Source organism: Yersinia massiliensis CCUG 53443, assembly GCF_000312485.1.
GTDB lineage: Bacteria > Pseudomonadota > Gammaproteobacteria > Enterobacterales > Enterobacteriaceae > Yersinia > Yersinia massiliensis.
On the sequence record NZ_HE997649.1, the window covers coordinates 3688 to 61358 of the forward strand.

Sequence of the window (57671 nt, forward strand, 5' to 3'; positions counted from 1 at the left end):
AGCTAAAAGCAGAGGCGTGGAGAGTAGATAAGCTAGGTGAAATTGCTGAGCACACTTTTGATGAAACTTGCCTCCGCTGGCTGACTGAAAAGGAACATAAGCGATCACTGGATGATGACAGAACTAAGATTGAGTTTTTTCTCGGTCATTTTTCCGGGATTCCGATATCCAGCATTACTGAAGATAAAGTGATGAAGGCGGTTGCCAAGATGCCAAACAGGAAGCATCGGCAAATTTGGGAGTCAAAAAGGGATGCAGCATTAAGGAAGAAAAAACCGATACCGGAATATATCGAGAAGCAGGTTTCAGCGGCAACCAGAAGCCAGCACCTTTCTTTTATCCGTAGTCTGTTACGAGCAGCTGCGGATGAATGGAAATGGTTAGCTAAAGCGCCAGTGATAAAGACCAAAAAACCGCAGAGTAAACGCATACGCTGGCTTACAAAAGATGAGGCTGTAACCTTAATCAATTGTATGCCTGAGAACTTCCAGCCTGTAGTGGTATTCGCTCTAGCTACCGGGCTTCGAAGATCAAACATTCTGGATCTGGAATGGTCGCAAATCGATATGCAAAGGAAGGTTGCATGGATTCATCCAGAGAACGCTAAAGCGGGCAAGGCAATTGGCGTCGCTCTGAATGATATGTCGTGCAAAGTATTGCGGGAACAAATTGGCCGGCACTCTCGATTTGTCTTTGTTCACACATCTTCTTGGCACCGTTCAGATGGAACAAAGACAGCAGATGTGCGAAAAATGCGCGTTGATGATAATACAGCATGGCGAACCGGATTGAAGCGATCAGGAATCACTGATTTCCGTTTCCACGATTTGCGACATACCTGGGCAAGTTGGCTAGTACAGGCCGGAGTCCCACTATCGGCATTACAGGAAATGGGAGGATGGGAAAGCATCGAAATGGTACGTCGATATGCTCACTTGTCGCCAAACCATTTAACTGAACATGCGCGAAAAATCGATGAGGTTATGGGGATTAATGTCACTAATCTGACACTTTTAAAAAACGTTGCTGATAATTAGGGGGTAAATAGAGGGTAACTCATTGATTTTAATGGTACGCCCTACAGGGCTCGAACCTGTGACCTACGGCTTAGAAGGCCGTTGCTCTATCCAACTGAGCTAAGGGCGCATTTGATAATTACCGCAGGCTAGACGCTGCTTGGTAGTCAGTTGCGGGGTGGATTATACGGGCAGTCGCTTTCGAGTCAATGGGTTTTCACCTTGAGGTTTAACAACTGTCTATTTAATCGTTAATTAATCGTTATTATACGCCTGACAGCGCGGCTCGCTTCTGACAAAATAGGCGGATTCCCGCTTTTCTAATTGATGGACCCTTCCACTGATGTCAGCAAAAATTATTGATGGTAAAACGATTGCGCAGCAGGTAAGAAACGAAGTTGCTGCGTTAGTACAAAAACGTCTGGCTGCGGGTAAGCGTGCGCCTGGCCTTGCCGTTGTGTTAGTTGGTGAAAACCCTGCGTCACAAATTTATGTCGCCAGTAAACGTAAGGCATGCGAAGAGGTAGGCTTTATCTCCCGTTCTTATGACCTCCCGATGTCCACCACTGAAGCAGAATTATTGGCATTGATTGATTCATTGAATGACGATAATGATATCGATGGGATATTGGTGCAACTGCCACTGCCTGCTGGCATTGATAATGTCAAAGTCCTGGAACGAATTCATCCAGATAAAGACGTCGATGGCTTCCATCCTTATAACGTTGGCCGTTTGTGCCAACGCGCGCCGAAACTACGCCCCTGTACCCCACGTGGCATCGTTACACTGCTGGAACGCTATGATATCCCGACCTACGGCCTGAACGCCGTCGTTGTTGGAGCATCCAATATCGTCGGTCGGCCAATGAGCCTTGAGCTGCTGTTAGCAGGCTGCACCACGACAGTCACTCATCGTTTTACCAAAAATCTGCGTCAACATATCGAGAATGCAGACTTATTGGTGGTCGCCGTAGGTAAGCCCGGCTTCATCCCCGGCGAGTGGATTAAACCCGGCGCTATCGTGATTGATGTCGGTATTAACCGTTTGGAAAGTGGTAAAGTGGTCGGCGATGTAGAATTTGATGTCGCTGTTGAACGTGCCGGTTGGATTACACCCGTTCCGGGTGGCGTTGGGCCAATGACCGTTGCAACACTGATACAAAATACCTTGCAAGCCTGCGAGGAATATCACGACATCACCGAAAATTGATTGAAAGGACAGTAATGGAAATTTTTCATTTAGAAAAACACCCGCATGTTGAGCTGTGTGACTTATTAAAGTTGCAAGGCTGGAGTGATAGCGGTGCTTCAGCAAAAGCCGTCATTGCAGAGGGTCAGGTAAAAGTTAACGGTAACGTCGAAACGCGCAAACGTTGCAAAATCATTGCTGATCAAATTGTTGAGTACCAGGGCATGAAAGTGCAGGTTAAAGCCTAATCCGCTCGTCAGATGCGAAATTCAACGCACTAATGCAAAGGGTACTGATAAAATTGCGGTGACTGGTTGAAGCCAGAGCCGCAATATCTTTCAAGTACAGTGTGAGTGCCAAAATAGCAGTGAATACCACGAAAGCATTTTGGCTATATTTTACACAGGTGAATATTGCCTTACGAAAAATAAAACATACTATTATGTTTTTAATTGGTTTAAACGCTGCGTAAACTCAATGCTGTGATTGAATAACACACTCGCTTCGTGAATTAGGCTACTGGTTTTCTCATGCATATTTAAAAATTGTGTGATTTTTATCATGTTGAGATAAACATTTTCGTCAACGTGAAATTTTGAGTAATTCTCAGCCCATATCAAATATCCAGTCAGTAAACTGATATCTTTTTCTGTATTAAAAAGCATCAAATTGTGAACTTGTTCATCAAACTGATAACGCGAAAAATTGATATAAGGGTTATACAATTCTCTGGCCGATGAAAAAGAAATAAATCCGCCACGTTCTAGTTCAGTCAATACCAGTGTGGCTTTAAACCCAGTGATCAGAAAATAGAGTGCGCATAAAGATGAGAATCTCACCACACAACTAAAGCCATTAGCAATGACAGAAGTTCTGGTGGAGTTAGCTTCTGTTCCGTTATCAATAAAAGATAAGAGTAAAAACAGCGTAATAATATGTGCAACTGATTGATATAATGGATACTCCGTCATTGTATGCAATACAATTGGTAAGCTTAATATGAATAAGGATAAACAATTCCTACGCCAGGCAAAGAATAGCAATTGTAGATAACCAGCGAATAAAGCTAACATTCCTAACAACGCAATAAAACCGCCTTCAACCCACCAAAATAAGAACTCATTATGAGGATGAGTGACCCGAGGCATTGAAATGGAGGGTGTCTGATTTGCCAGAAAATGGTGAAAACTGTATTCAAAAGAACCATAGCCCCACCCTAGCCATAGCTTATCTTGAATCATTTCCCACGTATTGGTCAGTATTAGCCATCGCTCAGTATTAGAGCCTGAATGAGAGATTGTTGTAATATGGCTTTCCAATAACAAGACAATGCCATTCAGTACTCCCACACAAATAAATATCAATGACAACCAGCACCAAAGTCGTTGTCGTCGATAGTGAATAAATAACATTACACCGCAACTCAATGATGCCCCCAGATAACCGATTCTAGATTGCAGTAGAACAATTGTCATTGGGAGTAATAGAAATGATAATAGTAAAATAATATCACTGATATTGATCGAACGATGTGCCACTTGAGATTTTACTCGCTCGCCCCCCTTAGTTAAAAACAAATAAAGACTTATTACTAAACCCGTTGCCGCAAAACTTGCCATAACGTTAACTTGCTGAAAAATACCATAAGGGCGACTGGAATTAACATTGAATTCCATCCAGTTATTATCTTCAAACAAAAAAAGTTGTGCGAGAGTTATTATCGTTTCAATCAGAACTGCGCCAAGCAACATCCATAGTAAAAATAACTTCTCTTTAGTTTTAAAATGACATTGCAGCAAAGTAAAATAAAAAATGATACCACCCAGTAAGGCTAATACCCTAATAGCACCACTTTTATTAAGCGCGTTTTGCGGAAAAAAAACAGGTGTGAATAACAGTAATACTCCTGCTAAAAAAAACAAACATGCATGATTAAATCGTAGCTGACTATTGCGATCCAACAAACACCATGAACCCAAAATAACAATAAGAATCGTGATCCAACCGATAATATTACTGGGAAGACGTAACCCCGAACCGCCCATATTAGAGATATAGATATGCATTGCGACTAGCATATAAGCCGTAATAACGCTGATTGTTATGATTTTTACTTTCGTCATATCTGTACAAAATATTTCCACCTCGAATAATCAAGTATCAATTACTCAAGATAGCATTAGCTTGCTCCATGTTTTCTTTGCAAAATGATTATAATGAGGTAAGTTTCAATTTCATCTGTAACGTTAAATTCTAAGACTGAACACTAGATAACATTAACGGTTAATACCGTGCTTCCGCTAAAAGCGCCGGCAGTGACGTAACCATAAGGCGTACTAAGCGTTGATGAAATTTTCACTAATTCATACCCGCCACCGTAGATATAAATTAATGCTCCCCCATTGGCTTGAGTTGAATCATTAACCGTTATCTTGGTCTTCAAACTGCCATCTGAACGTAAAGTCACACCATTTGTCGCCGCTGGCGTTAATCGAATGTATTGACCTGTTTTACATTGAATAGATAAGTAGTTCGAGGCAACATGGCCACTGGCGACATTTGTATTAATCGGACCATGATTAATGGTAATCGGAGCAGTCCCAATGGTGCATGGAGGTTCAACAACTGCCGCAGGCAACGTCGCAGACAAGCATTTTCTGACTACGGTAGATGCTCTCGGTACAGCACCATGACAGACAATCAGCGTGTTAACTGCATTCAAGTTGATTCCGGCGGGGATGACTAAACCAGCATTGATATACTGGTTGGCAAAATTCGCTACCTGAGCATAAGTCACCGTATTCTGAGTTTGGTTGCCATTACGCACCGCAACACAACCTGCCGGAAGAGCCGTTGCGTTAGTGGGTGGGATACACCGGCTCGAACCTTGATAGCCCGCAACAATATCGAATGCAAAGTTATTCGCTCCTATTCTTACTCCGGTGCGCGTTAGTTCGTAGGGACTATCATATGCACTGAATGAACCACTAACACGTCTTGTACTTGCATCAACCGTAATTGCTCCATCGGCAGTGGCGGCCAGCAACAGATATAAAGTAATAACAAGATGAGTCATATTTTTCATCAAAAAGTATTCCAATAATCATTAGCTAAATTTGGGGTAAATAAATTCGCCACACACTCTGCCCATCAATTGTAAGTAAACTTGAAAGTGGCAATGGCGCTAAAATAACCTAGGGTAATCGTTCTTTGGCTAATTGCCTCTTCTTCAGCAGCAACATATGCGCGTAAGGGAATAATATTTTCGCCATCGTTTAAAGCTATATCATCACTGCGAATATCTAGGGGCAGCTTTTTACCGAGCATGGTTTCGAGACCAATCCCTATTCCCTTAGCTTGGCTATTTGGTGTTAGTGCCAATAGTCCTGGTAATTTTGGGTTCTCTTGGCCACTGAATACCATCGTCATACTTTGCGTTTTTTTAGTATCACAACCTTCTAAAAAAAGCTGAAATGAACGCCCAATTGTGCGCTGATTTTTATAAAGATACTTATCTGATATTGGCCCTAAACTCACCTCACGATTCTCACTCCCTGGCTTTATGGTACAAGGAAGTGACTCAATTAATGTACCATGCAAATTAACATCAGTCGCAATAGCATCATTTATTGAAAATAAAACAGCGAAAATCAGCCAGAAATTATATAAAAAACAATGCATACTCCATCTCATCCTAAATATACTCGACCAATAATGTTGCTGTTGCATCAAATTTCCCACCAGTTAATATGGCATCTTTATTTTTGACTGGAACGGCTTCGAGTATAGGAATGTTTTTATATTGAAAATACATCCATTCATTAACATCTATTTTCTGCCCATTCCTTATTATTTGAATCCCCAGATCTTCAACTGAAGTCAATAATAGTGTTTGATCAAAACTGCTGACATCCCCTTTCAATTGCATTTTTAATGCAAACTCAGGATTCACATCACAGGCGAGAGTATAATCAATGGGTTTCTTATAATTAACGCCATCAACTTTCGTCGTTTCTACTGAGTTACTGAAATCCACATCAATTTGTTTAGAGCCACTAATAACACATGGCGGTGGATTAATTAATGTACCGTGAAAATACATATTATAAGCGTAAGTTTCTGTAGTAGATACTAATCCTAATAATAAGCAATAGGTAAAAATACGGTACATAGCATGATTCCTATTTATCTAAATTCAACAATTAACGTCGCAGTGCCGTCAAAAAAACCCGTTTCCAAAACTGAGCCGCCACGCTTAATCGGTACTGCCTCAAGTTTAGGAATAGAGGGATATGTATAATCAAACCAGCCACTATGAACTTTCCCATTTAGCAGGAACTCAATACCCAAATTATCATTACTCGTTTTAAGCGCAGTATTAGAAAAACCCGCAGTATCGCCACTAATTTTCATTCTCATACTGTTAGAGGTCGAGTTCTTACACGTAACAGAATAGGTTACTTTTTGCAGATAATTGCTTCCATTAACCAAATTAGTCATGACTTTACTACCAAAATCTACGTCGATATTGTTGCCACCATTGATTACGCAAGATGGTGGTTCTGTAATAACACCACTGATATTCACCTGAATAATTTCTGCATTGACTTTATCGTAACGAAAAAATAGCAATCCTAAAAAAAGAAAGAAATGGTATCTAAACTGATGTTTTCTTATCGAGATAATCACGATTTAACTGGGCTACCTTCACAATTTTCACTGTTACAATTAAATATTAACTTTGGTCGTCCACCGTAATCATTGATATACGTCAGTACAGGAGATTTACCCAAAGCTGCCGCAGAGATTCCCAGTGAAGTCGTTGACTTCGGTGCAATCATTATTGGTGTAAAATCATTCGCGCCTTTTCCCTTTACGTGACTGGCAACATCTACCAAAGTAATAAAATAAGGAGTTGGGTTAGCCACTAAATAACTATCGCCTTGACGAGTAAGTGTGATCTTTTCTTGCCACGGTGTAGCCATATCAGCCTTCGTCGGCATAATATTTTTTGGGCGATAGAACAACTTCACTCTGGTTTGCAGGGCAATTTGTAACGTATTAGGTTTGTCACTACGTGGCGGTATTTCCCGTATGTTGAAATAAAAAAGCGTTTCTACCTCTTGCGATAACTGCTCAACGCCTGGCATGGCGACAACTTTTATCTGACTTTCAGCACCAGGTTCAACTCGTTGAATTGGCGGTAATATGGTTAATGGCGTGGTGATCTTATTCCCTAATTCATCCTCAATCCAACCTTGGGCGAGATAAGGCAGTTGCTTATTCTGGTTACTAATACTCAAACTAACTGACTTTTCATTTCCATTAACAATGACTCGGGTGCGATCCAATGCGATCGCAGCCACAGCCTGTTGACTAATAATACTAGCCAATAATAATGTTAAAGTAGGGGTGTTACGTAATTTCATTATTTCTTGCCTGTGTTGTCTGAATTAATTCTCTTAATGAACTTATGACTTAATATTGGCCATAGCGACTGAAATACAGGGCAGTAGCAGGCTAGATTGAGCAATTCCCGGTAATGATTTTGGTAATGTAATCGTACATTGCACTTTACCTCCCCATGTTACTGCCATCTTTTCGCCAGCAATAACACCGGATAAATACACACTGCCATCATCACTAATAATGCCTGTTTCTTGCTGATTCGCATTCATGACCGTCGAGCCAAAAGGCGGTGATGATCCGTCAACTAAGCGGATGGCTGCCATCGTTTTTTCACCCGCAATAACCTTAAAGCGCCGATAACCAATAGCACCCTCGGTTAATGTTGCCTGCGCCACAGATTGAGTCGCCTCAATATTGTCGGCTAAATTATCTAAGTCTATGCTGACGCTATTACGGTAATAGCTGTTAATGTCCATTATTACCGCCTTACCAAATAGATTACTGTTCATCGTTGTGCCATAACCGCGTATTGGCACCCCCGAAACACCATTGGTATCCGTCATCAATCGTGTTCCACCAAGCGTACTCACTCGATGCACTGCAGCCCCTTTCGCTGTGAAGGTCACTCCGCCTTGCATAGATATGCCAACGGAAGAGAATTGATTTTCCTGATAGCTGGCATTCGTATTCACTTCAGCGCTGTTACCTAAGTGACTGAAATAGCCACTCACTAAACTCCCCTTTCGTGTATGACCTGCACTTATTTGGTAATTATTATGCTCATTTGCTTGGTGGTAATAATTTATCGCTTGGGAGTCCGTACCTTTACTAGTGTTATTATTAACACTGATGGTTCCATTCTCGCCAAATGGCATGGACAAAGATAAGTACATACCATTCTCATTAATATTATTGATCTTGTTCTGATACGCCGATAACGAAACATTCAAATTACTAATTGAACCCCAGTTAAAATATCGCGATACAGATAAGCTGTAGCGATCATTCGTCGGCTGATCCCAATAAGTCTGGTGGCTATAATCAAGATAAGTACTGATGGCCAATACACGAAATTGCTTATTGATTCTAATGGTATACATTTCTTTATTATTTCCGAAGTGAGTATTATTATTTTTCTCTCGGAGAGAAAGAAACTCTCCCATCGTCATAAAGTCGCGCTCAGAAAATCGGTAACCGGCAAATGTCACTTGGCTATCATATTCCTCGAAATTCTTGGAATAACTTAATCTGTATGAAGAACCCGTTAATGTTTCTTCCTGTTGTATTTTTGCCCGCGACTCCGTCATATCGAACGAGAGTGCACCGAAAAGCATTAGGTCACGCCCGATACCCAATGACAGTGATCCATACTCGCCTCCCATAATCCCACCACCGTACAAAGACCAACCGTTGCTCACGCCCCAAGAAAACTCAGAAGTCGCGAATGTTGGGCCATTAGTATGGTGATGCCAATCCGATGGCTTCCCTAGCGCCATTTTGTAACGTACTGCACCTGGGCGGGATAAATAGGGGATAGTGGCCGTATTGATTTGAAAAGTTTGTACACTCCCATCCCGTTCTTCAACCCGAACATCTAATTTGCCGGAAACTGAGTCACTAATATCCCTGATATTAAATGGCCCTGCCGCTACCTGAGTGTCATAAAGAACTCTATCTTGTTGGCTAATCACCACTCTGGCATTGGTTCTGGCTATTCCACTCACTTCCGGCGCATAACCACGTAAATTGGGTGGCAGCATGTTGTCATCTGAATGCAAACTGGCACCACTAAAGCGAAAACTGTCGAATAAGTCTGAATTTAAAAAACCCTCACCTATAGTTAATTGGGCCGATAATGAAGGTAAAGCTCTGTACAGATAATAGCGACTCCATTCAAATTTCTGCCTATTCCCAGCAGTTGAATTCGTTGGTTGTTCCAACTGAGATTGCCAGTCAGCGCGTAACCGCCAACTCCCTAAATTAGCCCCGGCGACACCATTGCCATTAGTGGTATAAGTTTTTGTTTTATCATTTTGCTGAGTGACCTGACTACTCACACTGTAGTCAAATAATAATCCTGGGACACCATTATCCCAAGCTGATGGTGGATCCCAATTATCTGTGTGGTATTCCAAGTATGCTTGCGGAATACTGAGGTATAAAGTTGAAGCACTGAGATCACCACGTGCTTCCATACCGCTTAATGGCGAGAAATCTAAGCACTGCTGTTCATGTTGCCAACGGAATTGGCTCGCCATATCGGCTTTGAAACCCAATAACTTAACTAAATCTATTGATATACAAGGCAAACTGAGCTTTGGATCATTATCAGGAGAAAAAAATTCAATCGTCTGCTCGGGTATAACCTGTTGATTCGCATGTACTGACATCAAGTAACTGCCAGGCATAATGTAATCGCGCTGTGAAAACTGACTTAAGTCAATGTTCGAGCGGTCTTTCACATCAAGCACATCAGTATTAAATTGAATTTCATCGGCAGCAATAGTCCATCTGACAATACACAATAATACCAATGCTATTATTACCTGAAGTGCTATTGGCCGATGAAGCAAGTAATGATAAATATTGGCCAGCATTACAGGCTATCTCCATTATTTGCAATCTCAGCACGATATAAATTACCGTGCACGATTAAATGCATGCGGACTTATCCGCATGCATCCCCGTTGCAATTAACTTGGATTATTGATAAGCCAAGGAGAAGTTAGCAATTGATTGGAATTCACCGGGAATAATAGTGGATGAAGCACCATCACCCTGCAAATAGGCGGAGAATGCCAACACGTTATTACCATCTTGAATTGTTTGCGCTTTGCCTGACTCACCCAATTTGATAACATCACCTGCACCATCAGTAATAGCAATGCTTGCGCCACGGGCAGTTCCTGTAATACCTAATAATTCGCCATTACCTGTTGAATCAGAACTAGTAAATTTTGTTGTAACAGTTTTCATTGTTGCCGTATCGCAATTTTCCAATTTGATTTGGAAATTTTTAGGCTTAGACTTCCCGCCGTCTTTTAAAACGACATTAGAGATCTGACCTAAATTAACGGTTTGGTCAATCGTATCTGGCGTAATTGAGCAAGGTGAATCAATGATAGAACCGTTAAATGTCACGGTCCCTTGTCCTTCATCTTTTGGTGCAGCGTTTGCGGCAGCCGCCATTACTGCAATACTCATACCCAGTGCTATAGCAAGTTTAGTTAGTTTCATTATAATCACCAAATTCCATTCAGCTTAATCTTGTTACTGATGAGTCATCAATATCGATACTTCATCAGTTGCCACTAATAATAAATTACCAGACGCTTATTAGCGTATACCTCACCCATTCCATATGGTTGCATACACCCCACGAGAGACCATTAAGGAAGTATTCACTTCACCTAATAAAAATCGACATTACAAAAAAGTGCCAATCAATCTCGATGCATAAATGCTATTTCAAGACCATAGGAAAATGAAATGAAATAATTTTAAAAAGTCAAACTTTTACTTATTAATAATTTCCATTACTCTTAAATAAAGTTATTTTACTTCTTAAATGGAAATTACCTTTATAAATCAATAGTATTTATAAAGGTAACGAGGACAAGAACGTCAAGGAAAATTATTATATGTTGGCTGAAATGATTAAGGACTAGAGATTAAAAAAGAGAGAACATCCCGTCCTCTATCTTTTTTTTCTTTTAATCGCTACTTTCCTAAAATTGATTCGCGTTGATTCTTTGCTGAGCTAGAGTTTTTTGCATAAAAACTGAGGAATAGCGGTCGTTGAGAAAACATAACCATTGTTTGCATTAGGATAAACACCAAAATTAATCCATCCATCTTCACGAGTCAGATAGGAGTACATATGTTTGCGAGCAATTTCAATTGGTACATTGTCGACTGGATTAATGTTTAGCTTCACTGTTTTTAACAAGTACACTGAAGCATCTTTAGGATTGTAGCTCACCTCTGCATTACGTTTTATTCTATATTTTTTGTCGCCAATCGCGATCTCGCCGGAAAAATCGACAACGCCTTTCCCCTGAGATAAGTAGATATAAATACCGGAGCTTAATTGGCTGTGCTGCTCAGACCCAGCATAGTTGTATCTTATTTGGGCGTAGCAGCTAATGCGATCATCAAGTGGAGGGGCATTCTTATAAAATGAGTAACTGAAAGATAGGGCTAAAGCGATGACTACAGCAAAGATAACAATAATAAACTTTTTCATGATCAACTCAATATGCTCTGGTAATAAGAACTACAATAAGTACCAGGCCTAACAATATCGCCATCACACACGATTAAAGACACTCTCGGCAACCCTGGAAAAGTCGAATAGTAAATTCTTTTGGGTTCATGACAGGAGATAGCGTTAACCTTTACCATATCTTCAACTCCCCCCCGAAGTTCGGCATCATTAGTCACTTGACTAAAAACATCACATTTATCTAAAAAAAATGCAGATTGATAATCATAAAAACGACTTTTAGAGTAGAAATAAGAATCAAATATTTGTGCTGATAAAGCGACTGTTGCAAATAAAGATAAAAGGATCATGAAATTGAAGTTGATTTTTTTTGCGCTGGAGAAGAATTTAGCGACACTTGATACAGGATAATTTTGGCTACCTAAAACCCCAATAGGCCCTTTGTCTTGTAGCGAACTAGCTAGAGGAACTTCTCTTTGTAAATCTCCTAAGATAATATCTTGCGCTGGAGCTGCATGTCTTTTTCCATCTAATTCAGTGCCATCTTCATTTATCACCACCATTGAATCAGTTGAACCTTCCACTGCTAGAGAAAGCACTGATATATCAATGCTGTTTGCAATACGCACGCCACGCCGAGGTACGGTCACTATCACATCATCAACCAAGCCCAGTTGTTTAAATGCTCGTCTAATGATGGAAATATTCTGATAGAAAGTGTTGCTATTTATGGGGGCACCATGGCTCTCCCATACATCAGCAAACAGTACTCGTTGGGAGGTAATCTCAGGTCGGTTATTTGTAATAATATGCAGGCAGTGATTGGCTGGTGTCGTTAATAAAACCTTCTCGTTTTCATTACTTATATTATAGAGTGTCGCCATAGTATGGTCATACACCACCTTATTATTAAAAACAATCTTATGACTCATTATTAATACTCTATGATGGATGATATAAGCTATGTGCTGAGAGGGGCTCACATGATTAATTTTGGAAGCGATTAATGTTAGATGATTATAAACTATAAATCAACACGCTAGAATTAAGAGAAGCGGTTGATAGTTAATTAAGATGACATGGTAACCAAATAAGAATAAATGTAACCATATAAGTAATGTATCGATTAGTTATTGTTATCAAAGTAAAAAAACACCATCGAAAAATGGTTATACCGAAGACCATTCGCAACAAATTGCATCACCCTAAAAATCACTCAATGTGAATAAAAATTTAACAGCAAAAGACACCAGTCAGATTGCACCCTTTAATAACATGAAGTTACAAGTAAACCTAAAAAAAAACTTAACACATTATGATCTAATATGAATTTAAATTCACACATACCGCTTAAAAATACCAAATTAGAATATATGAAAAATAAATCACTACACGGCGGGATATTATTCTGTTTTATTGATTTATTATCAAATCGGTGGGATTTACGCTCGATTATGTGACAAGAGCAACACTAATTCGTCAAAATCATGTTACTAACCTTACATGGAAGCATGCCATACCCATCTCATCCTCCCACAATATCTTGCATCAATTATCCTTTCCTATCGTATTTTAATCATTTAATTTCTTAATCTCAGATAAAGCAATAAAATAGGTGAAAACTCTGATGAATTACAGAATAAGATTATTTTAATAAGATAAGAAAAAGAGGATTTTTTACTTAAATACCTTATATCACAGGATAGGTTTTATTATTGGAGAAATAAATTAACTCATCAATTATCGTTAGGTCCCATGCCCCCTAACATCAATATCATTTATTTAAAGGCGCGATCCGAAAGAGGCTTAAAAATAATCAGCGCCAAAATAGTTAGCTAAGAAATTGGCAGACAAAAAAATTGCGGTTGCTGGTGACACCAGAACCGCAATACTTTTCCACTCTCGCTAGCCAAGTTGGCTAGCTCCATTCGGATTACGAATCGCTGTATTATTTACGACGCCACGTTGTGCCTTGTGGACCATCTTCCAACACAATACCCAGTTCGTTTAACTGATCTCGAGCAGAGTCGGCTAGTGCCCAGTCTTTGCTACTACGGGCGTCATTACGTTGCTTAATCAGCGCTTCAATTTTTGCAACTTCATCGCCGTCAGTCTGCGCACCACTTTGCAAAAATACCTCAGGATCTTGTTCTAACAGGCCCAATACGCGGGCTAGTTTGCGCAATTCAGCGGCCAGGCTATTTGCCGCCGTGATGTCTTCCGTTTTTAAGCGATTCACTTCACGGGCGATATCAAACAGTACAGAGTAAGCTTCTGGTGTATTGAAATCATCATCCATCGCCGCTCGGAAACGAGCTTCAAATTCAGCCCCCCCAGCGGGAACTGCATTTGTCTCTGTGCCACGAAGCGCGGTATATAAACGCTCTAATGAAGCGCGAGCCTGTTTGAGATTCTCTTCGCTATAGTTAAGTTGGCTGCGGTAATGACCTGACATCAAGAAATAGCGCACGGTTTCCGCATCGTAATAGGCCAAGACATCACGGATAGTGAAAAAGTTATTGAGTGATTTCGACATTTTTTCTTTGTCGATCATCACCATGCCAGAATGCATCCAGTAATTAACATAAGGGCCATCATGAGCACAGGTAGATTGTGCAATCTCATTTTCATGGTGTGGGAACATCAAATCTGAGCCACCACCGTGAATATCGAAATGGGTACCGAGTTGTTTGCTGTTCATGGCTGAACATTCAATGTGCCAACCTGGGCGGCCCAGCCCCCAAGGTGATTCCCAGCTTGGTTCGCCGGGTTTAGACATTTTCCATAGCACGAAATCCATGGGATTACGTTTCACATCCGCCACTTCAACACGGGCACCGGCCTGAAGCTGATCCAGATCTTGGCGAGACAACAGACCGTAATCTGGGTCACTGTCTACGGCAAACATCACATCACCATTGGACGCCACATAAGCGTGATCGCGCGCAATGAGTTGCTCAACCATCGCAATAATTTCTGGAATATGGTGTGTTGCACGCGGTTCTAAATCGGGGCGTTCGAGATTTAACGCATCGAAATCTTTATGCATTTCAACCAACATACGCGTGGTCAGTTGCTCGCAGGTCTCGTTATTCTCTATGGCACGTTTGATGATTTTATCATCGACGTCGGTCACATTGCGGACATAGGTCAGCGAGTACCCTAAATAGCGTAAATAACGAGAAACAACGTCGAAAGCGACAAAAGTACGCCCATGCCCAATGTGACACAGGTCATAAATGGTGATCCCGCATACATACATACCGATTTTACCGGCATGGATAGGCTTGAATTCCTCTTTTTGGCGACTCAGTGTATTAAAAATCTTTAGCATCGGGACATTCCGTGGTTTTGTTTTTTGCATTATGCAGTGTTCATACCCAACGTGATTAACGTTTCAATTTAACAGCAAGAAACTTATTACTGCTTAAATGATTGAGGGTATAACAGGATATCATCAGATTATGCGGTAAATCAGCCTGTGATACAGCTCTTTTTCGCCCCTAAGGGCAGCGTTTCGAGTGCTGACTCAATCTTAGAGATATGATATAAGTGCGGTCTAAGGGTTACGACTCATTGTGAATACACTTATTACACTAGCAGGAATATTATTATGGTCACGTTTCATACTAATCACGGCGATATCGTCGTTAAAACCTTCGCAGATAAAGCGCCGGTCACCGTTGAGAACTTCCTGAACTACTGCCGTAAAGGTTTCTATGATAACACTATTTTCCACCGTGTTATCGATGGTTTCATGATCCAAGGCGGGGGTTTTGAGCCGGGCATGAACCAGAAAGAGACTGATGCACAGATTAAGAATGAAGCCAACAACGGTCTGAAAAACACCCGTGGCACGCTGGCAATGGCACGTACCAACGATCCACATTCTGCTACTGCTCAGTTCTTTATTAACGTGGCAGATAACGACTTCCTGAACTTCCGTTCAGAGCGCCCAGATGGCTGGGGCTACTGCGTATTCGCTGAAGTGACCGAAGGTTTGGACGTGGTTGATAAAATCAAAAACGTTGCAACAGGCCGCAGCGGTATGCATCAAGATGTACCAAAAGAAGATGTCATCATTAAAAGCGTGACTGTCAGCGAGTAATAGCGACTTAATGAGCACGCTTTTTATTGCAGATTTGCATCTTAGCGTTCAGGAACCGGCAATTACTGCCGGTTTCCTGCATTTTATACAGCGTGATGCGATTCATGCCGATGCGTTATATATCTTGGGTGATCTTTTTGAGTCTTGGATTGGCGATGATGATCCCGAACCTTTGTACCGGCAAATCGCCGCTGCATTAAAATCACTCCAGCAACAGGGCGTCCCCTGCTACTTTATCCATGGCAACCGCGACTTTCTGCTCGGTAAAGATTTTGCCACGGAAAGTGGAATGACGTTACTCGCGGAAGAAGAAGTCGTCGAGTTGTATGGCCGTAAAATAGTCATTTTGCACGGTGATACTTTATGTACCGACGATGCTGACTATCAGCATTTTCGTCGCCGAGTGCACAACCCAATAATTCAAAAACTCTTCCTATGGCTGCCTTTGCGTTTTCGTTTACGCATTGCCGCTTACATGCGCAATCAGAGCCAAGCAAATAATAGCGGGAAATCACAGCTCATCATGGATGTGAATCCACAAGCGGTCATTGAGGCATTTCAGCGTCATCATGTGAGCTGGATGATTCATGGGCATACGCATCGCCCTGCTGTGCATAACGTAGAATTACCCTCAACAGTGGCCCAGCGTGTCGTCTTAGGGGCATGGCATGAAGAAGGCTCGATGGTCAAAGTCACCGCAGAAAGTGTTGAGTTAATTAAATTCCCGTTTTAGCGGACTCACAGCAAATTTCAACTACGCCAGAGACGCTAGGTCCACGACCAAAAAACCGTAAAATCCCACTAAAAGCCATGACGCAACCGTTTTCCTCACCTTTAGCTCATGGTATGCTCTACGCCCTCATCGCCAGCCACGATATCTGAAATCGTTCTGGCCGACGCTTGCACAATCACAGGAGCCTTACCCACATGGGAGCCAACCTCGATTCGGCTTATGCAGCCGGGGTTAAAATCGCTATCGTAATGGGGTCCAAAAGTGACTGGGCCACTATGCAATTCGCCGCCGACGTGCTCACTACGCTCAATGTGCCATTCCATGTCGAAGTGGTTTCTGCACACAGAACCCCTGACAAACTGTTCAGTTTTGCCGAAGAAGCACAAAGCAATGGCTTACATGTCATTATTGCCGGCGCGGGCGGTGCAGCTCACTTACCTGGGATGATCGCGGCAAAAACGCTGGTGCCCGTTTTAGGTGTTCCGGTGCAAAGTGCAGCGTTAAGTGGCGTCGATAGCCTCTATTCAATCGTGCAGATGCCGCGTGGTATTCCTGTAGGGACATTAGCTATCGGTAAAGCGGGTGCGGCGAATGCAGCCTTACTCGCCGCGCAAATATTGGCACTGCATGATACTGAGTTGGCAGGCCGTTTGGCTCACTGGCGTCAAAGTCAAACTGATGAAGTGCTGGAAAATCCCGATCCGAGGGATGAAGCATGAAACCAGTTTGCGTATTAGGAAACGGTCAATTGGGGCGCATGTTGCGTCAAGCCGGTGAACCACTGGGTATCGCTGTTTATCCCGTTGGTTTAGATGCAGAGCCTGAAGCCGTGCCTTATCAGCATAGCGTGATTACCGCTGAAATTGAGCGTTGGCCGGAAACCGCCTTAACTCGCGAACTGGCTACTCATACGGCGTTTGTTAACCGCGACATTTTTCCCCGTTTGGCTGATCGCCTAACGCAAAAGCAACTGCTCGATAGCCTGAATCTCGCCACCGCCCCTTGGCAACTCTTGGCCAGTGACAGCGAGTGGCCACAGGTTTTCGCCACACTGGGTGAACTCGCGATTGTTAAACGCCGTGTCGGCGGCTATGACGGCCGAGGTCAGTGGCGTTTACGCACAGGTGAACAAAGCACATTGCCCGCGGATGCCTACGGTGAATGCATTGTCGAGCAAGGCATTAATTTCTCGGGTGAAGTTTCATTGATCGGCGCTCGTAGCCATCAAGGCAAGTCAGTTTTTTATCCACTCACTCATAATCTGCATGAAGATGGCATCTTGCGCATGAGCGTGGCATTGCCTCAACCCGATAACCGTTTACAAGACCAAGCGGAAACGATGCTCTCAGCCATTATGGATGAGTTAAATTATGTCGGTGTTATGGCGATGGAATGCTTTATCGTCGGCGACAATTTACTGATCAATGAACTGGCACCTCGGGTACATAACAGCGGGCATTGGACACAAAATGGTGCCTCCATTAGCCAATTCGAACTGCATCTACGCGCTATCTTAGATTTGCCACTGCCAATACCGGTGGTCAATACGCCATCAGCGATGGTCAATCTGATTGGGACAGCCGTCAATACGCAGTGGCTGTCATTGCCCTTGGTGCATTTGCACTGGTATGAAAAAGAGGTGCGGGAAGGTCGCAAAGTCGGTCATTTGAATTTGAATGATCCTGATGGCCCAGAATTGATTTCCGCATTGGCGGAGTTAGCACCGATGCTGCCAGAGGAATATCAGAACGCGTTACGTTGGGCGCAAATCAAACTGTCGTCCGTTTAAATCGATACCCAATAAAGTCATTGGCGTTGCAGCTAAACAACACATCACGCTGCAACGCCAACTTAGCAAGTTTTCATTTTTGTCAGTCGGATATTACCCGTCAAAATGACGGAATAAAGCCCGCCCCTGCAACAACCGTGCGCCTAGCCAACCGCCACAAAGTGACAACAACAGCGCCCCCGCTAGCGGCAATAGCCACCACATGACCCAATTAGGCTGCCACGGGAAATCAAAGACTAACCGTTGTAATGCCCAGAGTGCAGCTTCCGCGCCAATCGCCGCAGCTAACCCAGCCACCAGCCCCAACAAAGCAAACTCCCACCACAACGTCCCACGTAGTAAGCGTTTACTTGCACCTAATGTGCGATAGACCACCAGTTCTTGACGGCGCTGACGCATACCAACTTGTACCTGAGCCAGTAACAGCAAGGTGCCGCAAATAATCACCAGTACCACCATCACTTCCAGCGCACGGCTAACCTGTTGTAATACTTGCCCGACCTGTTTCAGCATCGCCCCGATATCCAGCAGGCTCAGTGTTGGGAACTGGCGATTCAGTTGTGTGAGGGCTTCACCATCCCCTTGATAGCGGAAACTGGTCAGCCAAGTCTGAGGCTGCTTATCCAGCGCACCCGGCGGGAAAATAAAGTAGAAGTTAGGGCGCAAACTTTCCCAGTCCACCTGACGAATGCTACTGACAGTGGCTTCGAACGACTGCGTATCGCCACTGAATGTCAGCTTATCGCCAATTTTAATGCCCAACCGATCGGCAATCCCCTTCTCCATCGACACTTCGTCGGCCTTCGGTGGCCACTGACCAGCAGTTAAAATATTGTGTGCGGGTAGGTCCTGCTGCCAAGTCAGATTCAGTTCACGATTAACCGCCTCGCCGCCGGGTTCATCTTCGCGCACCCGCTCCGTTGCTAACTGCTGGTTAATTTCAGATAACCGCACTCGCACAATAGGGTAAAACGTTGAAGGCGTGATCTGATGCTGCGCCAGAAACTCGGTGACTTGCGGCACTTGCTGCGGTGTCATATTCAGCAAAAAGTAATTCGGGCTATCAGGCGGCAGTTGTTGTTGCCAACGATCCAACAGATCACCACGCAGGACCAATAACAGTGCCAACAGCATGAAGGATAAAGAAAACGCGGCCAGTTGAGTGAGAGTCATCCAAGGCTGGCGCAGTAAACGGTTGATGGCAAGACGCAATGACAAACGGGTCACTGTCAGGCGGCGTAACAGTAACAACCCGCCCCAACCAATCACACCTAACAGTAGCGCCAATACCACCATGCCACCGAGAATAGCCCATAGCAGGGAATTACCGCCCATGAGCAATGCCAGCAGCCCAACGACAATCACCACCATCGCAGGAATAAAGTAGCGCAGTGGCCAAACATTGGCAGAGACATCACGGCGCAGAACCCGTAAAGGCTGCGTCGCCAGCAATTGCCGATAAGGGCGAATCCCCACCAGCAGCGAAATCAATATTAATGATCCCATTGCCCATACCCATGGCCATAAGCCGGCAGAAGGTAATGCTGCGGGTAAAACCGGTGACAGCAACCGCACGAGTATCTTCTCAAACAGCAAGCCAATCACGCTGCCGCATAGACCGGCCAACACCAGCACCGAGATCCACTGTCCGATAATCAGCCGACGCAATGCGCTGCGCCCAGCCCCCAATGTTTTCAGTACGGCCACCAAATCATAGCGGCTGCGACAATAATGCCCCATCGCCACGGCGACAGCGGCAATCGAGAGCAATAACGTCAAGAGGGCCGATAGCAGCAAGAATTGTTGCGCCCGTTGTAGAGATTTCCCCAGCGCGCCGCCCGACTCTTGCAACCCGTACCAGCGCTGTTCTGGTTTCAATTGCGGTTCAAGCCAATCACTGAACTTGGCGACAGACTCCGGCGACCCCGCAAACATATACCGGTAGGTCAGGCGACTACCGGGCTGGATCGCGCCCGTTTTTTCTACATCGGCCAGGTTAATTAAAATGCGTGGCGAGGTTTGGAATGGATTAAAACCTGAATCTGGTTCCTGAAGCACTTCACCTACAATTTTTAGCGAGGTATCCCCCACCTCTAACACATCGCCGACTTTTACCCCGAGCAATGACAGTAATCTGGGCGCGACCAGCACCGTACCCGGCTCCAATGCCGCACCGGCAGGTAATGTTTCAAGTTTGCCATACAGCGGATAGGCCAGATCGGTGGCTTTGACATCCGCTAATTGCGGACGATCGCCCGCAAATGTCATCGTCATAAACGAAAGTTGGCGGCTCACCGTTAACCCTTGCTGCTTTGCTTCGAGCAGCCAACTCTCAGGGACAGGATGCGCGGCACTCAGCACTCTGTCACCTGCCAGAAAATCGCGACTTTGCTGACTCAGCCCCTTTTCCATTCGGTCACTGATGGTGCCTAGCGCCAACACACAGGCGACCGCCAATGTTAATGCCAACCAGACAATTAATAGTGAGGGTGAGCGCCACTCACGCCAAAACCAGCGCCAAATCATGCTTCCTCCCACAATTTACCTTCCTGCAAGCGCAACCGGCGCTGGCAACGGCCCGCCAGTTGCACATCATGAGTCACCAGAATCAGCGTGGTGTCGTAATCACGATTAAGAGAAAATAATAAATCGGCGATGCGATCACCGGTATGGCGATCGAGGTTGCCCGTAGGTTCATCAGCAAAGAGTACTTTAGGCCGCCCACTGAAGGCTCGAGCCAATGCCACTCGCTGCTGCTCGCCGCCCGACAACTGGGCCGGAAGATGATGAAGGCGCTTATCCAAACCGACTAACTTCAATAATTCAATGGCATGCGCTTTACTTTCGCGCTCACTTTCGCCGCGCAACAATGCCGGCAGTTGGACATTCTCCAACGTATTGAGTGTGGGAACGAGCATGAAGGACTGAAAGACAAAACCAATGTTTTTAGCCCGCAACTGGGCGCGCCCTTCTTCATCCATTGCGGTCAATGATTGACCCAGTAAACTCACTTCACCGCTACTACCATCATCCAAGCCCGCCAAAATCCCCAGTAACGTAGATTTACCTGAACCTGACTCACCAATTAACGCAATTGTTTGAGCAGGTTTGACAACGAGCTCAACTCCGGTAAGGATGGAGAGCTGTTGCTCACCCTGACCGACGTGTTTATTAAGATGATGAACTTCAAGAACGTTTTCCGCTGGCATCTTCCCTTCCTATTACTATTGGGATTATTCAGTATGCGTGCCGCCGCAACCGACACACTTTTGATTCTAGGCGACAGTTTGAGCGCCGGTTACCGCTTGCCAATTGCCGAAGCATGGCCTTCACGTCTAGATAAAACATGGCAGTCCACCCCTTCACTACCCAAAGTGGTGAACGCCAGTATTAGTGGCGATACTGCTGCGCAAGGTCTGGCTCGCCTGCCTGCACTACTTAAACAGCACCAGCCACGCTGGGTACTGATTGAACTGGGCGCAAATGACGGACTGCGTGGTTTCCCAACGCAGGATATTCAACGGGATCTGACGCAAATTATCAATCTGGTCAAGGAGGCAAAAGCCGAGCCTTTATTGATGCAAATCCGTATTCCGCCAAACTATGGCCGCCGTTATACTGATGCTTTTACCGCGATGTATCCGCAATTGGCGCAGCAATTCGGCATCTCACTTGTACCCTTCTTTATGGAACAAGTTGCCGTGAAGCCAGAGTGGATGCAGGATGATGGCTTACATCCTAATGCTGAAGCTCAACCGTTTATCGCCGATTGGGCAGCTAAACAACTCAAGCCGCTAATCACAACGCAGTAATGTGCAACAAGAAGTAATACCACTTGTTCAAACAAATAGATTCACCCACTAGGTAAAGTTATGCAAAAAGCTGTATTAATTACCGGTTGTTCCAGTGGCATAGGTCTGGTCGCAGCGCAAGATTTGAAAAATAGAGGTTATCGCGTACTGGCTGCCTGCCGTAAACCCGATGACGTCGCCAAGATGGCACAGTTAGGGCTGGAAGGTATTGAGCTAGATTTGGATGACAGTACCAGTGTTGAACGAGCTGCCGCGCAGGTTATCGCGCTGACGAATGGGCGTTTATATGGCCTGTTTAACAATGGGGGTTTTGGCCTGTATGGCCCATTGCAGACCATTTCTCGCCAGCAGTTAGAACAGCAATTCTCCACTAATCTGTTTGGCACCCACCAGCTAACACAATTACTGTTACCGGCGATGTTGCCCCACGGCGAAGGGCGTATTATTCAAACCAGCTCCGTAATGGGGTTAGTGTCAACCGCAGGTCGCGGCGCATATGCTGCCAGCAAATATGCACTCGAAGCATGGTCGGACGCACTGCGCATGGAACTACATGACAGTGGAATTCATGTCAGCCTGATCGAGCCTGGCCCTATTAGCACTCATTTCACGCAAAATGTGAATCAGGCTGAAGCTCATAAACCGGTCAATAATCCGGGTATTGCGAAAAGATTTACGCTACCACCGGAAGCTATACTGCCTAAATTGCGCCATGCGCTGGAAAGCCCGCGTCCGCAACTGCGTTATCCCGTCACCTTGGTCGCCCATGCATTGACCATTCTGCGCCGCCTATTACCGGGGCGAATGTTAGATAAAGTCTTGCGTGGCAACGCTTAAGCGTTATCTCAAATAGCTGGGGTTGAAGCACAGTTTTCTGCCCCCATCTATTGCTAAAACGGATGAGAGAAATAATTATGCTAGCACCCATTACGATTGATATTACTGAAGCGAACCTACATCAAACCTTAGAACAATCCATGACTGTACCGGTGTTGTTCTACTTTTGGTCCGAACGCAGCCAACATTGTCTGCAATTAACCCCAGTGCTGGATAAACTGGCCGCAGAATATGCGGGTCAATTTATTCTGGCTCGTGTCGATTGTGATGCACAGCAGATGGTCGCCTCACAATTTGGTTTGCGCTCTATTCCGGCCGTTTATTTATTTAAAGATGGTCAACCGGTCGATGGTTTCCAAGGGCCACAGCCTGAAGAAGTTATCCGCGAATTGCTGCAACGAGTGTTACCAAGACCTGAAGAGTTGAAAGCCGCAGAAGCTGCGCAATTGATGAGCGAAGGTAAAGTACAAGATGCGCTGCCACTGCTAAAAGAGGCTTGGGCATTAAGTGGGCAAACTAGTGAAATTGGCCTGCAATTGGCTGATGCGCAGATTCAACTGAACCGCAGTGAAGAAGCTGAAGCCGTTTTAGCCACTATTCCCTTGCAAGACCGAGATACACGCTATCAAGGGTTGGTTGCTCAGATTGAGTTGCTGAAACAAGCTGCTGACACTCCTGAAATTCAGCAATTACAGCAGCAGCTAGTAGAGCAGCCAGATAATGTTGAATTGGCGGTCCAATTGGCATTACAACTGCATCAGGTCGGGCGTAACGAAGAAGCACTGGAACTATTACTCGGCCATCTGAAAAAAGATTTGGCTGCGGCTAATGGCGCAGCGCGTAAGACTTTAATGGATATTTTGGCAGCATTAGGCACCGGTGATGCACTGGCCGCCAAATATCGCCGCCAACTTTATTCATTGCTGTATTGATCGCGGACGTTAATCGCTAAACGTTAATTAACGCCACTGGTTATCGCTATATTCTGATTGGCCGTTTCTTTATTTATTCCTGCGCGGGGCCATCCCGCGCTGTTTTATTCTAATTCAGCCGAGTTTTCTCTCATTTACACGCTTTTACCTCCCTTTAATTAGGCATTTAACGACCCGTCACGTAATATTAAGAAACAAAAATCATTGCTGACAGGAAGTTAAATATGTTTACAGTTATCCCTGTTCTAATCGTCGTCGCCCTGATTGTGGTATTTTCCTCAATCAAAATCGTTCCACAAGGTTTTCAGTGGACTGTTGAACGTTTTGGCCGTTATACCAAAACGCTGATGCCAGGCTTGAATATCGTTGTGCCATTTATGGATCGTATTGGTCGCAAAATCAATATGATGGAACAGGTGCTGGACATCCCATCTCAAGAGATCATTTCTCGCGATAACGCCAATGTGGCTATTGATGCGGTTTGCTTTATCCAAGTCATTGACCCCGTAAAAGCCGCGTATGAAGTGAGCAACTTGGAACTGGCTATCGTCAACCTGACCATGACCAATTTCCGTACGGTGCTTGGTTCGATGGAGTTGGATGAAATGTTGTCTCAGCGTGACAATATCAACAGCCGCCTGCTGCATATCGTCGATGAGGCCACTAACCCGTGGGGCATCAAAATCACCCGTATTGAAATCCGCGATGTGCGTCCACCGACTGAATTGATTTCCGCGATGAACGCGCAGATGAAAGCGGAACGTACTAAGCGTGCTGATATTCTGGAAGCGGAAGGGGTTCGTCAGGCCGCTATTTTGCGTGCTGAAGGTGAGAAGCAGTCACAAATTCTGAAAGCTGAAGGTGAGCGTCAATCTGCCTTCTTACAGGCAGAAGCGCGTGAGCGTGCGGCAGAAGCTGAAGCACAAGCCACCAAAATGGTTTCTGAAGCCATCGCGGCCGGTGATATTCAAGCCATTAACTACTTCGTGGCACAGAAATATACCGATGCATTGCAGCATATCGGTTCGGCCAATAACAGCAAAGTCATCATGATGCCGCTGGAAGCTAGTAACCTGATGGGCGCTATCGGTGGTATTGCTGAACTGATTGGTGAGAGTAAAAACAGCCGAGGTAAATAACCATGCTGGAGGAAATTGCAGCAAATCCAAACTGGTTCTGGCTATCACTCGGCGGGCTACTTCTAGCCGCTGAAATGCTCGGTGCCAGTGGCTATATGCTGTGGAGCGGTGTTGCCGCCGTGGTGGTCGGCATCTTGGTCTGGCTATTTCCTTTTAGCTGGGAAATGCAAGGTGTGCTGTTTTCCGTCCTAACCGTGGTCGCTGCCTTCCTGTGGTGGTATTGGCTCAGTAAACGTACCAAGCCGCAACCCGCGATGCTCAACCAACGTAATCATCAACTATTGGGAACACGAGCAACATTGACCGAACCCACAGTTGATGGTTATGGCCGTATGAGAGTGGGTGATAGCAGTTGGCGTATTTATTGCGCCAATGAATTAAGTGCCGGCACAGAAGTTGAAGTGATATTAGTGGAAGGCAATACTTTGCATGTCCGCGAAGTTCGTCACTGATTTATTGCGATTGATAGCGACAAAGACGCATCAAGAGCAGACCGACCAATATAAAGGCGTATTTATCTGAATACGCCTTTACTCTTTTTTGGTGTTCCTGCTTTCTATTTATCGGTAGCGTGACAATTATCAGCAGTGTGGCAATTATCGGTCGTGTGGTTATGGTCGATAGTGTGGCTATGATCGAGAGTATGACAACATCCCGCCAGATTATTGATAATCGGGCAATCGGCCCCCTCATCTCCTGGGCAGCTTTCCGCCAACGCAAGTAACCGCAAGCGCATCTGATTAAGATCATTAATATGCTGCTCGATTTCCGCTACTTTGAGTAACGTCGCGGCTTTAACATCTGCACTGTGTCTGGCCGGATTATGAAATAATGCCAACAGCTCACGACATTCATCCAAAGTGAAGCCAACCTGCCGTGCCTGACGCAATAGCGTTAACTCTTCAATATGTTTGGCGCTGTAGCTGCGGTAACCGTTATCGGTGCGAATAGGCGGTGTCACCAGTTTTTTTTCTTCATAAAAACGGATGGCTTTGCTGGTTAAGCCCGTTTTTTTTGCGACATCGCTAATGTTCATATTTCCCCCTTGACCTTCCCCTTACTAGAAGGTTTAACCTCCATAATTAGTGAAAATGAGACGATGAGTCAAGCGGAATAAAATCTGTACAACTAGAGCTGTCGTGTTGGTCGCCCTACTGACGACCCGAGCGAAATGTGACCGAGAATCCCGACTAAACTTATTTCGACGAATGAGCGGATAAGTGGCTACTCGATAAGGAGTTAATTATGTTGCAAACCACAGTGCTGGCCTTAAACGGGCTTTCCTGTATGAATTGTGCTAAACGCGTTAAAACGGCATTAGAAAGCCGTGAAGATGTTCATCATGCAGAAGTGAACGTTCACTACGCTAAAGTGACTGGTGAAGCAGAGGCTAAAACGCTGATCGAAACTGTTCAACAAGTCGGTTATCAGGCACAAGAAGCTCAGGCTCCGGATGTCGAGCTACAACTTTCAGGGTTGAGCTGCGGGCATTGTACCGAGAACACTCGTAAAGCGCTGGAGGCGGTTCCTGGTGTGATTGCCGCTGACGTGTCACTCGATAGCGCCAAAATATACGGCAAGGTTGATGCACAAACGCTCATTGAGGCAGTGGAACAGGCAGGTTACCACGCGACCCTGCAAGGGGTACAATCCCCAAAAACTGAGCCGCTGACTCACTCAGCCCAATCTCAGCCGGAATATCAGGCAGCGGCCTCTTCGACCATTCCGGCAACAGATAGCGATAGTGTCCAGTTATTACTAACAGGGATGAGCTGCGCCAGTTGCGTATCCAAAGTGCAACATGCGTTAGAAGGGGTTGATGGTGTCGAGGTGGCTCGGGTCAATCTGGCTGAACGTAGTGCTTTGGTCACCGGTCATCCCAGCAATGATGCCTTAATCGCTGCGGTCAAAAATGCCGGTTATGGTGCGGAGATCATCGAGGACGAAACAGAGCGGCGCGAACGCCAACAACAAATGTCGCACGACAGCATGAAGCGTTTCCAGTGGCAAGCCGCGCTGGGCCTGCTATTAGGTATCCCATTGATGGGCTGGGGGCTTTTTGGTGGCAGTATGACACTGACGCCAGAAACCCAAACACCCTGGTTGATTGTGGGGATCATCACTCTACTGGTGATGATATTCGCCGGTGGCCACTTTTATCGTAACGCTTGGGTTAGCCTGAAAAACGGCAGCGCCACCATGGATACCTTAGTGGCGTTAGGGACAGGTGCGGCATGGGTTTATTCCATCACGGTGAATATCTGGCCGGATGTTTTCCCGATGGAAGCTCGCCACCTTTATTATGAAGCCAGCGCCATGATTATCGGGTTGATTAACCTCGGCCATGCGATGGAGCAACGAGCCAGACAGCGCTCATCCAATGCACTGGAGCGGCTGTTAGATCTTGCGCCGCCAACAGCAAGATTAGTGACGGATCAAGGTGAGCAAGTGATCCCACTGGCCGATGTCCAACTGGGGATGACCTTACGTTTGGCCACAGGTGACCGTGTGCCGGTTGATGGCGAGATTGTGCAAGGGGAAGTGTGGATGGATGAAGCCATGCTGACCGGTGAACCTATCCCACAACAAAAATCAGCCGGTGATGTGGTCCATGCTGGCACGCAAGTGCAAGACGGATCAGTGGTATTCCGTGCCAATGCTATCGGCAGTCAAACCACCTTGGCGCGCATTATCAAACTGGTTCGCCAAGCACAAAGCAGCAAGCCAGAGATCGGTAAACTGGCCGATAGGATCTCAGCAGTCTTTGTTCCCACCGTGGTTGCTATTGCCGTGTTCGCTGGGCTTATCTGGTATTTCTTTGGCCCACAACCGCAACTGGTCTACACCTTGGTTGTTGCGACCACGGTGCTGATTATCGCCTGCCCTTGCGCATTGGGCCTTGCAACACCAATGTCGATTATTTCTGGTGTGGGCCGAGCAGCCGAATTCGGCGTTTTGGTTCGCGATGCTGATGCATTGCAGCAAGCAAGCAACCTCGATACTTTGGTATTCGACAAAACGGGCACCCTGACCGAAGGGCATCCGCAAGTCGTCGCTATCCACACCTTCAATGGCGTGAGTGAACAGCAAGCGCTGACATGGGCTGCGGCGCTGGAAACAGGCTCTAATCACCCACTGGCTCGCGCTATTTTGCAGCGCGCAGAGGGAATGACACTGCCGAGCATCAGCCAATTCCGCACTTTGCGTGGTTTGGGTGTCAGTGGCGAGGTTGATGGTATTCCGCTGCTACTGGGGAATAATCGTCTACTGGAAGAGCAACAAATTGATACTCACGAGTTGCAATCGCTGATGCAGCAACAAGCTGAAAGTGGCGCGACACCGGTGATTCTAACGGCTAGTGGTAAGCCAGCGGCTTTGCTGTCGATTCGTGACCCCCTGCGCAGTGACAGTGTCAGTGCGCTGCAACGGCTGCATTCGCTAGGTTACAGTCTGGTGATGCTAACCGGTGATAACCCGATAACGGCCAATGCAATCGCGAAAGAAGCGGGTATTGATCAGGTCATTGCGGGTGTATTACCTGATGGTAAAGCCGAGTCTATCAAACAGCTGCAAGCTGCTGGACATAAAGTGGCGATGATTGGCGATGGCATCAATGATGCGCCAGCACTGGCACAAGCAGATGTTGGGATTGCCATGGGAGGAGGGAGTGATATTGCCATTGAAACTGCGGCTATCACCCTGATGCGTCATAGTCTGCACGGGGTGGCAGATGCCGTTGAGCTTTCCAAAGCCACGTTGCGGAATATGAAACAAAACCTACTGGGTGCCTTTTTCTACAACGCACTGGGTATTCCGATTGCTGCGGGTATTTTGTTCCCGTTCACCGGTACATTACTCAGCCCCGTGGTCGCCGGCGCAGCGATGGCGTTATCGTCTATCACTGTCGTCAGCAATGCTAACCGCTTATTGCGTTACAAGCCTAAACAGTAATCTTTTTCGATAACCTGATGGCGCACAATACAGTTTTGTGCGCCATTTAACGTTATTCATTTCAAGCCAGAAAGGTATAGCATAGGAGGAAATGCGAAAAAAGGAACGATATGGGCCAGTTATTACGCCGTATTGCGGCATTTCTAGGAATGGCTGCACCGGCAACTTACCGCTATCCTGCGCTGGATATCACGTTACCCGGCGAACGTCACTTTCATATGGTCGGTAGTATCCATATGGGAACAGATGGTATGTTTCCCCTTCCCCACGATTTGCTCAATAAATTAAATCAGGCTGATGCACTCATTGTTGAAGCTGATATCACCGAAGCCGCCCCCTCTTTTGGTCAGGATACTCTTGTTGAGCCTTTGGTTGACCGGTTACCCGAGGAGCACTATCAGCAACTCCTGCAGCGTTGCGAAGAGATGGGTAATGACCCGCTTACCATGGCCTTTCTGCCCGCATGGCAAGTTGCCTTGATGCTTCAAGCCCGTCAGGCACAACGATTGGGATTGCGGGGAGAGTACGGTATCGATTATCAATTATTGAAAGCGGCGGCGGCGCAAGATAAGAAGGTCATTGAATTAGAAGGTACACAAATGCAACTCGATTTACTCGAGGCATTACCTGACAACGGCATGTCTTTACTGCTTGATACCCTGACCCATTGGCACACTAATGCCCGCTTATTACAAACCATGATGGGCTGGTGGTTGGAGCATCATCCGACGACAGACCTAACCACGCTGGCCCCAACTTTTAGCCAACATCTCTATGATGTGCTGATGATTCAACGAAACAAACGCTGGCAACAGTTGCTTGAACAGTTACCGTCTGGGCGCTATGTGGTTGCCGTCGGCGCATTACATTTGTACGGTGAGGGAAATCTGCCTGAATTATTAAAGCCGGCGACCACTAATCAAAAATGACCGAAAAAAATGGCCGATATCGCTATCGGCCAGTCAAAGAGGAATTTTCGTTATTTTAGTTATTAAGCGCTCACATACCTTGCGGATATGATGAGTAGCAAGTATAGGGTAGCAACCTGATGATTAGATTAGCAACTATCATTCACGATAACTTGCTCACCGGATGACCATCACGCTGATTTTCTTCGGTTAATTTTAATACACTATCTCATCGTTGCGGTAGGATAACTTACCTGAATGAGTCTTCATTTTTAATCGGACCTTTATTATGACACCTGCTGTTGTTTTGCTGGAAAAACAAAAAGTTCCTTTCACGCTGCACCCCTATCATCACGATGCAGCTGAAACCAATTTTGGCGATGAAGCCGTTAAGAAGTTGGGCTTAAATGCGGAACAGGTCTATAAGACATTGCTGGTCGCGTTAAATGGTGACGCCAAAAACTTGGCTGTCGCAGTTACCCCAGTGGCAACTCAGCTTGATCTCAAGAAAGTCGCGCGAGCGCTAGGGGCAAAAAAGGCTGATATGGCTGACCCACAATTAGCACAGCGAACAACCGGTTATTTAGTCGGCGGCATCAGTCCATTAGGGCAGAAAAAACGCTTACCTACGGTGATTGATACTCAAGCTCAAGAATACAGCACTATTTTTGTTTCGGGTGGCAAACGGGGGTTAGATATTGAATTAGCGGCTGTGGATTTATGTCGCTTATTACAAGGTGTTTTTGCTGATATCGCCAAACGGGATTGATTTGTTGATAGCCTCGCCGTGCCAAGTTGCACCAATGACGCGACATGGCAGAACTTCATTATCAGAAGCCCCCACCCATTGATGGAGGCTTCTAGATGAGACTTATTGATACACAATTTCGCCTTTCGGCTGATATTGGCTGGCATCTAGCGGGGAGTGCTTTTCAATATACTGTTTCAGCACTTCAGCATCGATAAAACCAGTGTTGACATAGCCTGGTAGCGTATCAATTTTCGGATAGCCATCACCACCTAACGCATTGAAATTCAATGTTGCCAAACGATAGGTTTTATTCGGTTCTACTGGTTTTCCCTGTATTTTCACTTGACTGACACCATGACCATCAGCAACCAGACTCACATTAGCAAATTGCGCATAAGCCCCTGAATCTACTTTTTTATTGGCCACAACCGCTAAGTATTTTTCAACCTCACTGCCTTTCATATCGGCATAGACCAATGTGTTCCCAAATGGCTGCACCTTGAGCACATCTTTATAGGTAATGTCGCCTGATTCGATAGAATCACGAACACCACCACCACTCATTACGGCGAAGTCAGCGCCTGCCCGCTCCATTTGTGCCGCTAAAAGTACTCGTGCCAAATTGGTCTGCTCAAAGCGAACTTTACTGCGATCACCTTCAAGTTTACCTTTCACACTGCCCACTTTGACATCCAACTGTGCCTTGCCCTGCTCCTCAAATGGAGTCAGCAATTTGAGCATTGACGGGTCTTGGGTAATCTCTTGTGTATAAAAGACACGTTCACTCGTGCCATCAGCCTTTTCAACTTTTTTCTTTAAGTTGATTGGGATTAACTGATAGCTAACCAATTTCAATTCGCCATTGCGGAAAGTAAAATCAGCGCGGCCGACATATTTACCCCACTCATGGGCCTGTACAATCCAAGTCCCATTCTGACGATCTGGTGCACAAGGCGTACCGGGAACATAATCAGCCTGCTTGTGGTTCTCGCTAGCCATACACACAGGGTCTTGTGAGTGACCACCCACTATCATATCCAAATAACCAGCCGGTAAGCTGCGGGCCATCTCGACATCACCCGGCGCGTTAGAACCATGCTTTCCATCGTCATAATGCCCCATATGAGTTGCCGCAATAATAATGTCAGGCTTCTCAGTTTTTCTCAGTTGCTCAACAACTTGCTTTGCTTCAACTGCGGGTACTCGAAATTCAATGTCAGTGAAATACTCGGGATTGCCGATCTTGGCGGTATCATCCGTGGTCAAGCCAATCACCGCAATTTTGACGCCTTGTTTATCGAACAGCGCGTATGGCTTGAACAAGCGCTGTTGAGTGCTTTTCTGATAGATATTGGCTGAGAGTAACGGGAAGGTGGCCCACTTTTCCTGTTGGCGCAACACGCTAAGCGGATTATCGAATTCATGGTTACCAATAGCCATCGCATCATAGCCGACTAAATTCATACCACGGAAATCAGGTTCCGCATCTTGTAAGTCGGATTCTGGTACGCCGGTATTAATATCACCACCGGAGAGTAATAGCAGGCTTCCCCCCTGCGCGGCGACTTGTTGACGAATACTATCGACCAGTGTTTTTTGTGCTGCCAGACCATACTCGCCGTGATCGTTTTGCCAGAAGTGCCCATGATGGTCATTGGTATGCAGTACGGTGATATCGTAAGTTTTATCTTTTTCCCAGGCTGCAGCCCATCCAGGTGCAAACACCAGCGACACAGCCAAAGCACCGGCTGTGGACGATAATGAAAAACGCATCGCAACTCTCCAGATTGTCGTTAATACCTGCTCAATAAGTGCCAACTCAATGAGTAAAATTGGTGTATTGCATAGCAATAACATGATAAATCAAGGTAATACCGTGATCAGTCTCATATTGATGTGCCGTAGCACATAGATACATTTCAGAACTCTGGAATATATATCAAATTGTGTCTGATGTAGTAAAAATCCTTAGATCTGCATAGTATGTATTCATTACCAACATACTATTAACAGTGAAAATTATTAGGCGAATACTCACTATGACCGATCGTTCTGATACTGCACCTCCTCCACTCGTGAATACATCAGTAAAACGTACCTCTTTCTCTATTTTGGGGGCGATCAGCGTATCTCACTTGCTCAACGATATGATCCAATCGTTGATTCTGGCGATTTATCCCCTATTGCAAGCCGAATTTTCACTGAGTTTTGCCCAGATAGGGTTGATCACTTTGACCTACCAGCTCACCGCGTCGATGCTCCAACCGCTGATTGGCTTATATACCGACAAACATCCGCAGCCCTACTCCCTGCCAATTGGTATGGGGTTTACGCTGTCGGGAATTTTGCTATTGGCTGTCGCGACAACATTCCCAGTGGTGTTACTGGCTGCTGCGTTGGTGGGAACCGGTTCATCGGTATTCCACCCGGAATCATCGCGAGTCGCTCGCATGGCATCTGGTGGCCGTCATGGTATGGCTCAATCTGTTTTTCAAGTCGGGGGCAACTTCGGTAGTGCGCTCGGCCCTTTGCTTGCCGCGATCCTTATCGCACCTTATGGCAAAGGCAATGTCGGCTGGTTTTCACTCGCGGCATTACTCGCGATTGTCGTACTGTTACAAGTCAGTAAATGGTATCAACAGCAACAGCGAATGACACATGGGAAAGCTGTAAACGTCTCATCGGTAAAAATGCTACCCAAAAAGACCGTTATTAAGACTTTAGCGGTCTTGCTGGTACTGATATTCTCTAAATACTTCTACTTGACCAGTATCAGTAGCTATTACACCTTCTATTTGATGCATAAGTTTGGTGTTTCGGTACAAAACGCGCAAATACACTTATTTGTATTCTTATTTGCAGTTGCTGCTGGGACCATTATTGGCGGCCCTCTAGGGGATCGCATAGGACGGAAATACGTTATTTGGGGGTCTATCTTGGGTGTTGCACCCTTTACCCTCATTTTGCCCCATGCTTCTTTGTATTGGATGGGCATTTTGACGGTGATAATCGGTGTCATCCTTGCATCGGCCTTCTCTGCGATACTGGTTTACGCACAAGAGCTTATTCCTGGGAAAGTGGGCATGGTATCCGGCTTATTCTTCGGTTTTGCTTTCGGTATGGGCGGTTTAGGTGCGGCTGTACTAGGGTATGTTGCTGATTTAACCAGTATTGAACTGGTCTATCAAATATGTGCATTCTTACCATTACTGGGGATATTCACTGCCTTATTGCCCAATATAGAAGATAAGTAATAGTAAAAATCTTATAATCCCGACTGAGACATGTGTTTCAGTTGGGAGTTTTCCCTGTGTAATCGTGACAAAAAGAGCAAATCCCTCATAAACAACCGCTTCAAACAAATTCCATGCCAAAGTAGACTTTTATCGATAAAAAATGAATTTTTATCGCGCATTGATCGCATAAATGCAATAAACTAATGTTATTGCTATGAAATGCTTACTTCTCTGCCTACATCAAGATATTTCCCCATGCAGGAAGTTAACAAGCGAAAAGTCCCGAAGCGCTTTCTCTGCTAAGTGATTCGAGTTATTGAATACAGCCAACACGTCTGCAATAGGTAAGATGGCGGGTATAACTAGAAGGAGTCTGGATGCACCATTCAACACCCTTAATCACCACGATCGTCGGGGGCCTTGTTCTCGCCTTCCTCTTGGGCACACTGGCTCACCGGCTGCGTATCTCTCCGTTAGTGGGATACCTTGCAGCAGGGGTGCTTGCCGGGCCATTCACGCCAGGTTTTGTTGCAGATACATCATTAGCACCCGAGCTGGCTGAAATTGGTGTTATTTTGTTGATGTTTGGTGTCGGACTTCACTTTTCGCTTAAAGATCTCCTCGCAGTAAAATCAATCGCCATCCCCGGCGCTGTGGCACAAATTGCCGTCGCTACCCTATTAGGTATGGGGCTATCTCATGTATTAGGCTGGGATTTAATGGCAGGATTTGTCTTTGGTCTTTGTCTATCAACCGCCAGTACCGTGGTATTGCTGCGTGCGCTTGAGGAGCGGCAATTGATTGATAGCCAACGAGGGCAAATTGCGATTGGCTGGTTGATTGTTGAAGATTTGGCAATGGTACTGACTCTCGTGCTATTACCTGCTTTCGCGGGTGTCATGGGCAATGAAACCACCAGTTTGGGCAACTTATTCACCGAGCTCGCCATCACCATTGGTAAAGTCATCGCGTTTATTACGTTGATGATTGTTGTCGGCCGCCGACTCGTACCATGGATACTGGCTAAAACTGCCAGTACTGGCTCGCGGGAACTGTTTACACTGGCGGTGTTGGTTTTAGCGCTGGGTATCGCCTACGGCGCCGTCGGGCTATTTGATGTCTCCTTCGCCCTCGGTGCCTTCTTCGCCGGCATGGTACTGAATGAATCAGAGCTTAGCCACCGCGCGGCGCAAGACACCTTGCCGCTGCGTGATGCCTTTGCCGTCTTGTTCTTCGTGTCAGTCGGTATGCTGTTCGATCCGATGATATTGATACGTGAACCACTCGCTGTATTGGCGTCATTGGCTATCATCATCTTCGGTAAGTCAGCGATAGCTTTCGCCTTAGTGCGGATGTTTGGGCACTCTAAACGTACTGCACTCACCATTTCCGTTAGCTTGGCACAAATCGGGGAGTTTGCTTTTATTTTGGCGGGTCTGGGGATTTCACTCGGCTTGATGTCTGAACACGGCCGTAACCTTGTCCTCGCAGGCGCGATTCTCTCCATTATGCTTAACCCACTATTGTTTACATTATTGGATCGATATTTAGCCAAGAGCGAAACGATGGAGGATCTTATTCTGGAAGAAGCTGTTGAAGAAGAAAAGCAGATCCCTGTTGATTTGTGCAACCACGCGTTATTAGTGGGTTATGGTCGTGTCGGGAGCTTATTAGGGGCGAAACTGCATGCTGAAGGCATCCCGTTAGTCGTTATTGAGAACTCTCGCCCAAGAGTGGAAGCGCTGCGTGAACAAGGCATCAATGCCGTCTTAGGCAATGCTGCGAGCAGTGATATTATGTCGTTGGCGCGATTAGACTGCGCACGCTGGTTATTACTGACTATCCCAAATGGCTACGAAGCCGGTGAAATTGTTGCATCGGCCAGAATTAAACGGCCCGATCTGGAGATAATTGCTCGCGCTCATTATGACGATGAAGTGGTTTATATCTCAGATCGTGGTGCAAACCAGGTCATTATGGGCGAACGTGAAATTGCCAACAGCATGCTGAATTTGCTGAAAATAGAGACACTCACGGAAGAAGATAAACTCCCTGTTTGCCCAATCTAAACTGCATTTCTGTTATATCCTGAGAAACCATTTCGGGTGATATAAACAAGCAGGGCCGGCAATCTATGCCGGCCCTGCTTATATTTAGCGACTAATCGCTATAGATTATCGTTCCCAGTATGACTCTTCCAAACTATCTTCACGCTCAGGTAAGCCGCGGGTTAAACGAGGTGAATGCTGATTCAGTACCTGATAGCTGACCCGATTGGCATACTTACACACTTGAGCCAAAGATGAATAACTCAGGTAGCGGCGAACATGTTTACTGGAATTAGGTACATTATTACGATGAAAGCCATTGGCAGCGATATCATGCAATACCGCAGATAATGCACCATCGCCCGCGCCATTAGTGTTCATTATTTTCTCTGGCCCCCCCATATAAGGAGCAATATGCGAGAAAATACGCAGCGGATTATCGCAATGCGCTTTGCGCATTGCACGACTGAATTCGTACAGGTTAAATTCTGCAATCTCACCAGGTAGTAATGGATGTTGAGTCTGGCGCTTATTCGCCTCTTCGGTATAACCCGCCATATAAAGACCATTAGGGCCCGCGGTACAAAGCACCAAATCTACCCAGTCCAACGCCATGTCGGAAGCCATCAAAGGGTCATTAAGCCCAGTCAACTCACAAGCCTCATCTTCATTCATGGCTAGAATGGAAATATGCTCATTTAAGAAATCTCGCCACCACTGCGGATTATCTGCAATGACATATTTAGTACCAAGTGTCATCACGACAGGAACATCATATTTCTTCGCGTAACTGATTGCTTGCATAGTAGCATCAGGCATCGGCTCACCGGGCTTACAACGCACTAAATAAGCCGTCAAAACCAAAGCAGATGCTCCCGCGATGACCTCTTCCGGAATGCTTTCAGGGCGAAGCTGATTCATTTGGCCTGGGCTAATAGCAAATGTGCGCTCACCATTATCCGTGATCAACGTAAAGCATCGGCCAATCGCGCCATCAACTGCCTGCAAATAATTTAAGTCCGTCCGGCTGGAGGTATTACACAGATAGCGATAAGCATAGCTACCAATCTTGATATTACTGCACATGGTACCCAAGAGAATGGAGCGGTCATCAGCAAGCACAGAGTAATTGTGCAACGTATTACCGATCGTTCCCCCCGCAAACTCATGCGTAATCAGCTCATTACGTATCAGTTCCTGATAAAGACGCTCAGCAACATCATCCTCAATCACCAACGAATGCCCCTGACTAAGGCCATAACGGGTAATAAAGTTCTCATCGACCTTCGCTTCAATATCAACCAGCGTCTGATCAATGCCAACAATGTAAGATGTGCTCACTTCATTTTCAGCCTGCGCCGGTTGCAATAAGGGATCACGGGCGTTGACAGGAAAATAGTGCTTGGATTTACGTTTACCAGGAAATTTCATAATGATGAATTTGGGAATATGGAAGTGGCAAGATAAGGAACTTTATCACATGTGAAGAAGAGGTAAAAAGGCATAATCATACTTAAAAATAATTGGCTCGAGATGTAATGGACCATAAAAGTATCGCCAAGCCTAATTAATCGATATACAAATACAGTAGGCTATATTGCCCACAGCCTTGCACCTAAAACTTACTCTTTTGGTGAGTTTGATAAATTATTTTTACGTTCTCGCACATAGTGACGAATTAACACAAAGCTAGTGGAGCTCACTAAGCCCACGAAACCGAATAGAATCATTATTAGAAGATATTTTTTATCACTTTGAACCACCGGATCTGAAGGAGGCTGCGAAAAATTGAAACTCTGGATATCAACAGAAATAGGTTGAAGTGCCATAATCTTATCAAGATAAAGTTTTTGGTTTAACAATTCTAAATTGACTGTGGTTGGATCAGTAACAGACTTCTCAATCTCTAATTGACGATTCAGGGCATCATAACCCAATGAAATGGGATAAGTAATACTATTATTTGAGGCATCAAATGCATCTTTCGTGGGCTTCTGCAATCCTGCTGCTTTAGCTATAGAAACTGCATACTCTAACCTCTGAATTCTGATTTTTTGCTCATTCATAGCCATCTGGAAGGCTAATTGATATTCTTCAGTTGCTGTCTTTTGGGCTGTTTGTATTATCATATTAATTTGACGATTAATATCGTTATTGACTTGTTCATTTACATAATTAATGTAGCCAGTTAATATGTTTTTTATGTTTGAATTACTGCTACTACTGAAAGATAAAACGTAATTATGACCAGTTTCAGAATTACCAAGGGTATTTTCCGCTGGCACAAAAGGAATAATACTCACTGTACTCGAATAGTTATATTTTATATTAGATAAGTATTTATCAAGTGAATCTTGAGATAAGTAATATCTTTTAAATTCCGAGAAGATGTCTTCAGATGTAATATCTATATCAATGTTTAGTACAGATAGTAAAGACGCATCCGAGTCCAGTGGTTGATACTGGTCTTTTGTTGAAACAGACACAAATGAAGAACTTGACCAAGACTTGGCAGGCTTATTTAAACTAGAAAAAAAGAAACCTACAAGTAAAAAAGAAAGGGTTCCAATGATGATGAAGTATTTATTTCTTAAAATAACAAATAACAAGTCAATTACATCAACACCATGCTGATGATTATTTAAAATATCTAAATCGCGATTGGTATTTTTTGAAAAAAAACATCATCTCGGTTTTTACTCACAGTCGTGAATCCTTTAAGCTATTTAGATTAAAAAAAGATATAATCTTTTTTGCAGCAGCTGTTACAGAAAACTTGTTTAGCAATAACTTATGTGCATTATTGCCTTTCAGACGCCTTAAATGAGCATCATTCGTAAGTAATTGAGCTGCATTAAACAACGAGTCATCATCACCATTAACGAATACATACCCAGCATTAGCTTCGGTTATAACATCAACTAAGTCATTTCCATCATTAACACTACCTAAAATTGGAAGAGAATGAAGCATATAACCTAGGATTTTCCCGGGGAAATTATGTGTTGTGTGAAATTTTGCCAATGAAAAAAGACCAACATCAACTTGAGATAAAATATCTTCAAATGAATCTTGAGAAATAGATGGTAGATAAGAAAAGTTATTTAACCTCCATTCTTTAGATAGATTATGAATTAAATCAACCTCATCTCCTTGGCCTATAAAAATAAAGTGCGCCTTATTATTATTTCTCATATTTTTGGCTAGCCTCACTAAGTTCTCCATATCCTGAGCCTTACCGAGGTTACCTCCATACAAAAATAATACTTTACCCTCCAGATTAAGTTGTTCACGTATATTTAAAGCATTATCTTTTTTAACATGAGGCTCACAACGACACCAGTTAAATAGCACATCTGTATTGATATATTCTGGATTTACTTTATTAAATAAAATTTTATTATTAGGTGACATAAGCGAAATATTATCGGCAGCTTGGTAGCATTTACGCTCAAAAAATCTAAAATACTTTTCCAGTAAGGAGTTCTTTTTTATCATTCCCTCATCGATTATCCATTGAGGAAATAAATCCCTTAATATCAAATAAGATCGACAGTTAGATTCTTCTTTTATTTTTTCAACAAAATTGCCAAAAAATATTGAAGGTGAATAATAAATGATACCATCGAAATTAATACTTTTTATTTTAGTTCTAATAGCAAACCATGCTCTGAAAGATAATAATGATTCATTGATTCCCCTCATAATATGGGAAATATCTTTGATCTTGCCGCTTCTAAATCTCCATACTGATACACCATCTACAATCATACAGTCTAATTTATACTTTTGATGAGGGTGTCCAGGTGTAATGACTGTAACTGAATGCCCCAGATGCACTAACTCCAAAGCAAGTTCATGCATCATTTTGGCAGCAACCCGAGTACTAGATGGAAGATAATCATCAATGATCAACGCAAAATGCATTAATACCGTCTCCAAACAACCCTATTGACATAATCAGTATATGAATGAATTATGCGCACGACTTTATCAGAAACATTAGCAATATCATAATCAGCAACACAATCAAGAAGGCGGGAGTCACCAGTCAACTGGTCCTCTAAAATAGTAATACCTTGCATTATGCGCTCTAGGTCAACTCCAACCATCATAACAGCGCCTTCTTCCATCCCCTCGGGCCTTTCATGAGCCTCTCTTAAATTTAGAGCCGCAAAATTTAATATTGAAGCTTCTTCTGTAATAGTTCCACTATCAGAGAGAACAACACGAGCCTCAATTTGAAGCTTAACATAATCCTTAAACCCTAGTGGTTTTAATAGCCTAATTAATGGATGGAACTTTATACTTTTTTCATTTATCTTATTTTGTGTACGAGGATGAGTTGAGACAATAATTGGTTTTCCAAATCGTGCAGCTATAGCATTTAACGAAGCAACTAACTTATTCAAATTAACATCTGAATCTACATTTTCTTCTCGATGGGCACTAACTAGAAAATATTCTTTAGATTCAAGTTGTAACGACTCAAGTACTGTGGAATTATCGATACCTTCTCTGTAATGGGAGATAACTTCATACATAGGGCTACCCGTCTTGATTACTCGATCTGGAGCAAATCCTTCTCTAAGTAGATAATCTCGAGCTATTGAACTGTATGTCAAATTGATATCAGACATATTATCAACAATTAATCTGTTAGATTCTTCAGGAACTCGCATATCAAAACAACGATTACCAGCTTCCATATGGAATATCGGTATTTTCCGTCTCTTAGCTGGAATAGCAGATAGGCAACTATTCGTATCACCGAGTAGTAGTACAGCATCTGGTTCTAGATCAGCTAAAACTTGATCGATGCTAATAATTATTTGACCAATTGTTTCCGCCGAAGTTTTTCCTGCTGCATTGAGGAAATAATCTGGTTTTCTAATATTTAAGTCATCGAAGAATATTTGATTTAGTTCATAATCATAATTCTGACCTGTATGAACCAATGAATGTTCACAATATAAATCGAGCTTAGTTATTACTCTGGATAATCGAATTATTTCAGGCCTTGTACCTACAACTGTAACAACTTTCAATTTTTTCATTTGAAGTACCTAACATACTCACAATGCATTTTTTTTATTAAATCAAACCAAGACTCTGGTTTGAACCCAATTACACCACTAAGATTAGATGAATTTAAGCTTCTATCTATAGTAAAATCTTTATTTTCTACTATAGTATTTTTTCTTTTATATATGTCATTTATAATAGTAAGAAGGGTATATTTATCTATTGGTTCAACACTTAAGTGATATAGTCCTGAGAGATTCTGTTTCGGTAAAATAAATTTATCAAGTACTTCGGCAAGATAGACCGTAGGTAATCCAGAAAAAATAGCATGACTAAAACCATTTACTGTTCCGTCTTGACTAAGGAACCAGTCAACAAGACTATGATTTGAATGATACTCATGACCAATTATTGAAGTCCTTAATGTTAAGTGCCCATTATAATCTACTTCACCTAACAGTTTGGAACGTCCATAAATATCAGTAGCATCAGGAATGTCATTTTCGCTATACCCGCCCTTCTTTCCAGAAAAAACACAGTCAGTAGAAAAATGTATAAGCTTTGCTTTAACTTCGGAAGCCATCGCTGCCAACTCATGAGGTAATAATGAGTTAATGTTGATTGATAAGATATGGTTTTTAGATGAATCTAACTGCTTAATAATACCAACACAATTAAATATATAATCAGGCTGTAAATCCATTATTATGGTACGTAGACTTATCTTATTTGACACATCTATACCTGATACAATATTAGTATATTGTTGCGCCTCGAAAAATTCTTTTGCTTCGTTGCTACGAACAGTACCAATTACCGAGTACATTGTAGAATCTGTGAAATATCTAAAAAGACTTCCACCTAACATTCCATTAGCACCTATGATAAGAATTTTTTTATTCATCAGGATTTGCTCTTTCACCAAATTCAATTTTACGAATATAGTCTAGCTTTCTCAGCAGCTGTATCATGGCAATTTTATCAAGACGTTGAGTATTCTGAGAGTTGTAATCTTCTATCTCGCCAATCTTCTCATTGCCCTCATCAAAATATTTTCCATAATTTAAATCTCTATTATCGGCTGGAATACGATAATAATCACCTTGATCTTCTGCTACAGCCATTTCTTCGCGACTGCATAAAACCTCAAATAATTTTTCGCCATGACGTGTACCAATAACATTAACAGCATGTTCTGGCTTATTCATGATAGTGAGGATTGAATCAGTAAGAGTTTTTATTGTTGCAGCCGGAGCTTTTTGAACGAAAATATCTCCATTCGAACCATGATTAAATGCATGCAGAACAAGATCAACCGCATCATTTAAGGTCATCATAAAACGGGTCATCGAAGGATCTGTGATTGTTATTGGGTTTCCATTCAATACTTGTTCTATAAATAATGGAATTACTGACCCTCTAGAAGCCATTACATTCCCATAGCGTGTGGTGCATATTGTCATGTCCGATGGTACATTTCGGGATTTGGCTACAATTACCTTTTCCATCATAGCTTTGGATGTACCCATGGCATTAATTGGATATACAGCCTTATCAGTACTCAAACAAACAACTCTCTTAATCTGATTGGTAATTGCTGCCTCAAGCACATTATCGGTACCTAGCACATTAGTCTTCACAGCCTCCATTGGATAGAATTCGCATGAAGGAACCTGCTTCAAAGCTGCAGCATGAAATATATAATCAACACCACGACTGGCCGCTAAGATACTATTATAGTCCCTTACATCTCCAATGTAGAATTTTAATTTACTGTTGGAGTACCTCTTCCTCATATCGTCCTGTTTTTTTTCATCTCGACTAAATATTCTTATTTCACGTATATCTGTATCAAGAAATCTTTTTAGTACTGCATTACCAAAAGATCCTGTACCACCAGTAATCAAAAGACATTTATCTTTAAACATTAAGAAGATTCCTTTTATAATAAATCAAACAATATATTCAGATTTCCATCAGGAGAAGAGCTAGCTAGGGTTAAATTATTATCACTAGTTAATTTGTCATTTTTAATAGCTTTAACCCAGTCGCTCCAAATTTCTGAATTACAAAAAAAAGCACCGTCGTAGCCTTGTAAGACTTCTCTAGCATAAGGTAAATCAGCCGCAATGATTCTTTTTTTGAAATAGGCAGCTTCTATAAGAGGCAGTCCAAAAGATTCTATCTTACTTGGAAAAACCAAAGTATCGCAAGCTTGGTAATATTCAACGACTCGCTCGTATGAAATTTTTCCTGTATAAATAACGGATAACTGAATATCCAATTCACTTACGATTCGATCAAATTTTTTCGACTCCCCTTTCTCAAGAGTAATATGAAGTTCATATTCATCACTGCATTCTTTAATTACATAGGCCAACATTTCGTAATTTTTATATTTCATTGCAGAAGTTGGATAAAATAATATTTTTCTTTCGGATTTTATTATTTCAGTTGCTGTGTCTATCGGATGTATTTTCACTTCTGGCCTAATCACATAAATGCAGCCCTTGTCAAACCTTAATTTTTTGGAGACTACTTCTCGCATCCAGCTTGTCTGAACAATTATTGCATCAACATTCCTAATGAATGCGGAAATAAAAAAACGATACACACTACAATATAAGAAAAGTTTAAATTGTCCTGAAATGAGGAGACCCCATTTATGATCAACAAATGGGAGTGCTTGTTGAAGGTATATTATCTGTCTGGAGTCATGATTGACACTTGTATTCTGAAGAGAAAGAATTTTGTCTGGCTTTATTTTATTATTCTTAAGATTTCTTTTGAAGAGATAAAAGTCCCACTTTATTCTTTTTAACCATGAAGAAGTATCTGTTTCTATATATATTATATTAACCTTCTTATCTAATAAATCAATAACTTGGCTGCTAACATATATATAATAGCTATTTATTTCATCATTAATTGAAGAAGTAAATAGTTTCAATATTGTCAATGCACCTCCTGATGTTGCTGCGGATGCATTGACTACTATTACTTTTCTCTTATCCATAGCTTTTATTTCAGTTCTCAGAGTGGAAGTTATGAATAGAAGCATTAAGTATTTTAGCTGCAGCCTCTATTGAATAAAGTTTTTTTGCGGATGAAAAATCACAATTTATATCATAGTAGCCGTCACTTAAGATAAACTCTTCCATCTCATCGATGTTTTCAAAACATTTAAAAAACTTAACATTCTTCTTTTTAAGAAATTGAAAATATTTGTTATTCAGTGCTAATACAGGTATTTCATATCTAATGGCTTCAAGAACAGCACCACTTGCAACATCTGCATAAGCATCATTATAGAAAAAAACAGCCAAATCAGCACTATTCAATCTCTTTTCAACTTCATTTGAAGGTAAAAATTGGCCAGAATAATCTGCATCGACATTAGAATTTTTATATTTCATGATTGTATGATCAACTGCACCAGTCGCGATAAATCTGATTTTTTTATTAGACTTAAGTTTCATTGCCATTTCAAAAAAGAGATGTGTCATTTTAGACTCACTGGAGACACCAATTGTAGCTAATGTTATGCAGGTTTTATTAATTAATTTTTGTTTAGGGGGAATGGCCTTAAATTCGGTAGGTAAATTAATTTTTACAATATTTTCATTTTGCATAAAAAGAGGTATCTCAATCTGTTCACCGAGATAGATATAACTCCATTTTGATTTTATCTTTTTTGTGGAAAATGAAAATGCTTTTATCATCCAACCACATGGTGTCAAGAGAGAATTAGTATTATTTCTTATAAATCTCAATTCACCATGGCACACAACATAAATTTCAGGTTTAAGAAAATTAGAGATTAGCCGATAGAGATAGTGAGAGGTTGGGTATAGTGACAAAAATACTACTTTCCTGGGATTATTGAAAATAATATAACATATTATAAATAGAAAATTATAAATCTCAGAAAAAATTTTTTTTAACTTAGAGTTTGGACTAGCTATATATAACCCACTAGCATAATTTATGCTGTGCTTATCTGCTATATTATCAACTATTTTAGTATAGTGACTCTTCTCACAAAGGACTCTGAATTCCTCATTAGGATATATCAACTCAAAAACTTTAATCATTGATCTATTAATAGAGCTATGTTGGTCATCTATCTGATTTCCATCAATAAAAAGAATCATACCTAATTTAATACCTCATCTTAATATACTGGTTTGAAATTACTATCGAAAATAGTTTCATATGGAATATATAAGTCATAGTAATTATTAAGTTGTGATGTAAATCTAATACTGAAAAATGAAAAGTATAAGAAAAGTATTCCAATGATAGCCCATAAGTGTTCTTTTTTTCTAGTAATTAAGATTCTATAAATAGATAGAGGTAATGCTATATATTCAAATATAGAAAAATACAGAGCAATTCTCGAATAAAAAACATTTACGCTTGATAAGAAAATGAAAAGTAATGTCCCAAATGAAAACATTTTAATCGTATAAATTTCGAACTTAGTATAGTTATCACTATTATTAAAATAGCATATTAATATAAACGAGAAAATTATTACTCTCTGTGTTAATCCTAAAAATGATATATAACCTGAGTCTCTATTGTAACTTTCGACTTGATGAGAAATGTTAAGTAACTCAATGTTAGCCACCTCGCTCATTATAAAATTAAAACTCATCGCAAGAACTGGCATAGTAGTAATAGATATCAATAGTATTGTTCTAAGTCTAAACTTAAGAAGAATAGGTGCTGCTAGCATTATTATTGCTGTCATATGAATTGTAGACGCCAAACCAATAATTAAGCTATAAAAAAATAGTCTATCGCTTTTAGAGTAATTAAATATTGCATATATACATATAGAAACTGCTATTTGTTGTCGAGTTGGGAATAAATCGGGTACAGATATACAAAATAGAGAAAATAAGCATAAAAAAGCATAGGGGTAATCTCTAACAACGATAACTTTGAGACCGATTACAAATAATGCAATGGAAAATAAAAAAAATGAATAGTTATCGAAGACAGAATAAAAAAGCCAGTTTATAAATTTAAATCCCACCTCGAAATGCCAATAATCTAAATAATCAGATAAACTGCCGCCAAGATTAAATAAATTGTAATACGCAGCCCAATCTGTTCCTGTTCTCCATCTTAGGCCGGATAATATACAAATAATTATAACTGATAGTAATAAAATTAAAATTCTGACTGGTCTAGTTATTTTACAGAAGGAGAGCAACGAAATAGCATATAGGAATGTAATTATTAATATGTAAATCATATTTACTCATATACTGAATAGAAATTAAAGTAGAATGAGTACTCATATTGTGTATTCATATATTATACTGATAATTTTAACTTATTCCTGACGTAATTGTAAACTGGGGAAAGATTTAGGCGGGAGGCTAAAATATAAGCTGGCTTTAATAAATGTAATAAGTAGATCCAATATTTGTTACCACCCAACCTGATATATGTTTTTATTATCCGTTCCTTTTCCTCAATTGTGCCATAAAGCGCAACTATCATATTGACATGTGTTAATGGTCTTTCTTTTAATAATAACTCGAACAACTTCTCTTTCAATTTTACGTCATCATTGAAAATTTTAGATCCTAAAAGAATATAGCCATCAAGATCAATCTCTATCCTTTTGACTACCCCCTCTTTGGAAAAGAAGTCGTTTCCTCCACGACATAGAACCAGCGGTTTATTAATATACTCTATCTTGACGCCCGATTTTAATAAGCTCAATAGTACATAAACGTGTGCATATGCACTACCTATAAAATCATTATCAAAATGAATGCTATCCCAGCTACTTTTCTTTACAAGAATTGAACTCAAATAACTAAAAATTGCGCCTATTGATTGACTATTATTAAAATACTTGATGACTTCTTCTCTATTTTGTGTATTGTACAGCATATCTCCAGTTTGCATCCAAGCGCGATGTCTAATCTCCTTCATATTGATATCGCAATCCATTCTATCCATAAGATATATATCAGCTTTACTATCTATATAATTATCAATTTCAAGGATAGAGTTAGCATTTAACTTATCATCACTGCCACATATCCAGCAATACTCACCAGAAGCCATTTCAACCGCAGCTAAAAAATTTCTATCTGGACCTATATTTTCACTATTAATTTTATATTGTATTGGAACAATTGTCCGCTCTCGCCAATATGAAATAACCTCAGCAGTATTATCCGAAGATGCATTATCTGAAACGCATATTTCTATATTACTCCGGTATGAACACTGGCTAACGATAGAGTCAATTAATTCCGATAAAAAGCTTGCCCGATTATACGTAGGTATACATATTGATATCTTAATATTACTCATTTATATACTACCTATTTTATTGTTTTTTACTAACCGTATAAAACATAATGGTAACCACCATACTACTGTCAATAGAAAAGATAAAATCAATCCACCAATAAGACCTGCCAAGCCATAATTAACTGCTCCATACCATTGTAGTATAATACTTAGAAAGGCTTGGAATGGGACGCTTATCCATAATGGTTTCAATTTTCCAGCACTTAATAAGAACATGGCGTATGTATCAGTCCATATCCTTAATAGGTGATAAATAGAAAAAAGTACGATTAAAATCAAGGAAAATTCTAGTCCTTGATTAGCAGCTAATAACTTCAAAATTAAGTCTTTTAGCAAAAATACAAATATCGCACTAAATAGAACAATCATAAATCCAAAGAAAATATACCGCTTTGCTATTTTTAATAAATCACTTATGCGTCCTCGCGAACTCGCCTCTGCACAAACTGGCCAGAGAGATTGCAATAGTGCTGCATAGATAAAGTTTACCAAGCCAAATATTTTGCTCATTATATTATATATTACTACATCTTTTCCGATTAATGTCTTTGACATAATAATGTAGTCAACTTGGAGTACTAATGCTGATAAAAAACTAAAAATAAAAAATCCACCCCCATTAATCAATAAAAGATAGAAATTTTCTTTCGTGAATAAATTATAATATTTTAAGGATGGTATCATTTTTAGTAAAAATGAAAATATAGCAATAACTGCTGCGGGGAGGTAAAAGTACTTAATTGTAACTATTATTATTCTAGCTAGATTAGAATCTGTCGATGTTATACCGAACAATAATATTAATCCTAAAATCGATGATAATGCAGGGATGATATTAGGTATCCATCCTTTATGCTCAGCAAACCATATTTTAAAGCTTATATTTCCTATGGATGTAGTCAAAAAAATTAAAGATGTTAATTGAAGTATTTCAATCCTTAATTCATCATTTAAAAATGAAAAATCACTTAAAAGAAACTCTGATAACAAAGGTGTTGTGAAATAAATCAATAGTAGAAATAATATAAGTAATGGTACAACAGCAACTGTAGCGATAAATATAAGATCTTGATATTCCTGATTTTTTACTCTTCTATCCGATATTCTATTTTGTAGGCTATAACCAATTCCAAAATCGGCAAGCATAAACCATCCAAGCAAACTAGCCATTACCGTGAAAACGGCATATCCATCTGTACCTAGAAGATCTAGCAAAATTTTAATACTGTAAAACTGTACAAATACGGTTACTAACCGCCCTCCCCATGCACTGAACGCTACTATTATATGTTTAGGTATATGCACAATAAGGCCTATAGTTTGTGATGTTAGCATTCATTAGCATTGAAGTGAACATAATAAGAATCCTTACAGCTATTTATTTAATTATTCCCCTTCAATTATTCTCCCACGAATATATTCCTTTAGGTTATCCTCACCCTCAAATATATTTTCATATTTATATTCTGGAGACATCACTTCATCATCACGATATGATATAGCACCGAGCTCTAACTTGGTTTGTTTTATTTCGTTTATAAAACAAACAATCTCTCTTATTGTATATTCCGTTGAAGAATGTATCGATACAGTTTTATTTTTAAACTTTTCATCATTACATAAAATAACAGTCATTAACGATTTAACTATATCAGTTACATAAACAAAATTTAGTTTTTGCTCACCCGGAGACAAACTTAACATCTTATTTGAATTAACTGAATCAATAATATGATCAATCACTTTACCTCGTTGATCATTCTCACCATATGAGCCATATAACATTATATTTGTGTAGGAAACATTATATTCCGCATAATACTCAAGAAGATTTCTAACTGTTGATTTTATTATTCCGTAGGGATTAACCCCTTTTACACCTTTAGTAGAGAAGCTAAATTCCCAATAACTACCTATATTGATAAACCGCCCCTCTTGCCTTGCTTTAAAATACTCTAAGATGATGAATTGTAATTTCAAATTCCCATCAATGACATTCAAGTCATACATCGAGTTTTCAGTATAATAACCAGCCGATAAATTACAGAACAACTCCGGAGACAATTTATTTACAATCTCAGGAAGAGAGTCCATTGTATATTTTACACATTCGACGATACCAGACTCAGTTATTTTTTCTATTTTATCTCTGCCTATATTATAGACAACATCATACTTATCAATCAATCTAGGCAATAAAAAACTACCGATGTAACCCGTCGCACCAGTGACCATTATATTCATAGTTTACTGGTCAGTTTGCACTGACCAACCATATCCATTAAAAATTCAAACCAAAGAATTCTTCAAACTTACTAACAACATAATCTAAATGATCATGTGTTAGACCTGGGTAAATACCGATCCAGAAAGTTTGGTTCATAATTCTATCGGTATTAGTTAACTCGCCGACAACGCGGTACTTAACATCATGGAAATAAGGTTGACGAGTCAAATTACCGGCGAAAAGTAAGCGCGTCCCTACTTTTGACTCATCAAGGAATTTAACCAAGTCAATGCGGCTTATCCCGCAATCTTCTTTCAAAGTAATTGGGAAACCAAACCATGATGGATCTGAGTTTTCAGTCGCTTCAGGTAATTCGATAAAGTCTACACACGATTGGAGTGCATCTTTTAGATACTTAAAGTTCGCTTTACGTGTCTCGACAAATTCTTCGATACGTTCAAGCTGCGCCAGTCCACACGCCGCCTGCATGTCAGTAATTTTTAAGTTATAGCCAAGGTGCGAATAGGTGTATTTATGATCGTAACCAAATGGCAGAGAACCCAATTGTTGGCCAAAACGTTTCTTACAGGTATTATCGCAACCCGGAGCGCAATAACAGTCACGCCCCCAATCACGGAAGGATTCGATAATTGATCTCAGTTCAGCTGACTTGGTAAATACTGCCCCGCCCTCACCCATTGTAATATGATGCGCCGGATAGAAACTGACAGTACCGATATCACCGAATGTTCCGGCCATTTTCCCGTCATATCTTGAACCTAAAGCATCGCAACAGTCTTCAATTAGCCAGAGGTTATACTTATCAGCGACTCTGCGTACTTCGGCCAAATCAAATAAGTTACCCAAGGTATGAGCAATCATGATTGCTTTAGTCTTATCGCTAACTGCTGCCTCAATTAGGCTGACATTAACGTTATATGTTGGGATATCAACATCGATAAAAACTGGGATTAATCCATTCTGTATAGTTGGATTTACTGTTGTCGGGAATCCTGCGGCAACTGTAATAACTTCGTCACCTGGTTTGAGCGCTCTCGTACCTAACTTAGGGGATGTTAATGCAGTAAGAGCAAGTAAGTTGGCGGAAGATCCTGATGTGGTCGTGAGAACATGAGGAACACCAATATACTCACCAAGCTTCTTTTCGAAAGCATCATTAAAACGGCCAGTGGTTAACCAACCATCTAATGAAGCCTCTACCATTAATTGTAATTCTTTTGCGCCTATTACTTTGCCTGATGGTGGTACGACACTTTTACCTGCTTCAAATGGCTTTGGGGCCATAGCCGTTTCAGCATACTGAGCAACTAACTCAGCAATCTGTAGACGTAATTGTTCTTGATTCATTTATCTATGACCTCAAATCATTTAGTTTTCATATAGCTATTAATTTCGTCAATACTGTAATCATACATATCATTTCCTGATAACCATGCTTTATGCCAATTAACAATATGTGTCAGTGTAGTATCGAGGTTCCATCGCGGATGCCAGCCCAGTTGCATTTTTGCTTTAGAGCAATCCAGTTTTAAATAATGAGCTTCATGGGGATGATCTTTACCGTCTAATTGCCAGCTGGCATCATTCCCCCAGTATAAAACCATTTTTTCTACGATATTTTGTACTGAAGTAGCATCCGTATCATTTGGGCCAAAATTCCAACCTTCGGCGAATTGCGGGCCATCGCAATACAATCTTTCAGCTAGGAGCAAATAGCCGGATAATGGTTCTAATACATGCTGCCATGGGCGAATTGCATGGGGACTACGGATGATGACAGGGAGGGATTTTTCGAAAGCTCGCAAAATGTCAGGGACAACACGATCTAACGCCCAATCACCGCCCCCAATAACATTACCGGCGCGTACTGTTGCTAATGCTGTACCATGCTGATCATATTTGGCGGGGTTAAAGAAAGAGTTTCGATAGGAAGAGGTGACTAATTCTGCACAGCCTTTACTGTTTGAATAGGGATCATATCCCCCCATGGCTTCATTTTCTCTATATCCCCAAACCCACTCTTTATTGTCGTAGCATTTATCACTGGTGATATTAACAACAGCCTTAACACCGCCAACATGGCGAATAGCTTCTAGCAAGTAAACAGTTCCCATCACATTAGTAGAATATGTTTCGACGGGTTCTGAGTAAGACAGACGGACTAAAGGTTGTGCGGCCATGTGGAAAACGACTTCAGGCTTAAAATCAGCGATTGATTTTAATAGCTGGTTGTAATTGCGAATATCCCCCACTTCCGAAACCATACCATCAGCAACGCGGGCAGCTTCAAATAAGCTTGTCTCTGTAGGAGCTGCTAGCGCGTAACCTTTTACCATCGCACCCATGTTTTGCAGCCATAAGCTTAACCAGCCACCTTTAAAGCCTGTATGGCCAGTTATAAAGACCCGCTTGCCCTGCCAAAAGTTTTTATCGTGCATGATATTTATTCCCAGACTTTCCAAGGAGCCCGACCTTCTTCCCACAACTCATGCAGGTAAACTTTGTCGCGCAAGGTGTCCATAGGCTGCCAAAAGCCAGTGTGTTCAAATGCCATTAATTCGCCGTTCTCAGCCAGTGTCATTAGTGGTTCTTGTTCCCAAGTAGATTTGTCACCATCGATAAGGTCGATAACTTTTGGCGATAATACAAAGTATCCTCCATTGATCAATGCACCGTCGCCCCTTGGTTTTTCTTTAAAGCTACGCACTTGTTTATCTTTGATATCTAATGCACCAAAACGGCCAGGGGGATAAGTTGCTGTCAATGTGGCTTGTTTTCCATGACTTTTATGGAAGTTGACTAACTCACTAATATTGATATCACTGACACCATCGCCATAAGTAAAGCAAAATGCCTCATCGTCTTTTACGTAATCCTTGACCCGCTTTAAGCGGCCGCCAGTCATAGAATGCTCACCGGTATCAACTAATGTCACATTCCACGGTTCTACCCGTTTATGATGTACTTTCATTTCATTATCGCGCATCGAGAAAGTAATATCGGACATGTGCATAAAGTAATTCGCGAAGTATTCTTTAATGATATAACCTTTGTATCCACAACAGATAACAAAGTCATTAATACCATACGCAGAATAGAGTTTCATAATATGCCATAAGATTGGCATCCCGCCGATTTCTACCATTGGTTTCGGTTTCAATACCGTTTCTTCACTAAGACGGGTGCCTAGACCACCAGCAAGAATAACTGCTTTCACTTTACTCTCCATTTATAATTACTTTGATGGTACAAAGGCGTCAGAGAAGAATTGATCTTCGGCCAATCCACATTTAACAAATTCCTGATGTGCTATTGAAATCATGGCTAATGAACCGCAGGCATAAACACTGTAGTGACTTAGGTTGGGAAAATCTTTAATTACAGCCTCATGAACAAATCCGGTACGACCATGCCAGTCGCTATCTTCACCAGAAATGATGGGGACGTATTGTATATGGGAATATTCTTCAGCCCATGTTTTAGCTATATCAGAATAGAAAAGTTTACTTTCAGGCATCCCCCAATAGATATGGATTTCACGCCGATCACCACTATTGATGAGATCTTCTACCATTGCCTTAACTGGCGCCAAACCAGTCCCTCCCGCTAAAAAAATCAGTGGTCGGCTATTCTCACGTACAAAAAATGTACCTTGCGGACCTTCAAGACGCAAAAGTTGTTGTGGCTTGAGTTCATTAAAAATGATTTCACTGAAAAGACCATTTGGGACTTTTCTTATATGTAACTCAATTTTTTTATCCGGGGCATTCGCAATAGAATAACTACGTCGTTGACCATTAATGATTAAGTCAATAAATTGACCAGCCAAGTAATCGAGCTTAGATGTCGGCGGTAAGCGTAATGTTAGGAGAGCAATATCATTGCCATAAAACTCAATATTATCGATTTTACATGGATAGGTTTTTTTCGTTATATGACTTAACTCAGGATAATATTTAACACCAATTTCAATATCGCTTTTAGGCTTTGAGCAGCAAGTAAGAATTATTCCATTAGCAACATCTTCAGCAGTGAGTGATGTATTACTACCTTGTTCTACTTCACCAAAGATTAAATTTGCCTTACAAGAACCACAACTACCATCTTTACAGCTATATTCGATATTTATATTTTTACTTAAAGCTGAATCTAAGATACTTGTAGAACTTTCTGCATCAAAAACAATGCCTGATGGCTGTAATTTTATATTAAAAGACATATTTAGTCCTAGCCAAATTAATTTAATGAAGAAATCAACGTTTAAACAATATTTAAAATAGAGAGGATAAAAGCAGGGTAAATGAAAGTGATTCTATATCTTATGAAGATCAATGCGTTACATGAAAATCAATGAATTAAGCCCCATGCTACCGCCCTTGGCTTACAGTAACCAATGCACTGATGCATAACTCAGACTTGTAATACTACAAATAACCTACATTACTGCGACCTACTGGCTTGGCCAAAAGAGACAAATGACTTAACGCACTTTCAGCTAAGCAAAATATGGATTTACGACTATTATTTCGTGCAATTTTCTTACATATAATCCATTATTACAAGAAAAATGTGAAACATATCATGTTTGAATATCTCGTAATGGATAGCAAACTATCTTCATTAAATATAAGTTTAAAATCGGTTTACTCTGATTTAAGAATAAAAAGCGCTCAATTGACATTATTGATGTTAGCCAATTACTCTTACATATAGAGTTATTTCAAAAAAACGAATATAGTGAACATCCAACTATTGTACTATCTGTACTAAAAATGCGCTCTAACCAACTGTTCTAAAAGGTCAATATGTGCAGCATCATCATTTAGCGCCGGGATGTATTCAAACTTCTCGCCACCAGCATGTAAGAAAATTTCTCGGTTTTGTTCTTTTATCTCTTCAAGCGTTTCCAAACAGTCCGCAGAAAAACCAGGGCAAATAAGTTGTATGTTCTTTATACCCTGAGCAGGTAAGATTTTTAATGTCTCGTCAGTATAAGGGGTGAGCCAAGGCTCGCGACCGAATCGGGATTGATAAGTCATCATAATTTGCTCTGCTGGCAATGACAAACCCAACACCTCCTTTAACGCACTGCTGGTGTCTTCACAACGTTGCGAGTAGTCATCCCCTAATTGTACGTAACGCTTAGGAATACCATGAAAAGACAGGATTAGCCTGTCGGGTGTACCATGTTGTGCAAAAGCATGCTCGACGCTTTGTTTTAGGGCTGAGATATAAGCGGGGTGGTCTGCGTAGTCACGGATAAATGAAATAGAAGGTAAGCGACGATACCCTTTTAAAATTCGAGCAACTGCGTCCCATACAGCCGCACTTGTGGAGCAAGAGTATTGTGGATAAAGCGGCAATACCACAAGTTTTGTCACACCTTGCGCGAGTAGTTTATCAATAGCATTTGCTAAATTTGGCGAACCGTAGCTCATCCCTAACTCAACAGGAATATCTGGCATACGTGCTGCTAATGCTTTTTGCTGTCGCCGGCTATAGACCAATAAAGGTGACCCCTCCTCCATCCAAACAGACTGGTAGAGTTTGGCAACACGAGGCGAACGAATCGGTAAGATGACACCGCGTAAAAGAGGCCACCACAGTAAAGGGGAAGTATCAACGACCCTGTGGTCACTAAGGAACTCAGCCAGATAGCGTTTGACCGCTTTCGACGTTGGAGCATCTGGTGTCCCCAGATTAACCATCAGTACACCGAGCTTACTTTGCAACATGCACAAATCCTTGTTTGGCTTTCACGCGTATTATTTAAGCTAATTTATTTGAGCTAATAATGTTACTTTCAACGATATCCGTAAAATACGAAAGGCGACCTTAGGCCGCCTTCGCTATCTTACCATTCAGAACTAACCGAGAATAGTCGCCAGTTCTGCACTGACTTCTGCTACTTTACGGGTTCCGTCCAGCTTAAAGTATTGCGTATTGCCCGCTTCAGCTTCTTTACGATAGTAAGACACCAATGGCGCAGTTTGTTGATGGTACTCAATCAGGCGTTTGCGTACAGTGGCTTCTTGATCGTCTTTACGAATAGTCAGCTCATCACCGGTTACATCGTCTTTATCTTCAACTTGTGGTGGGTTGAATTTTACGTGGTAGACACGGCCTGAAGCAGCATGTACCCGACGGCCAACAATGCGTTCAACAATCAGCTCGTCCGGAACATCAAATTCCAGTACATAATCAACCTTGATGCCCGCTTCTTTCATGGCATCAGCTTGAGGAATGGTGCGAGGGAATCCGTCTAACAGGAAACCGTCACGGCAATCATCCTGTGTGATACGCTCTTTAACTAATGCGATAACCAGCTCATCTGTCACCAGTTTGCCAGCATCCATAATTTCTTTCGCTTTCAGACCTAACTCAGAACCTGCTTTTACAGCGGCGCGCAACATGTCACCAGTAGAGATTTGCGGAATACCGTATTTCTCCATGATGAATTGAGCCTGAGTCCCCTTACCAGCGCCCGGAGCGCCCAGCAGAATGATACGCATTGCGTAAATCCCCTTGCTATGTAGTTTTTCTATGTGTTTTTACTTAAATAAGTCGAAAATGCGGAAAACGAACAACCATACCATTTTCAGGGGGGTTGGCTCAAGGCGTGCGAGGTTGCTTAATCGGGTTGAATCAGAAGCACGATGGAACAATGGAAAGGTAATTGCCTGAAACAACATAAAAAAAGCCTCTGGCAGGTTATCTACCAGAGGCGTTCTATCACTCAATTATGCCGTTAACAACTGATTCATTCTACGAATAAATTGGTTAGGATCATCAAGTGTTCCCCGCTCAGCTAACAGCGCTTGATCCAGCAACAACTCGACCCACTCAGCAAATTGGGCATCATCTGCTACATCTGCTGCGCGTTTAACCAAGCCATGTTCAGGATTTAATTCAAAGATATACTTCACTTCTGGTGCCTGCTGGCCTGCAGCTGCAAACAACTTCGCCATTTGTGTGCTCATTTCATCGGCATCCGTTGTGACGATCGCTGGTGTATCGGTCAAGCGATGTGTCAAACGTACATCTTTAACTCTCTCACCCAGCAGGGTTTTAATCCGCTCGATGAATGGCTCTAGCGCCTTATCAGCTTCTTGCTGCTCAGGACGTTCTTCGTCTGCCAGTTTGTCTAGCGAGTCATCTGCTTTACTGACTGATTGGAAGACTTTACCGTCGAACTCAGTCAAGTAGCTCATCATCCATTCATCGATACGATCGGATAACAACAAGACTTCAATGCCTTTTTTACGGAACAGTTCCAGGTGTGGGCTGTTCTTCGCCGCTGCATAGCTATCAGCAGTGATGTAATAAATCTTCTCTTGCCCTTCGGCCATGCGGCTAACATAGTCTTCCAATGACACTGTCTGCGCAGAGCTATCAGCATGCGTTGAGGCAAAGCGGAGTAACTTAGCGATAGTTTCTTTATTGCTACCGTCTTCAGCTGGCCCCTCTTTAAGCGCCATACCAAATTGCTGCCAGAACTGCTGATATTTCTCAGCATCGTCCTTAGCCAATTTTTCTAGCATTTGCAGCACACGCTTAGTTAGCGCACTGCGAAGATTTTGAGTCACGCGGCTATCTTGCAAGATTTCGCGTGAAACGTTCAAAGGCAGATCATTGGAGTCAATTAAGCCGCGGACAAAGCGCAGATAGTTCGGCATAAACTGCTCTGCATCATCCATAATAAACACGCGTTGAACATACAGTTTTAAGCCATGTTTATGGTCACGATTCCACATATCCCAAGGTGCCTGCGCGGGGATATACAGTAAACTAGTGTACTCCTGCTTACCTTCAACACGGTTGTGACTCCAGATCAACGGGTCAGTAAAATCATGGGCGATATGTTTGTAAAATGCTTTGTATTCGTCGTCAGTAATATCGGCTTTATTACAAGTCCACAACGCCTGAGCTTTGTTGATCTTTTCCCAAGTAACAGTGCCGTCTTCTTCATT

General features: G+C 42.2%; 51 protein-coding genes and 1 tRNA gene (1 of these 52 running past the window's edge). 17 read left to right on the top strand and 35 right to left on the bottom strand.

The window, feature by feature from the left end; translation table 11 throughout:
- A partial coding sequence (locus tag BN68_RS19165; RefSeq protein WP_019212808.1) for a tyrosine-type recombinase/integrase occupies window positions 1–1037 on the top strand: 1037 nt, incomplete at its 5' end.
- A gap of 32 nt (window positions 1038–1069) precedes the next feature.
- Here the strand turns inward: BN68_RS19165 and BN68_RS19170 are convergent.
- Window positions 1070–1146 (bottom strand) — tRNA-Arg (locus BN68_RS19170).
- A 213-nt stretch (window positions 1147–1359) separates the two neighbouring features.
- Here BN68_RS19170 and folD point away from each other — a divergent pair.
- Together folD and ybcJ are read left to right on the top strand one after the other, a co-directional pair.
- Window positions 1360–2226, top strand: a complete 867-nt coding sequence (folD, locus tag BN68_RS19175) for a bifunctional methylenetetrahydrofolate dehydrogenase/methenyltetrahydrofolate cyclohydrolase FolD (protein ID WP_019212809.1) — start codon at window positions 1360–1362, stop codon at window positions 2224–2226.
- A gap of 14 nt (window positions 2227–2240) precedes the next feature.
- On the top strand, window positions 2241–2453 hold the full coding sequence (ybcJ, locus tag BN68_RS19180; protein WP_019212810.1) for a ribosome-associated protein YbcJ: 213 nt from the start codon (window positions 2241–2243) through the stop codon (window positions 2451–2453).
- A gap of 192 nt (window positions 2454–2645) precedes the next feature.
- Here ybcJ and BN68_RS19185 read toward each other — a convergent pair whose 3' ends face one another.
- The 11 genes from BN68_RS19185 to cysS form a co-directional block, all read right to left on the bottom strand.
- Window positions 2646–4328: a PglL family O-oligosaccharyltransferase gene (locus tag BN68_RS19185; RefSeq protein ID WP_019212811.1), complete on the bottom strand. Its 1683-nt coding sequence runs from the start codon at window positions 4326–4328 to the stop codon at window positions 2646–2648.
- Window positions 4329–4471: 143 nt separating this feature from the next.
- Window positions 4472–5290: an MrpH family fimbial adhesin gene (locus BN68_RS19190; protein ID WP_019212812.1), complete on the bottom strand. Its 819-nt coding sequence runs from the start codon at window positions 5288–5290 to the stop codon at window positions 4472–4474.
- Between the two features lie 65 nt (window positions 5291–5355).
- Window positions 5356–5934, bottom strand: a complete 579-nt coding sequence (locus BN68_RS19195) for a fimbrial protein (RefSeq protein ID WP_081578865.1) — start codon at window positions 5932–5934, stop codon at window positions 5356–5358.
- A complete protein-coding gene (locus tag BN68_RS19200; RefSeq protein WP_019212814.1) occupies window positions 5900–6376 on the bottom strand; it encodes a fimbrial protein in 477 nt (158 codons plus the stop codon). Before BN68_RS19200 ends, BN68_RS19195 begins: the two co-directional genes overlap by 35 nt.
- Window positions 6377–6390: 14 nt before the next feature.
- Window positions 6391–6792, bottom strand: a complete 402-nt coding sequence (locus tag BN68_RS19205; protein WP_231294051.1) for a fimbrial protein — start codon at window positions 6790–6792, stop codon at window positions 6391–6393.
- A 98-nt stretch (window positions 6793–6890) separates the two neighbouring features.
- Entirely contained in the window at window positions 6891–7634 is a 744-nt protein-coding gene (locus tag BN68_RS19210; RefSeq protein WP_019212816.1) for a fimbria/pilus periplasmic chaperone, read from the bottom strand.
- Window positions 7635–7676: 42 nt separating this feature from the next.
- Window positions 7677–10211, bottom strand: a complete 2535-nt coding sequence (locus tag BN68_RS19215; protein ID WP_019212817.1) for an outer membrane usher protein — start codon at window positions 10209–10211, stop codon at window positions 7677–7679.
- A gap of 106 nt (window positions 10212–10317) precedes the next feature.
- Window positions 10318–10851 (bottom strand): fimbrial protein, encoded by a 534-nt coding sequence (locus tag BN68_RS19220; protein ID WP_019212818.1) that lies wholly within the window; start codon window positions 10849–10851, stop codon window positions 10318–10320.
- A 523-nt stretch (window positions 10852–11374) separates the two neighbouring features.
- On the bottom strand, window positions 11375–11860 hold the full coding sequence (locus tag BN68_RS19225; RefSeq protein ID WP_019212819.1) for a hypothetical protein: 486 nt from the start codon (window positions 11858–11860) through the stop codon (window positions 11375–11377).
- A gap of 2 nt (window positions 11861–11862) precedes the next feature.
- Window positions 11863–12771 (bottom strand): winged helix-turn-helix domain-containing protein, encoded by a 909-nt coding sequence (locus BN68_RS23025; protein WP_019212820.1) that lies wholly within the window; start codon window positions 12769–12771, stop codon window positions 11863–11865.
- A gap of 1016 nt (window positions 12772–13787) precedes the next feature.
- Window positions 13788–15173 carry a cysteine--tRNA ligase gene (gene cysS / locus BN68_RS19235; RefSeq protein WP_019212821.1) on the bottom strand — a complete coding sequence of 462 codons (1386 nt, stop codon included), beginning with the start codon at window positions 15171–15173 and terminating at the stop codon, window positions 13788–13790.
- Window positions 15174–15452: 279 nt separating this feature from the next.
- On the opposite strand from cysS, the gene ppiB reads away from it, so the two are divergent.
- The 4 genes from ppiB (at window position 15453) to purK (ending at window position 18469) form a co-directional block, all read left to right on the top strand.
- Window positions 15453–15947: a peptidylprolyl isomerase B gene (ppiB, locus tag BN68_RS19240; protein ID WP_019212822.1), complete on the top strand. Its 495-nt coding sequence runs from the start codon at window positions 15453–15455 to the stop codon at window positions 15945–15947.
- Between the two features lie 10 nt (window positions 15948–15957).
- Entirely contained in the window at window positions 15958–16680 is a 723-nt protein-coding gene (locus tag BN68_RS19245) for a UDP-2,3-diacylglucosamine diphosphatase (RefSeq protein WP_019212823.1), read from the top strand.
- Between the two features lie 194 nt (window positions 16681–16874).
- Window positions 16875–17399, top strand: coding sequence for a 5-(carboxyamino)imidazole ribonucleotide mutase (gene purE / locus BN68_RS19250; RefSeq protein WP_019212824.1), 525 nt, complete (start codon window positions 16875–16877; stop codon window positions 17397–17399).
- A complete protein-coding gene (gene purK, locus BN68_RS19255) occupies window positions 17396–18469 on the top strand; it encodes a 5-(carboxyamino)imidazole ribonucleotide synthase (protein WP_019212825.1) in 1074 nt (357 codons plus the stop codon). Before purE ends, purK begins: the two co-directional genes overlap by 4 nt.
- 93 nt (window positions 18470–18562) lie before the next feature.
- Here the strand turns inward: purK and ybbP are convergent, their stop codons facing one another.
- Both ybbP and ybbA read right to left on the bottom strand, forming a co-directional pair.
- Complete coding sequence (ybbP, locus tag BN68_RS19260; RefSeq protein WP_019212826.1) at window positions 18563–20995, bottom strand: putative ABC transporter permease subunit YbbP; 2433 nt, start codon at window positions 20993–20995, stop codon at window positions 18563–18565.
- Window positions 20992–21678: a putative ABC transporter ATP-binding protein YbbA gene (gene ybbA / locus BN68_RS19265; protein ID WP_019212827.1), complete on the bottom strand. Its 687-nt coding sequence runs from the start codon at window positions 21676–21678 to the stop codon at window positions 20992–20994. The genes ybbP and ybbA overlap by 4 nt, the downstream gene beginning before the upstream one ends.
- Here ybbA and tesA point away from each other — a divergent pair.
- From tesA to BN68_RS19290, 5 genes are all read left to right on the top strand, one after another.
- Entirely contained in the window at window positions 21649–22281 is a 633-nt protein-coding gene (tesA, locus tag BN68_RS19270; RefSeq protein WP_042807019.1) for a multifunctional acyl-CoA thioesterase I/protease I/lysophospholipase L1, read from the top strand. The genes ybbA and tesA overlap by 30 nt on opposite strands.
- A 60-nt stretch (window positions 22282–22341) precedes the next feature.
- Complete coding sequence (locus BN68_RS19275) at window positions 22342–23118, top strand: SDR family oxidoreductase (RefSeq protein WP_019212829.1); 777 nt, start codon at window positions 22342–22344, stop codon at window positions 23116–23118.
- Between the two features lie 77 nt (window positions 23119–23195).
- Entirely contained in the window at window positions 23196–24050 is an 855-nt protein-coding gene (locus BN68_RS19280; RefSeq protein ID WP_019212830.1) for a co-chaperone YbbN, read from the top strand.
- A 224-nt stretch (window positions 24051–24274) separates the two neighbouring features.
- On the top strand, window positions 24275–25189 hold the full coding sequence (locus BN68_RS19285) for an SPFH domain-containing protein (protein ID WP_005158246.1): 915 nt from the start codon (window positions 24275–24277) through the stop codon (window positions 25187–25189).
- Window positions 25190–25191: 2 nt separating this feature from the next.
- Window positions 25192–25641, top strand: coding sequence for an NfeD family protein (locus BN68_RS19290; RefSeq protein ID WP_019212831.1), 450 nt, complete (start codon window positions 25192–25194; stop codon window positions 25639–25641).
- 104 nt (window positions 25642–25745) lie between these two features.
- On the opposite strand, the gene cueR is transcribed toward BN68_RS19290, so the two are convergent.
- Window positions 25746–26225, bottom strand: coding sequence for a Cu(I)-responsive transcriptional regulator (gene cueR / locus BN68_RS19295; protein WP_019212832.1), 480 nt, complete (start codon window positions 26223–26225; stop codon window positions 25746–25748).
- Between the two features lie 209 nt (window positions 26226–26434).
- Here cueR and copA point away from each other — a divergent pair, with 209 nt between their 5' ends.
- The 3 genes from copA to ybaK all read left to right on the top strand — a co-directional run bounded on the left by copA (window position 26435) and on the right by ybaK (window position 30817).
- Entirely contained in the window at window positions 26435–29140 is a 2706-nt protein-coding gene (copA, locus tag BN68_RS19300) for a copper-exporting P-type ATPase CopA (protein WP_019212833.1), read from the top strand.
- 110 nt (window positions 29141–29250) lie between these two features.
- Window positions 29251–30069 (top strand): TraB/GumN family protein, encoded by an 819-nt coding sequence (locus BN68_RS19305; protein WP_019212834.1) that lies wholly within the window; start codon window positions 29251–29253, stop codon window positions 30067–30069.
- Between the two features lie 268 nt (window positions 30070–30337).
- On the top strand, window positions 30338–30817 hold the full coding sequence (gene ybaK, locus BN68_RS19310; RefSeq protein WP_019212835.1) for a Cys-tRNA(Pro)/Cys-tRNA(Cys) deacylase YbaK: 480 nt from the start codon (window positions 30338–30340) through the stop codon (window positions 30815–30817).
- Between the two features lie 102 nt (window positions 30818–30919).
- Here ybaK and ushA read toward each other — a convergent pair whose 3' ends face one another.
- On the bottom strand, window positions 30920–32572 hold the full coding sequence (ushA, locus tag BN68_RS19315) for a bifunctional UDP-sugar hydrolase/5'-nucleotidase UshA (RefSeq protein ID WP_019212836.1): 1653 nt from the start codon (window positions 32570–32572) through the stop codon (window positions 30920–30922).
- Window positions 32573–32838: 266 nt separating this feature from the next.
- Between ushA and BN68_RS19320 the strand changes: the two genes are divergently transcribed.
- Both BN68_RS19320 and ybaL read left to right on the top strand, forming a co-directional pair.
- Window positions 32839–34053, top strand: coding sequence for an MFS transporter (locus tag BN68_RS19320; protein ID WP_019212837.1), 1215 nt, complete (start codon window positions 32839–32841; stop codon window positions 34051–34053).
- A gap of 359 nt (window positions 34054–34412) precedes the next feature.
- Window positions 34413–36104 carry a YbaL family putative K(+) efflux transporter gene (gene ybaL / locus BN68_RS19325; protein WP_019212838.1) on the top strand — a complete coding sequence of 564 codons (1692 nt, stop codon included), beginning with the start codon at window positions 34413–34415 and terminating at the stop codon, window positions 36102–36104.
- 105 nt (window positions 36105–36209) lie between these two features.
- On the opposite strand, the gene BN68_RS19330 is transcribed toward ybaL, so the two are convergent.
- The 19 genes from BN68_RS19330 to htpG all read right to left on the bottom strand — a co-directional run.
- Window positions 36210–37514, bottom strand: coding sequence for an inosine/guanosine kinase (locus BN68_RS19330; protein WP_019212839.1), 1305 nt, complete (start codon window positions 37512–37514; stop codon window positions 36210–36212).
- Between the two features lie 191 nt (window positions 37515–37705).
- Entirely contained in the window at window positions 37706–38731 is a 1026-nt protein-coding gene (locus tag BN68_RS19335; RefSeq protein ID WP_071822492.1) for a Wzz/FepE/Etk N-terminal domain-containing protein, read from the bottom strand.
- A 52-nt stretch (window positions 38732–38783) separates the two neighbouring features.
- Window positions 38784–40010, bottom strand: coding sequence for a glycosyltransferase family 4 protein (locus BN68_RS19340; RefSeq protein WP_019212841.1), 1227 nt, complete (start codon window positions 40008–40010; stop codon window positions 38784–38786).
- Window positions 40010–41140 (bottom strand): non-hydrolyzing UDP-N-acetylglucosamine 2-epimerase, encoded by a 1131-nt coding sequence (gene wecB / locus BN68_RS19345; RefSeq protein ID WP_019212842.1) that lies wholly within the window; start codon window positions 41138–41140, stop codon window positions 40010–40012. The genes BN68_RS19340 and wecB overlap by 1 nt, the downstream gene beginning before the upstream one ends.
- Window positions 41137–42012 carry a dTDP-4-dehydrorhamnose reductase family protein gene (locus BN68_RS19350; protein WP_019212843.1) on the bottom strand — a complete coding sequence of 292 codons (876 nt, stop codon included), beginning with the start codon at window positions 42010–42012 and terminating at the stop codon, window positions 41137–41139. Before BN68_RS19350 ends, wecB begins: the two co-directional genes overlap by 4 nt.
- The gene (locus BN68_RS19355; protein ID WP_019212844.1) at window positions 42005–43036 is read right to left on the bottom strand and encodes a polysaccharide biosynthesis protein; all 1032 of its coding nucleotides are present in this window, start codon (window positions 43034–43036) and stop codon (window positions 42005–42007) included. The genes BN68_RS19350 and BN68_RS19355 overlap by 8 nt, the downstream gene beginning before the upstream one ends.
- A gap of 14 nt (window positions 43037–43050) precedes the next feature.
- Window positions 43051–44124, bottom strand: coding sequence for a glycosyltransferase (locus BN68_RS19360; RefSeq protein WP_019212845.1), 1074 nt, complete (start codon window positions 44122–44124; stop codon window positions 43051–43053).
- A gap of 10 nt (window positions 44125–44134) precedes the next feature.
- On the bottom strand, window positions 44135–45262 hold the full coding sequence (locus tag BN68_RS19365) for a hypothetical protein (protein ID WP_019212846.1): 1128 nt from the start codon (window positions 45260–45262) through the stop codon (window positions 44135–44137).
- A 20-nt stretch (window positions 45263–45282) separates the two neighbouring features.
- Window positions 45283–46374: an EpsG family protein gene (locus BN68_RS24630; protein ID WP_019212847.1), complete on the bottom strand. Its 1092-nt coding sequence runs from the start codon at window positions 46372–46374 to the stop codon at window positions 45283–45285.
- Window positions 46375–46436: 62 nt separating this feature from the next.
- Window positions 46437–47453 (bottom strand): glycosyltransferase family 2 protein, encoded by a 1017-nt coding sequence (locus BN68_RS19375; RefSeq protein WP_019212848.1) that lies wholly within the window; start codon window positions 47451–47453, stop codon window positions 46437–46439.
- On the bottom strand, window positions 47454–48788 hold the full coding sequence (locus tag BN68_RS19380; protein WP_019212849.1) for an MATE family efflux transporter: 1335 nt from the start codon (window positions 48786–48788) through the stop codon (window positions 47454–47456).
- 51 nt (window positions 48789–48839) lie between these two features.
- Complete coding sequence (locus BN68_RS19385) at window positions 48840–49697, bottom strand: NAD-dependent epimerase/dehydratase family protein (RefSeq protein ID WP_019212850.1); 858 nt, start codon at window positions 49695–49697, stop codon at window positions 48840–48842.
- A gap of 37 nt (window positions 49698–49734) precedes the next feature.
- Window positions 49735–51048, bottom strand: a complete 1314-nt coding sequence (rfbH, locus tag BN68_RS19390; protein WP_019212851.1) for a lipopolysaccharide biosynthesis protein RfbH — start codon at window positions 51046–51048, stop codon at window positions 49735–49737.
- Window positions 51049–51065: 17 nt separating this feature from the next.
- Window positions 51066–52139 (bottom strand): CDP-glucose 4,6-dehydratase, encoded by a 1074-nt coding sequence (rfbG, locus tag BN68_RS19395; RefSeq protein ID WP_019212852.1) that lies wholly within the window; start codon window positions 52137–52139, stop codon window positions 51066–51068.
- Window positions 52140–52144: 5 nt separating this feature from the next.
- Entirely contained in the window at window positions 52145–52918 is a 774-nt protein-coding gene (gene rfbF, locus BN68_RS19400) for a glucose-1-phosphate cytidylyltransferase (protein ID WP_019212853.1), read from the bottom strand.
- An 18-nt stretch (window positions 52919–52936) separates the two neighbouring features.
- A complete protein-coding gene (locus tag BN68_RS19405) occupies window positions 52937–53920 on the bottom strand; it encodes a CDP-6-deoxy-delta-3,4-glucoseen reductase (RefSeq protein ID WP_019212854.1) in 984 nt (327 codons plus the stop codon).
- A 547-nt stretch (window positions 53921–54467) separates the two neighbouring features.
- A complete protein-coding gene (gene hemH, locus BN68_RS19410) occupies window positions 54468–55436 on the bottom strand; it encodes a ferrochelatase (RefSeq protein ID WP_019212855.1) in 969 nt (322 codons plus the stop codon).
- Window positions 55437–55568: 132 nt separating this feature from the next.
- The gene (gene adk, locus BN68_RS19415; protein WP_019212856.1) at window positions 55569–56213 is read right to left on the bottom strand and encodes an adenylate kinase; all 645 of its coding nucleotides are present in this window, start codon (window positions 56211–56213) and stop codon (window positions 55569–55571) included.
- Between the two features lie 228 nt (window positions 56214–56441).
- Window positions 56442–57671, bottom strand: partial view of a molecular chaperone HtpG gene (gene htpG, locus BN68_RS19420; RefSeq protein WP_042807023.1) — the 3' portion only. It continues 639 nt past the right edge of the window; 1230 of the gene's 1869 nt are visible here — the last part of the coding sequence; the start codon falls outside the window, past its right edge; it ends in the stop codon at window positions 56442–56444.

Bases quoted from the DNA above. Each gene is read 5' to 3' on its own strand.
- ybaK (WP_019212835.1), top strand. From the start codon at position 30,338: ATGACACCTGCTGTTGTTTTGCTGGAAAAACAAAAAGTTCCTTTCACG.
- tesA (WP_042807019.1), top strand. From the start codon at position 21,649: ATGAACTTCAAGAACGTTTTCCGCTGGCATCTTCCCTTCCTATTACTA.
- ppiB (WP_019212822.1), top strand. From the start codon at position 15,453: ATGGTCACGTTTCATACTAATCACGGCGATATCGTCGTTAAAACCTTC.
- BN68_RS19355 (WP_019212844.1), bottom strand. From the start codon at position 43,036: ATGTTTAAAGATAAATGTCTTTTGATTACTGGTGGTACAGGATCTTTT.
- BN68_RS23025 (WP_019212820.1), bottom strand. From the start codon at position 12,771: ATGAGTCATAAGATTGTTTTTAATAATAAGGTGGTGTATGACCATACT.
- BN68_RS19380 (WP_019212849.1), bottom strand. From the start codon at position 48,788: ATGCTAACATCACAAACTATAGGCCTTATTGTGCATATACCTAAACAT.
- cysS (WP_019212821.1), bottom strand. From the start codon at position 15,173: ATGCTAAAGATTTTTAATACACTGAGTCGCCAAAAAGAGGAATTCAAG.
- BN68_RS19305 (WP_019212834.1), top strand. From the start codon at position 29,251: ATGGGCCAGTTATTACGCCGTATTGCGGCATTTCTAGGAATGGCTGCA.
- ushA (WP_019212836.1), bottom strand. From the start codon at position 32,572: ATGCGTTTTTCATTATCGTCCACAGCCGGTGCTTTGGCTGTGTCGCTG.
- BN68_RS24630 (WP_019212847.1), bottom strand. From the start codon at position 46,374: ATGATTTACATATTAATAATTACATTCCTATATGCTATTTCGTTGCTC.
- BN68_RS19190 (WP_019212812.1), bottom strand. From the start codon at position 5,290: ATGAAAAATATGACTCATCTTGTTATTACTTTATATCTGTTGCTGGCC.
- purK (WP_019212825.1), top strand. From the start codon at position 17,396: ATGAAACCAGTTTGCGTATTAGGAAACGGTCAATTGGGGCGCATGTTG.
- ybbP (WP_019212826.1), bottom strand. From the start codon at position 20,995: ATGATTTGGCGCTGGTTTTGGCGTGAGTGGCGCTCACCCTCACTATTA.
- copA (WP_019212833.1), top strand. From the start codon at position 26,435: ATGTTGCAAACCACAGTGCTGGCCTTAAACGGGCTTTCCTGTATGAAT.
- BN68_RS19275 (WP_019212829.1), top strand. From the start codon at position 22,342: ATGCAAAAAGCTGTATTAATTACCGGTTGTTCCAGTGGCATAGGTCTG.
- rfbG (WP_019212852.1), bottom strand. From the start codon at position 52,139: ATGCACGATAAAAACTTTTGGCAGGGCAAGCGGGTCTTTATAACTGGC.
- BN68_RS19330 (WP_019212839.1), bottom strand. From the start codon at position 37,514: ATGAAATTTCCTGGTAAACGTAAATCCAAGCACTATTTTCCTGTCAAC.
- BN68_RS19375 (WP_019212848.1), bottom strand. From the start codon at position 47,453: ATGAGTAATATTAAGATATCAATATGTATACCTACGTATAATCGGGCA.
- BN68_RS19365 (WP_019212846.1), bottom strand. From the start codon at position 45,262: ATGATTCTTTTTATTGATGGAAATCAGATAGATGACCAACATAGCTCT.
- BN68_RS19320 (WP_019212837.1), top strand. From the start codon at position 32,839: ATGACCGATCGTTCTGATACTGCACCTCCTCCACTCGTGAATACATCA.
- BN68_RS19210 (WP_019212816.1), bottom strand. From the start codon at position 7,634: ATGAAATTACGTAACACCCCTACTTTAACATTATTATTGGCTAGTATT.
- cueR (WP_019212832.1), bottom strand. From the start codon at position 26,225: ATGAACATTAGCGATGTCGCAAAAAAAACGGGCTTAACCAGCAAAGCC.
- folD (WP_019212809.1), top strand. From the start codon at position 1,360: ATGTCAGCAAAAATTATTGATGGTAAAACGATTGCGCAGCAGGTAAGA.
- BN68_RS19385 (WP_019212850.1), bottom strand. From the start codon at position 49,697: ATGAATATAATGGTCACTGGTGCGACGGGTTACATCGGTAGTTTTTTA.
- BN68_RS19200 (WP_019212814.1), bottom strand. From the start codon at position 6,376: ATGTACCGTATTTTTACCTATTGCTTATTATTAGGATTAGTATCTACT.
- BN68_RS19195 (WP_081578865.1), bottom strand. From the start codon at position 5,934: ATGCAACAGCAACATTATTGGTCGAGTATATTTAGGATGAGATGGAGT.
- BN68_RS19280 (WP_019212830.1), top strand. From the start codon at position 23,196: ATGCTAGCACCCATTACGATTGATATTACTGAAGCGAACCTACATCAA.
- adk (WP_019212856.1), bottom strand. From the start codon at position 56,213: ATGCGTATCATTCTGCTGGGCGCTCCGGGCGCTGGTAAGGGGACTCAG.
- BN68_RS19215 (WP_019212817.1), bottom strand. From the start codon at position 10,211: ATGCTGGCCAATATTTATCATTACTTGCTTCATCGGCCAATAGCACTT.
- BN68_RS19285 (WP_005158246.1), top strand. From the start codon at position 24,275: ATGTTTACAGTTATCCCTGTTCTAATCGTCGTCGCCCTGATTGTGGTA.
- ybbA (WP_019212827.1), bottom strand. From the start codon at position 21,678: ATGCCAGCGGAAAACGTTCTTGAAGTTCATCATCTTAATAAACACGTC.
- BN68_RS19405 (WP_019212854.1), bottom strand. From the start codon at position 53,920: ATGTCTTTTAATATAAAATTACAGCCATCAGGCATTGTTTTTGATGCA.
- BN68_RS19185 (WP_019212811.1), bottom strand. From the start codon at position 4,328: ATGACGAAAGTAAAAATCATAACAATCAGCGTTATTACGGCTTATATG.
- purE (WP_019212824.1), top strand. From the start codon at position 16,875: ATGGGAGCCAACCTCGATTCGGCTTATGCAGCCGGGGTTAAAATCGCT.
- BN68_RS19340 (WP_019212841.1), bottom strand. From the start codon at position 40,010: ATGCATTTTGCGTTGATCATTGATGATTATCTTCCATCTAGTACTCGG.
- wecB (WP_019212842.1), bottom strand. From the start codon at position 41,140: ATGAAAAAATTGAAAGTTGTTACAGTTGTAGGTACAAGGCCTGAAATA.
- BN68_RS19245 (WP_019212823.1), top strand. From the start codon at position 15,958: ATGAGCACGCTTTTTATTGCAGATTTGCATCTTAGCGTTCAGGAACCG.
- hemH (WP_019212855.1), bottom strand. From the start codon at position 55,436: ATGTTGCAAAGTAAGCTCGGTGTACTGATGGTTAATCTGGGGACACCA.
- ybcJ (WP_019212810.1), top strand. From the start codon at position 2,241: ATGGAAATTTTTCATTTAGAAAAACACCCGCATGTTGAGCTGTGTGAC.
- ybaL (WP_019212838.1), top strand. From the start codon at position 34,413: ATGCACCATTCAACACCCTTAATCACCACGATCGTCGGGGGCCTTGTT.
- BN68_RS19220 (WP_019212818.1), bottom strand. From the start codon at position 10,851: ATGAAACTAACTAAACTTGCTATAGCACTGGGTATGAGTATTGCAGTA.
- rfbH (WP_019212851.1), bottom strand. From the start codon at position 51,048: ATGAATCAAGAACAATTACGTCTACAGATTGCTGAGTTAGTTGCTCAG.
- BN68_RS19225 (WP_019212819.1), bottom strand. From the start codon at position 11,860: ATGAAAAAGTTTATTATTGTTATCTTTGCTGTAGTCATCGCTTTAGCC.
- BN68_RS19290 (WP_019212831.1), top strand. From the start codon at position 25,192: ATGCTGGAGGAAATTGCAGCAAATCCAAACTGGTTCTGGCTATCACTC.
- BN68_RS19360 (WP_019212845.1), bottom strand. From the start codon at position 44,124: ATGGATAAGAGAAAAGTAATAGTAGTCAATGCATCCGCAGCAACATCA.
- BN68_RS19350 (WP_019212843.1), bottom strand. From the start codon at position 42,012: ATGAATAAAAAAATTCTTATCATAGGTGCTAATGGAATGTTAGGTGGA.